Genomic DNA, 48,781 nt, shown 5'->3' with positions numbered 1-48,781 from the left:
GGAACGGGGGTGGTGCGGAAAGCGAGCGGGAGGGCAGGTGGTCCGTTAGGGGAGGTCTTTGGTGAAGGACAGGTGCTTGATCGTCTCGGGGTCCGCGGCGAGGTCGAATCCCGGCCGGTAGCCCGTCGCGAGGTAGAGGTTCTTGGCCTCCGGCTGCCGGGGGCCGGTGGTCAGGTAGAGCCGGCGGTAGCCGCGGCGCACGGCTTCGGCCTCCAGCTCGACCAGCACGCGGCGGGCCAGGCCGCGGCGGCGGTGGTCCGCGTGCGTCCAGATGCGCTTCAGCTCGGCGGTGTCGGCGTCGAAGCGGCGGAACGCGCCGCCGGCGACGGACCGCCCGTGTTCCTGCAGGATCAGCAGGGCGCCGTGCGGGGCCTCGAACTCTTCGGCCGGGTAGCGCAGCATCTCCTGGTTGGCGCCGCCGAACAGCCCGCCGTACCGGCGGTCGTACTCCTCCGTCAGTCCCTCGACCAGCGGCCGCACCCGCGGGTCGGACAGCGGCAGGCGCAGCACGGTGAGTTCGGGATGCGCCCCGGGGAAGGTCTGCTGGGTCATGGAAAGTCCTTTCGGCTCAGCCGAGCGAGGCATGGAAGGTCGAGAGGTCCGCCGCCAGCCGGTTCGCGGAATAGCCGGCGTCCGACGGGACGCGGCGATCCGCCAGTTCGGACAGCATCCGGCGGGCCAGGGCGTCGCTCTCGCGGAACGGGGCGGCGTTGCTGCGCGGCCGGGCGAAGGCCCCGGCGCCCCAGGAAGAGGTTGCCGGACCGGCGGCGTACAGACCGGGACGGGTGCTGCCATCCCGTCCGAGGATCCGCGCGGCCGCATCCACCAGCAGCTTCCCGGTTCCCCGTCCTGCAGGCGCGCCGGGGGCGTGTTCCTCGGAGCCGAGTCCGGACTCCTGCAGCGCGGCCAGGAGCGGGTTCAGCGAGCCTTCGACCGCGGGCGCGGGCAGCCTGGCCTCGATCAGCGCCGGGGCGGCAAGGACTTCCCCGGCCTGCGCCGACGCGGCGGTGAACAGGCCCAACTCCTCGTCCGCGGCCAGCTGGAGATCCGGACCGAGGAACCTGACGTAGCCGGCCTCGTGCAGGGCCAGCAGTTCCCGCAGCCGGTGGGCGGGCGGACCGGAATCCACATAGCTGAAGAAGCCGTGCCACCAGCCGCTCACGATCGGGCGGGACTCGGGCGTCAGGGCGTCCAGCGGAACCAGCCTGCCGAGTTCGAAGTACACCCGGAGCAGTCCCAGGAAGAGTCCCAGGGTCTCCGAGTTTCCGTCGCCGTCGCGCAGCCGCAGGTCATTGCGGATGTGGGCGGCAACGGCCTCCTCCGCCGCTCCGGCATCGGCGAAGCGGCGGCCGCGCAGCGGGCGGTCCAGGTCCTCGAATTCGAGACGGTCGGCGGGGTCGGGAACGGCCGCCCCGACCAGGGCGCGGCGCTCCTCGGAATACCAGTTGGCCGCGTCGAAGGCTTCCTCGAAGGCGGCCCACGGCATCGAAACCCGCTCGGGGTGGCCGGTGAACAGCTCGCGGTAGTACCCGAGGGCGGCGTCCTTGGCCAGCAGCGGCCACAGGTGATCGTTGAAGTCCAGCAGGTCATGGTGCTCCAGCAGCCCGGCGACGGCGGCCGCCGTCAGGTAGCGGGGCGCGGCTGCCGGCTCGCCCCGCAGCGGCGCGGAGATCTTGGAGCGGTAGGGGACGCCGCGCCGCGATCCGGCCCAGAGGCGGGGTTCGCGGCCGGAGGGCAGGTATTCGAGCCCGCCGCCGGGCTTCTCCCGGAACCGTCCGCCCCGGCCCTCCATCAGGAGCACCACCAGGTCGATGAAGGCCAGTCCCATCCCGGACACGATGGCGTCCTGGCCCGGGAGCAGGCCGGAGAAATCGACGTCGTTGGTGTATGCGGGCGGTGCGTAGAAGAGCCCGTGCCTGGCCGCGAAGCGGGCGAAGCCCGAGGAGCGGGCGTCCGGTTCGGAGTCGGTGTGTCCCACGGCAACGACGACGGCGTCCGCCGACAGCGCGTCCCCCGAGGCCAGTTGCACGACGTGGGCGTCCCCGGCCGGGCTGACGTCCACCGCCACCTCCCGGTGGACGGTCAGCGAGGCCTGCGGTCCCAGCGAACGCACCGTCCGGCGGAAGAACCACTCGAGGTACAGGCTCTGCAGCCGGCGCGTCGGGAACGAGGCCGGGCGCAGGTTGCGCAACTGCTCCGCTAGGTCCTCGTCGGGCACCTCGACGTCCGCGATGCTGCGGTCCAGCACCCCGCGGGCCCACTCGATCAGGCTGGGACCGGGGGCGGCCGGACCGGCGCATTCGACCGAATCGTCGGTGAACATCGTGACGTCCTCGGCCATTGAGTTCAGCATCAGCAGCGGGCTCTGGTCCCGCCGCCAGATCCGCCCGGAGCCGGGTCGGTGCGGCTCGACGACGTGGATCTGGAGGGGCGCGTTGAAGAGCGCGGGAAGGTTGGCGGACAGGCGCTCCAGGATCATGGCGGCCTTGGGCCCGCCGCCGATAAACACGATGGACGCGGCAGGTGCGGCAACCGGGGCACCCCGGCGTCCGGCGTCGGCAACGGTCATCTCCACGCCCCTCCTTCGATTCGCGGGCTAGCGGTTCCGCCATGCTAGGGAGCCCCGGCGGGTCCGCGCGCGCAGAGGTTCACGGCAGTTCACGGCCCGACACACGGCGCAACACAGCGTCTTTTGAGCCCGTCGTCAAGGCGTTCTTGACGCGAATAAGTCCTCCATTGACACCCCGCGACGGCCCTTTTGTCCGGCGCCGGAGGCCGCCCTAGATTTCTGGCCATGGCCCGGAGCGACACCGCCTCGGGCCGACCGGGACAGACCAGCGATTGGAAAAGGGAGGTGCCTCATGGGTGCACCGGGGATCCAGACACCCCAGAAGGCGGACACGCCGGCCGGGCCCGCAACGGTGCCGGCCGCCGGCCGGCGCGACGACTACCACGGCTACCGCGTGGTCCCGGCCCGCCATCCGTGGCGCTGGGTCGGCACCGCGGTGGTGGCCGCCGGCGTGGCGGCCGTCCTCTTTTCGCTGTTCACCAACCCGCGCTGGGAGTGGGACGTCGTCGCCGAGTGGTTCACGGCGGAGTCCGTGGTCCGCGGCCTGGCCGAGACCCTGAAGCTGACGGTGATCGCCGGCAGCCTCGGCTTCGTCCTCGGGTTTGTCCTGGCGCTGATGCGGCTGTCCGCGTCGCCGCTGCTGGTCTCGGTCTCCTGGAGCTTCTCCTGGATCTTCCGCTCCACGCCGCTGCTCGTGCAGCTGCTGCTCTGGTACAACCTCGGTTACTTGTACGAGAAGATCTCCCTCGGAATCCCGTTCACCGACGTGCGCTTTTTCGAGGTGCAGACCACCACCCTGATCAGCCAGTTCGCCGCCGCCGTGCTCGGGCTGACCCTGAACCAGGCTGCCTACTCAGCGGAGATCATCCGCGGCGGCATCCTCGCCGTGGACCAGGGCCAGCTGGAGGCGGCGGCGGCGCTCGGGATCCCGGCCTGGCGCCGCTCCACCCGGATCGTGCTGCCGCAGGCCATGCGCTCCATCCTGCCGACGGCCTTCAACGAGATCATCGGCCTCGTGAAGGGCACCTCGATCGTCTACGTGCTCGCCTACTCCGAGCTCTTCTACACGGTCCAGGTCGTCTACAACCGCACCCAGCAGGTCCTGCCGCTGCTGCTCGTAGCCACCATCTGGTACGTCGTGATCACCTCGGTGCTGAGCGTCTTCCAGTACTACATCGAGCGGCACTACTCCAAGGGCGCCCTCCGCAGCCTCCCGCCCACCCCGCTGCAGCGGGTCCGCAAGTTCTTCGCCAGCCACGCCACCATCAGGAGCGCCTCATGAACCGCCGGATCCTCACCGAGCAGGAAACAACGACGGCGGGGCGCGCGGCTTCCGCGCCTACGCGCGGCCTGGTGGAGATTACCCGCGTGCACAAGAGCTTCGGCACCACCGAGGTGCTCAAGGACATCTCGCTGACCGTGCAGCCCGGCGAGGTCACCGTGATCCTCGGCCCCTCAGGTTCCGGCAAGTCGACCCTGCTGCGGACCATCAACCACCTGGAGAAGGTGGACTCCGGGCTGGTCAGCATCGACGGGGAGCTGGTCGGCTACGTGCCCCGCGGCGGCAGGCTGCACGAACTGAAGGAGAAGGCCATCCTGAAGCAGCGCACCGAGATCGGGATGGTCTTCCAGTCCTTCAACCTCTTCCCGCACCTGACCGCCCTCCAGAACGTCATGGAAGCCCCGCTCTACGCGCAGGGCCGGGGCAAGGCCGAGGTCGAACAGCGGGCCCGCGAGCTGCTGGCCCGGGTCGGCCTCGGGGACCGGGCGGACGCCTACCCCCGCCAGCTCTCCGGCGGCCAGCAGCAGCGCGTGGCCATCGCCCGGGCGCTGGCGCTGGATCCCAAGATCCTGCTCTTCGACGAGCCCACCTCGGCCCTGGACCCCGAACTGGTCGGCGAGGTGCTGGACGTGATCAGGGACCTCGCCCGCTCGGGCACCACGCTGATCGTGGTCACCCACGAGATGGGCTTCGCCCGCGACGTGGCGGACACCGTCGTCTTCATGGACGGCGGCCGGATCGTCGAATCCGGGCCTCCTCGGACGATGTTCAGCCGCCCCAAGGAAGAGCGCACGCGGGCCTTCTTCTCCAAGGTCATCGAACCGGCCTTCAACCTCTGATGAATCCACCCAGCCAAAGCACAAGGACTCCCATGGCCACCACCAGACTCCGCAAGCTCTACCCGCTGCCGGCCGCCGCCGCCGTCGTCCTGCTCTCCCTGGCCGGCTGCGCGGACCCTAACTCCGCCGCCGCCGAAGGCGCGGGATCCACCGCGGCCGCCGGAAACGGCGTCGTCTACAACACCAGTCCGGACCAGGACCGGATCCGCAGCCAGAAGGACGCCGGGCTCGCCGCCGAGGTGCCGGCCGACATCGCCGAGGACGGCAAGCTGACCGTGGCAAGCACCGGCGGTTCCGTGCCGCTGTCCTTCCACGCCACCGATGACAAGACCGTCATCGGCACCGAAATCGACCTGGCCCAGCTGGTCGCGGACAAGCTCGGGCTGGAGCTCGACCTGCAGGTCACGTCGTGGGAGAACTGGCCGCTGAAGACCGAATCCGGCGACTACGAGGCGGTGTTCTCCAACGTGGGGATCAACGACGAGCGGCTGAAGAAATTCGACTTCGCCAGCTACCGGGCGGCCTACATGGGCTTCGAGGCGAAAAAGGACACCGACATCACCGTGAAGGGCGCCGCCGACATCGCGGGCAAGAAGATCGCGGTGGGTTCCGGCACCAACCAGGAGAAAATCCTGCTGGCCTGGAACGAGGAGCTCGAGAAGGACGGCAAGGAACCGGCGTCACTTCAGTACTACAGCTCCGAGGCGGACACCATCCTGGCGCTCTCCTCCGGCCGGATCGACCTGAACCTGGCACCGTATCCGAGCACCGTCTACCGCGAGAACACCCGCGACGACCTGAAGGTGGTCGGCAAGGTCAACGCCGGCTGGCCCACCGAGACGCTCGTCGCCGCCACTACCGAGCGCGGCAACGGGCTCGGCCCGGTCATCTCCGAGGCGGTGGACGCGCTGATCGCGGACGGCAGCTACGCGCAGGTCCTCGAGCGTTGGGGGCTCGAGGAAGAGGCCGTGCCCGAATCCGAGTTCTTCTCCGAGGACAGCAAATGACGTTCCAGCTGGCGGCCCTGGCGGCCTTGGACGAGTTCGCCGGTGTTCCGGCGGAAGGAGCAGCACGATGAGCCAGCAGCACAGCGGGCGGGGAATCATCGCCCTCGAGGTCGACGGGGCGGGCGCGCATCCGGCCGCCCGGCGGGCCGCGGGCCTCACCCGGGACGACCTCCTGGCCGGGACGCGCACGCGGCAGGTGGTGCTGGCCGCGGAGAGCGCGGGCTTCCACGCGGTAACGTTCGACGACGGCCGGCTGGCGCCCGCGCAGGGGCCGCGCGCGCGGCTGGACGCCGTGCAGCGGGCCGCCTTCGCGGCGCCGCTCACCCGGAGCATCGCGCTGGTGCCCGTGGTCGACGCCGTCTACACCGAGCCGTTCCACGTGGCCACGCAGCTGGCGAGCCTCGACTACGTCTCCGGGGGCCGGGCGGGCTGGATCGTCTCGGCGTCCGGCACGGCCGCGGAAGGTGCGGCGGTGGGCCGCGGCGCGGTCTCCGGCGAGGCCCTGCGGCGCGAGGCGGAGGACGTGGTGGAGGCCAATCGGCTGCTCTGGGACAGCTGGGAGGACGACGCGGTCATCCGCGACGTCGCCTCCGGCCGCTACCTGGACTCCGGCAAGCTGCACTACGCCGACTTCCGCGGCGGCTCCTTCTCCGTGAAGGGCCCGTCCATCATCCCGCGCCCGCCGCAGGGCCAGCTGCCGGTGCTCGCGCCGGCGGGCCTGGTGGCGCCGGGTGCGGACTCGGGGGCAGACGCCGTGCTGGTGTCCGCCCCGACGCCCGAACTGCTGCTGGCCGAGGCGGCCGAGCATGCCGCACGGGGCCCCGTCATCGCGGAACTGGAGATAGCACTGGACTCGCGCGGACGCCGGGCCGGGGACCGGCTCGCTGAGCTGGACGCCTGGGAGCTGCCCGAGCCCCGGGCGGAACTGCGCGCCCAGCTGGCCGGGACGGCGGAGGAACTCGCCGACTACCTGGCCCAGCTGCTCGCCGTCGCCCGCGGGGTCAGGCTGCATCCGGCCGTCCTCGACACAGAGCTGGAGGAGCTGGGGCGGCTGGTGCTGCCGCGGCTGCGCGCCGGTGGCCTCCTGGCGGCCACCGCCCCGGACAACACCTTCCGCGGCATCCTGGGCCTGGCTCGTCCTGCCAACCGCTTCGCGGCCGCCGGCTAAGCCACCAACCTAAGGAGGATCAGCATGGCCACCACACCACGCCGGCTGCAGTTCGGCGTCTTCTTCCAGGGCGTGAATTCCGGCACCATCTGGAAGCTGCCCGAGTCCGGCTCGCAAACGGACTTCGAGTCCTTCCGCCGGCTCGCGCAGACCGCCGAGCGCGGCCTGTTCGCCGCCTTCTTCCTCGGGGAGGGCCTGAGGCTGCGCGAGCACTTCGGCCGTCCCCACGAGCTCGATGTCGCGGGCCGCCCGGACGCGCAGACCATGCTCGCGGCGCTGGCCGCGGTCACCAGCCGGATCGGCCTGGTCGCCACCCAGAACACCACCTACAACGACCCGGCCGACCTTGCCCACCGCTTGGCGTCGCTGGACCTGCTGTCCGGCGGGCGCGCCGCCTGGAACGTCGTGACCACGGACAACGCCTGGACCGGGGAGAACTTCCGGCGGGGCGGGTACCTGGACCACGCCGACCGGTACAGGCATGCCGAGGCGTTCATCCGCACGGCGAAGGAAATCTGGGACTCCTGGCACGCTGGCGCGGACGCGCCCGCCGGCCCGGTCCGCCACGAGGGCCGGCACTACACCGTGGACTACAGGCCCCGGCTGCCGCGCAGCCCGCAGCACCGGCCGGTCCTGTTCCAGGCCGGCGACTCCGCCGAGGGCCGGGACTTCGCCGCCCGCCAGGCGGACGTCATCTTCTCCGGCCATCCGGGCTTCGACGACGCCGTGGCGTTCCGGGCGGACATCACCGAGCGCACCCTGCGCGCCGGCAGGCCCGCCGACGCGGTCAGGATCATGCCGGCCAGCGAGTTCATCCTCGGCGCCACCGGCGCCGAGGCGGCCGAGAAGCGGGAGTGGGTCCGCTCGCTCCAGATCGGCCCGCAGCAGGCCATCGCCTACCTCGAGCAGTTCTGGGGCCGGCCGCTGGACGGCTACGACCCCGACGGCCCCCTGCCGGAAATCGGCCCGGCCGTCGAACAGACCTCCGAGACCCGCGGCAGCGGATTCCACGGCGCCAAGGCCGCGGAACTGACCAGCCAGTGGCGCCGGGAGGCCGCCGACAAGGGGCTGAGCATCCTGCAGTTCGTCCGGGCCAAGGCCGGCCGGACGGACGGCTCCTTCGTGGGCTCCTACTCCGAGGTGGCGGACCTGCTGGCCAAGTACGCCCGTGCGGGCGCGGTCGACGGCTTCAATATCTCTCCGTGGCTTATCCCCACCGGTCTCGACGACATCGTCAACCACCTGGTGCCCGAACTGCAGGAACGGGGGATCTACCCGACGGAGTACCGCGGCAGCACGCTGCGCGAAAACCTCGGCCTCGACGTCCCCGGCAGCTCCGAACCATACGACTCCGCCCTCCCGCAGCCCGCCCCGGCCAAAACCGAAAGCGTCCATCCATGAACACCACCTCCACGCCGCCCGCCCGCCGCATCCGCCGGCTCACCCCGCTGATCGGCACCGCCCTCGTCGGCACCTCCCTGCTGGCCCTTGCCGGCTGCGCCGATCCGGACTCCGCCTCGGCGGGCCAGGGCCAGGGGCAGGCCGGAAGTCCGGCGGCGTCATCCTCCGCCGAGGCCTTCAACCTTTCCCCGGAGCAGGACCGCTTCAGCTCGAACGTATCGGCGGAAGCCAAGGCCCTGGTCCCGCAGGAGGTCAACGCCGACGGCAAGCTCACGGTCGCCGTCAGCCCCTTCGCCGCGCCGCTGGCCCTGTACGCCACTGACAACAAGACCCCGGTGGGCAACGAGGTGGACATCGCCTACGCCCTCGCGGAATCCCTGGGACTCGAGGCGCAGATCGTCCCGGTTGCGTGGGCCGACTGGCCGCTGGGCGTCGAGTCGGGCAAGTACGAGGCCGTGCTCAGCAACGTGACCGTCACCGAGGAGCGCAAGCAGAAGTTCGACTTCGCCAGCTACCGCAACGACCTGCTCGGCTTCTACGCGAAATCCGATTCGGCCATCGCCGAGATCAAGAAGGCCAAGGACGTGGCCGGCCTGCGCGTGATCGTCGGCTCCGGCACCAACCAGGAGAAGATCCTGCTGGATTGGGACGCGGAGAACAAGAAGAACGGGCTGGAGGCCGTAGAGTTCCAGTATTACGACGACGATTCGGCCTCCACGCTGGCCATCCAGTCCGGGAGGGCGGACGTCTACTTCGGTCCCAATGCCACCGGCGCCTACAAGGCCAAGGCGGACGGCAAGACCAAGCTGGTGGGCCTCGTGGACGGCGGCTGGCCCAAGAAGGCCAACATCGCGGTGACCACCAAGAAGGGGAACGGCCTGGCCGAAGCGGCCGAGGCGGGCCTGGACCACCTGATCGGAAACGGCGTCTACGCGAAGATCCTGGACCGGTGGGGGCTGGAGACGGAAGCCATTCCGGACTCCGAATTGAATCCGCCCGGCCTGGGTTCCTGAACGCCGCGACCGGCCTGGTTTTCGTGGACCCGACGTCGCCGGCCATGTCCGGCATGTCCCGCGCCGTCCTAGACTGGTAGCGGCACCCGCCGGTCTGCGGGCGCAGGATCAATGTCACGAGGGGGCAAAATCATGCCAGGCGCGGGCGCGGACAGAAATCCGCCGTTCAACGATCCCAAACATCCGGGCTGGTACACGGATCCGCAGGCCGGGCAGCAGCAGGGCCAGCCTGCGCCTCCCGCCGGCCCCTACTCCTACCAGCCCGGCCCCGGCATGCAGCCCGCCCCGCAGCACGACCCGTACGGCGGCCCCGGCTACAGCCAGCCGCCGTACTACCAGCCGGCGCCGCAGCCGAAGGGCCTGAGCATCGGCGCGCTGGTCTGCGGCATCGTCGGCGTGGTGTCCTTCGGCTTCCTCTTCCTGCCGCAGATCGCCGCGATCGTGCTCGGCCACATCGCGCTCGGCCGCGAGCCCGCGGGCCGCGGCATGGCGCTGGGCGGCCTCATCATGGGCTACGTGGTGGTCGGCCTCTGGGCCCTGCTGATCCTCATCGGCGTCCTCGGCGCCATGGCCGAATCCTGACCTTCGGCGGAAACAAGACGGCGGCCCAAACGGAAGACGCGATGCTTCCGGCTTGGACCGCCGTCGTTGGTTGACGCAGAGCAAGGACCTAGCGGACCCCGCCCATGATCTTCTTCATCGCCGGAGCCGCGACGGCCAGGGCGGCGCCGAGGACAATGGCGGTCACGCCGATGAAGCCGAAGTACGGAGCCTCGTTGGCCGGATCGTAGTAGCCCGCGAGGATGCCGGCCAGCGTGGTGCCCAGCGAGATGGAGAGCAGGAACAGCGCCACCATCTGCGTCTTGAAGGCCGCAGGCGCCAGCTTGGTGGAGATGGAGCTGCCGGTCGGGGACAGGAACAGTTCCGCCATCGTGAAGAGGAACAGGATGCCCACCATGGCCAGCAGCGGCGTGCTGTTGGCGCCGCCGCCGGCCAGCGGGATGAACGCCAGGAAGGCCAGGCCCATGATGGCCAGGCCCAGGGCGAACTTCAGCGGCGAACCGGGCTGCTTGGGGCCGAGCTTGGTCCAGATAGCGGCGAAGATGCCCGCGAAAATGATGATGAAGACCGGGTTGATCGACTGCACCCAGGTGGCCGGCATTTCCCAGCCGAACAGGGTGCGGTCCAGCTGCTTGTCCGCGTACAGCGCCACCACGGTGAACTGCTGCTGGAACAGCGCCCAGAACGCGGCGGAGGCGATGAAGAGCGGGATGAACGCGTAGACCCGGCCGCGTTCTACCGGCGTGACCCGCTTGCTGGAGAGGATCACGACGAAGTAGATGGCGGCGGCGATGATCGCCAGCCAGGCCATGATCGGCGCGAGGTTCTCCGCGGTGACCAGGCCCAGGGCCACGGCCAGCACAATAACAACGACGGCGGCAATCGCCACGGCGGCGATCCGGCCGTAGTTGCTGCGCGGCAGGGGATTGGCCACGTGGTGCGACTCCTCCGGCAGGTTCTTGCGGGTCAGCGCGTACTGGCCGAGGCCGATGGCCATGCCGAGGGCGGCCAGGCCGAAGCCGTAGTGGAAGCCGAGGGTGACCTGCGCCAGGCCGGTGAGCAGCGGGCCGATCAGGCCGCCGATGTTGACGCCCATGTAGAAGATGGAGAAGCCGGCATCGCGGCGCTCATCCTTCTCGGCGTACAGCGAGCCGACCAGCGAGGTGGCCGTGGCCTTCAGCCCGCCGGATCCGATGGCCACCAGGATGAGGCCGATGGCGAGGCCGACGGCGCCCGGGACCAGGGCCAGCGCGATGTGGCCGAACATGATCATGATGCCCGAGTAGAAGAGCACCTTCTCCGCACCGAGCAGCCGGTCGGAAATCCACGCGCCGAGGATGCTGGAGAGGTACACACCGCCGCCGTACGCGCCGACCAGTCCAGTGGCCAGGCCCTCGTCCAGCCCGAGGCCGCCTTCGGCCACCGAGTAGTACATGTAGTACAGGAGAATGCCCTGCATTCCGTAGAAGGAGAAGCGCTCCCAGAGTTCCACGGAGAAGAGGTTGGCGAGCATTCGGGGGTGCCCGAAGAACGTCTTGCCTCCCGCGGTTTGTGACACGCGGGTAGACGGGGAAATTTGACTCATTCGATCAATTTTGCCACCGATGTTCATTCATTGTCATATTCTTGGTTGCCCGCGGACACCAGTGCTAGGGAGTCGCCCCTTGTCAGCGCGCTGTTTCGAGCTGCGCGGCGACGGCCAGCAGCTGCGCCTCCGAGCCGGTCCGGCCGATCAGCTGGATGCCCATCGAGAGCCCTGCCGGGGTGGTGAGCACGGGCACGGTGATTGCCGGAAGCCCGCACACGTTGACCATGGAGCTGTAGGGCGAGTACTGGCACTGGCGCATGTAGTCCACCTCGGCGGTCTGCTCGGTGTACCAGCCGACGGGACGTGGAGTCATCGCCAGGGCGGGCGTCAGCACCAGGTCGAACCGCGAGTACTGCGCGACCGTGTCCTCCTGGAATTTAGCGAGGACGGCGAGGGCCTGGTCCAGGTCGGCCGGGCTCCGTCCCAGGGCGCGACGGCGGAAGGCGCGGGTTAGCGGCATGAGCTGCGGTTCGTGGCTGGCCGGGATCCGCAGGTGGGCCAGGCCGGAGGTCCACGCCGTCGTGAAGGCCTCGGGGTAGCGGTTGTCATAGCGGAAATCCGTGTCCAGCACGTCGTGGCCCAGCCCGGCCAGCAGGGCGGCGCCCCGGTCGAAGGCGGCCTGGGCTTCCGGTTCGAGCCAGAGCGGATAGCGGGTGGCGAAGGGCGAGAGGGTGCTCGCCCCGATCCGGAATCGTCCCTCGGCCCGGCGGGCGGCGCCGATGAAGTCCGGTTCCGGGCCGAACTGGGCGCGGGCCAGCGGCTCGTCCACCATCGCGTCGAGCAGCAGCCCGGCGTCCTCGGCCGTGCGCGCCAGGGGCCCGGCGACCACCAGCCGCCCCGGATCGTCCCCTGAGGAGCCGGCCGGCACCCGGGCACGGCCCGGCTTGAGGCCCACCAGCCCCGTGGCGGCGGCGGGAATCCGGATCGAGCCACCCCCGTCCGAGCCGGGCGCAAAGGGCAGCATGCCGGCGGCGACGGCGGCCGCACTGCCGCCCGAGGATCCGCCGGCGCTGGTGCCCGGTGCCAGCGGATTGCGGGCCGGCGGGGCCACCCGGTTCTCGCTGTAGGAGGTCAGGCCGAATTCCGGCACCTGAGTCTTGCCCAGGCTGATCGCGCCGGCCCGCTCCAGCACCTCCACCAAGGTGTGGTTGGAGGCCGCCGCCGCATGCTCCACGGCGCAGCTTCCGTGCGTCGTCTTCACGCCGGCCACGTCCGTCAGGTCCTTGAAGGCCAGCGGCAGCCCGTGCAGCGGCCGCAGCTGACCGCCGTGCGCCTGGAACTCGTCCGCGGCCCGCGCCCGGTCGAGCGCCTTCTCGGCCGTGACAGTGATGAAGGAGCCCAGCTCGGGATTGAGCGACTCGATCCGGGCCAGGTAGTGCTCGGTGAGTTCGCGGGCGCCGACCTCGCCGCGGCGGACCGCTTGCCGCTGCTCCACAGCCGTGAGTTCGTACAGGTCAGACATCTCGGTTACCTCAGTTGCCGGGTTCCGGGTGGCGGCGGAAGACCAGCGCCACCGCCCGCAGGGACAGGACGAAGCCGGCGAACAGCAGGGTGTAGCCGAAGAACGCGTGCATCCGTACATTGTCGGTCAGCATCGGACCGGTGTCGCTGGCAATCAGGATGATGGCGCCCAGCGTCGCGGCGCTGGCCAGCAGGGCCACCACCACCTGCTGGACGAGGGTGTCCAGGAAGTGCCGGTCCCGGTTGTCGGCCAGCATCCGGATGTTCATCGAAAAGCGGCCCTGCTCCAGGTCCTCGGTCAGCTTGTTCAGCCGCCGGGGCATCCGCTCCAGCAGCGGCAGCAGCTGGAGGGCCCGGCTCTCGAACTGGTCCTTCAGGTTGCCCGGCCGGAACTGGTGGGCCATCATGCGCTTGCCCTCCGCGCGCGCCGCCGCAACGACGTCGAACCCCGGGCACACCTGCCCCAGTGTCCCTTCAAGCGCCGCCAGCGCACGGAAGGCCGCCGCGATCTGCGGCGGCACCGCGAACCCGTGCTGCACCAGCAGGTTCAGCAGCACCGTGAACATGCTGCGGCTGCCGAGCCCGCCGAAGCCCGTCCGGTACCGCGTCAGCAGCTGGCCGACGCCGCGCTCCAGCGCCCGCTCATTGAGCTCCTCGGGACGGTCGAGCAGCTCGATCAGCGCGTCCGTCGCGGAGACGCTGTCGTCCTTCTCCACCGCGTAGAGCAGCGTGCCGAGCGAATGCCGGGTCGAAGGGTCCAGGCGCCCCACGGAACCGAAGTCCAGAAGCCCGATGCCGCCGTCGTTACGCAGGAAAATGTTGCCCGGGTGCAGGTCCGCGTGGAAGACCCCGGAATCGACAATCTGGGTCAGCGTCGCCGACAGCAGCTTCGTCGCCACCTCGTGCCGGCGTTCCTCGGTCATGCCGGACAGGACGCTCCGGGCATGCGAAATCGGCCGCCCCTCCAGCTTGTCCATCACCAGCAGCCGGCTGCCGGAGAACTCTTCGTACGCGTGCGGCACGTGGACATCCGCAATACCGGCCTCCGCCAGCGACGCGTCGACGCTGCGCATGTTCTCCAGCTCCACGTGGTAGTTGAGCTCCTCGCGCAGTGAGGCGGCGAAGCCCTCGGCCAGGCTCTTGACGCCGATGGTGCGCGCCCACGGCGCCGAGCGGTCCAGCCAGTGCGCCATCCGCAGCACGATGTCCATGTCCCGGCGCACCTGCCGCAGCGCCACCGGCCGCTGCACCTTCAGCACCACGACCTGGCCGGACAGCAGGCTGCCCTCGTGGACCTGGGCGACCGAGGCCGAGGCGAGGGGCTCGGGATTGACCCAGGCGAAGACCTCGTTCAGGTCGCGGCCCAGGTAGGTCCGGATCGCCGGCTCGATGGCCGACCAAGGTTCAGGCTCCGCATGCGTCTGCAGCTTCGAGAGCTCCCGGATGTAGGGCTCGGAGAGCAGGTCCCGGCGCGTGGACAGCATCTGGCCCAGCTTCACAAAGGTCACGCCCGCCTCGTTCAGCGCCAGGCGCAGGTGGAGCGCCGTCTCCTCCTCGTTCTCGTGCCGCCAGTTGCGGTTCAGTCCGCGCAGTTGCGATCCGAGGCCGTGCCGCACCGCGATGCCGATCACCTCCGCGTAGCGCCGGGTCCGCTGCCGCCGTGCGCTCCAGCCGCGGAAGAAGCTGCTCAGCTTCGGCAGCGAGCCGGTGGGGACGGCGACTTCCAGCCCCACGAGGATCGCGACGCCGAGGGCGAACACCCAGACCACGGCCAGGGTGAGGAACATGAGTACGACGGCGGCCGGCACCTTGAGGGCCGATCCGTCCACTCCGCCGAGGTCCGCGCTGGTGGCCAGGTACTGTGCCATGACGCCGAAGGAGACGATCATCAGGACGCCGACCGCGATCGAGCGCGGCCAGCCCACGGGGACGCCGAGTACGCGGCGGACGATCATGGCCAACAACCACGCGAGCACCAGCACGATTAGCGCCGAGGCCACTAACAGTGCGCCGTTCCCCAGGCCGGCGAGGCCGCTATTCAGCGCGTGCAGATCCATCGATCCCCCTCGGTAGGCAGTTTCCCGCTTCCCAGGCCTGCCCCCATTTCGTTGCTAGCCCAGATACCGGGCCTCGATCGGCTCCTCGTGCGCCACGGCCTCGGGACCGTCTCCGGCCTTCGCCGTCACGCGGTAGGCCAGCTTGCCAGGAACCTCGGTGACCGCCTCGGCGAGGACGGTGCCCCGGTACACCAGCCCGACGCCGTCGTCCGTGCAGTGCGTTTCGCCCAAGGTACCGTCCGCCACGAGCCGGTGGACGAGGGGCCGGCGGCGGGGCTCGGAGTCGTAGTGGACGCCGTTGTCGTAGGGCAGCAGCGCCAGGCCGTTCGTGACGGCGCGCAGCTCGGGCCCGAAGGAATCCGTGGTGCCGCCGCGGAACCAGCAGATCGAGCCCGCCGAGACGCCGGCCAGGACGACTCCGGCCTCCCAGACCCGGCGGAAGATCCGATCCAGCCCGTGGACCCGCCAGACCGCGAGCAGGTTGGCCACGGATCCTCCGTTGACCCAGACCACGTCCTGCTCCAGCAGGTGCCCTTCCATGTCGTCGAGGTTGGGCATACTGAACAGGTTCAGGTGCGAGAGGTCGAACCCGGAGACCCGGGCCGCCTCGTCCAGTTCCGCGGCATACCAGCGCTGGTCCCCGCCGGCGGTGCCGAGATGCGTGATCCGCGGGGCGCGGCCGGTGGAGCCGGAGAGCTCCACGGCATGGTGGACCAGGTGGTTGAACTCCAGTCGGGTGCGTCCCCCGGACTTGTAGCCACCGGACGTGGCGAGGATCGTGGGGTGGTCGGCAGCCATCGGTACCTCTGTCTTCGTAAGGTGCAGGGCGTGCTCCCACTATAGGCTGGAGGCGGCGGCAGATCGCCAGCCTAATCTGGGATGTTGCGGAGGGACTCCATGACCGAGATCGAGAACGTGGACGTGGAAAGCATCGGCGCCGAGGCCAAGGTGCTCGACGTCCGCGAAGACTACGAATGGGAAGCCGGGCACATCGAGGGCGCCCTGCACATCCCGATGAACGACCTGCCCGAACGGGTCGAAGAGCTGGATCCGGACGAGGACGTCTACGTCATCTGCCGCAGCGGCGGCCGCTCCTTCCGCGTCGCCCAGTGGCTCGTGGGGAACGGCTACTCCGCCATGAATGTCTCCGGCGGCATGGGTGCCTGGCTGGAAGCCGGCAAGCCGATGGTGGCGGACAACGGACTGGAGCCCACGGTCAAATAATGGGCTCGACCTACACCTATCTGGGCCCCGAGGGGACCTTCACCGAGGCGGCGCTGCTACAGGTCGCGGGTGCGGAGGACGCGGAACGGCTCCCGGCCGGCAGCGTGGACTCGGCCCTCGAACTGGTGCGGGCCGGGCGTGCCGCGGCCGCCATGGTTCCCATCGAGAACTCGGTGGAAGGCGGGGTAAGCGCCACCCTCGACGCGATCGCCACCGGCGGGCCGCTGATGATTCTGGGGGAGCAGCTCGTGCCCATCCGCTTCGTCATCGGCGCCAAGCCGGGGCTGGGGCTCTCAGACATCAGGCGCGTTTCAACGCATTCGCACGCCTGGGCCCAGTGCAGGCAGTGGAGCAGCGGCAATATTCCCGACGCGGAATATCTGCCGGCCTCGTCCACCGCGGCTGCCGCAGTCGGCCTGCTGGATGCCAACTGCCCGTATGACGCCGCCATCTGTGCGCCGCTCGTCGCGGAGCAGCGCGGACTGAACGTTCTGGCCGAGGACATCGGCGACGTCGAGGATGCCGTCACGCGCTTCATCCTGGTCGGGCTCCCCGGGGCCCTGCCCGCACCGACCGGGTCGGACAAGACGACGCTGGTCGTGCCGCTGTCCGAGGACCATCCGGGCGCGCTCATGGGCATCCTGGAGCAGTTCGCCAGCCGCGGCGTCAACCTCAGCCGGATCGAATCCCGCCCCACGGGCCAGTTCCTGGGGGACTACTTCTTCAGCATCGATATCGACGGGCACCTCGCGGAGGAGCGCGTGGCCGATGCCGTGCGCGGCTTGCACAGGCTCAGTCCCGGCCTGCGGTTCCTCGGCTCCTTTCCCCGGGCGGACCGGCGCGGTTCGGGCGTTCCCGCGGACAACGAGGACGAAGCATTCCGCAAGGCGCATGAATGGGTGGCACGGCTTCTCGAGCCTGCCTAGCCGGCGACGTCCCCGCTCGTTGAGCCCGTTCCCGCCGCGGACTTACATCCAGCTCCGTTGCTCAGTAGGCTGATCATTACTGACCCCGAGCAACCGAACGGAAGGGTGCATGATGACCGATCGCAAAGATGATGTCAGCGATGATGGCCGCGAGGAGCACTACGACGAGCAGCTCCAGCAGACGGCCAGCGAGTCCCGCTCGGGCGATGCGGGCGACCTGGGCAACGACCTGCGGTTCGCGGAGGAGCAGGAGCTGATCAAACAGCAGAGCCACGGCGAATTCCCGGAGCCCCAGGGCGAAGGCCTGGACGACCGCCTCGAGGACGTTCCCGGGCTGGACGAGGAGCGCGCCGCTACGGACGTTCCCGGCGACGAACTGCGCAACACGAACGAGGCCGACGCCAGCGACGATCCCTACAACCTCGGCGGGCAGGACACCTGAGACCTCCCGCGCCAGCCGGACGGCAGCCCCGGGTCCCTTCGGGGGCGGCCCGGGGCTGCCGCCGCTAAAAGGGACCTAGAACTCTTCGGCTTCGTACGGGTAGGCGGTCGCCTGGATGGCCTCGAGCGTACCCGGATGGACCCGCACCGCCAGCGCCCCGGGCTGCACCTCCACGGTGAGCGAGGTGACGTCGCCGGAGAGGTCGCCGTCCAGCTGGGTGCCCATCGGTTCATGCGCGATGACCCGGACCTTGCGGCCGCGGTGGAATTCGATGACCGGAATCGGAAGGCTGTGCCGAAGCAGGGTCTTCGCGGCGATACGGACCCAGCCGAAAGTGTTGCGCGGGCTCATCACCACGATGTCGAGTTCGCCGTCGTCGATGTTGGCTTCCGGAATGAAGTCGATGCCGGCGGGCAGCTTGCCGCAGTTGGCGAACAGGATGCTGCGGATGCTCACGGTGTGCGCCGGGCCGTCGTCGATGCTGATCCGGACCTTCTTGCGCTTGCCCGGGAGGTTGCGGACGCCCGCCTCCGAGTAGGCGAGCCAGCCGAACTTCCTCTTGAGGTCGTCCTTGGTGTCGGCGAGTACCTGCGCGTCCAGTCCGATGCCCGCGATCACCAGGAACGTGTCCTGCGTGCTCGTCCCGGTCCGCGAGTTCTCCAGGGTGATGGTGGCCGTGTCGATGCGCCGGGCCTGCCCGTGCAGCGCGGTGGCGATGTTGGCCTCCAGGTTGCCCGGGTCCATGCCGAGGTTGCGGGCGAGCAGGTTGCCGGTGCCGAGCGGAACAAGGCCGAACGGAACGTCCGTCCCGGCCAGTTCGCCGGTGACGACCCGGACGGTGCCGTCCCCGCCGCCGGCCAGGACGACGTCGGCCCCCGCGTCGAGCGCGCGCCGGGTCTGCGAGTGGCCCGGGTCCTCCATGGTGGTTTCCAGGATGAGCGGCTCCGGCCACCCGGCCGCCCGGCAGGCCTCGCCCAGTTTTGTGCGCGCGGCGTCGGCCGAGTTCTTGATCGGATTGAGGATGAAGGCGACCTTCTGCGGGGTGCTGCCTCCGTCCTCCGGTGGCGCCGGGAGCACCTTGGAGGAGCCCGGGGCCAGGCGGCGCGCACCGAGCCAGCTGGCGAGAATGACCACTACCGCAATCACGACGACGAGGCCGATCATCCACTGGGTGTCCATGATGCTCCTAGGATAGCGGCCGCAACTGTCCGCCTTGCTCGCCGCTCGGCGGCGGTTGTTCGGTACCCTTAGCAGGTGATCGATGTCAATGAACTCCGCGCCAATCCCGAGGTTTTCCGAGCGTCGCAGCGAGCCCGCGGCGCCGATGAGTCCCTGATCGATGCCATCGTGTCGGCGGATGCGTCCCGGCGCGAAGCCATCACGCGCTACGAGTCCCTGCGCGCCGAGCAGAACGCCTTCGGCAAGAGGGTCGCACAGGCCAAAGGCGAAGAAAAGCAGGCCCTGCTCGCCGAAGTGAAGGAGCTGGCCGCTTCGGTCAAGGCGGCGCAGGCCGATTCCGAGGCCGCCCAGGCAACCCAGGACGCCTTGGTCCGCAGCATCCCCAACGTGGTCGAGGAGGGCGTGCCCGCAGGAGGCGAGGACGACTTCGAGGTCATCAAGACGGTAGGGACGCCGCGCGATTTCTCCGGCGACGGCTTCGAGCCGCGGGACCACCTGGAGATCGGCGAGCTGATCGGCGCCATCGACATGGAACGCGGCGCCAAGGTGTCCGGCGCCCGCTTCTATTTCCTCAAGGGCATGGGCGCCCGGCTGGAACTGGCCCTGCTGAATATGGCGATGGACCAGGCGGTGGCCGCCGGCTTCACCCCCATGATCACGCCGACCCTGGTGCGTCCCGAGACGATGCAGGGCACGGGCTTCGATGTGGCGCACGACGCCGAGATCTACCGTTTGGCGGACGACGACCTCTACCTCGTGGGCACCTCCGAGGTCCCGCTCGCCGGCTACCACGCCGACGAGATCCTCGACCTTTCCGGCGGCCCGCTGCGCTACGCCGGCTGGTCGTCCTGCTACCGGCGTGAGGCCGGTTCGCACGGCAAGGACACCCGCGGCATCATCCGCGTCCACCAGTTCAACAAGGTGGAGATGTTCACCTACACCACGGTCGAGGAGGCCGCCAAGGAGCACGAGCGGCTGCTCGCCTGGGAGGAGGAAATGCTCGCCAAGGCCGAGCTGCCCTACCGCGTGATCCACACGGCTGCCGGCGACCTGGGAACCTCCGCCGCCCGCAAGTACGACTGCGAGGCCTGGGTCCCGACGCAGAACGCCTACCGGGAGCTGACCTCTACCTCCAACTGCACGACCTTCCAGGCCCGCCGCCTGAACGTGCGCGAGCGGTTGAGCGGCGAGGAGAAGAAGGGCACGCGTACGGTTGCCACGCTCAACGGCACCCTGGCGACCACGCGCTGGATCGTCGCGATCCTGGAGCACCACCAGAACGCCGACGGTTCGGTCACCGTGCCGGCCGCGCTCCGCCCGTACCTGGGCGGCCTGGAAGTGATCCCGGTCCTCAAGTAGGGCCGGGCGGGGCGGGTTTCCGGTATGGCCAGGGTTCACCGAGGGTTCACGCAGTGTGACCCATTCCCTACCCTGCCGTAGGGTGCGTCTGGTTCACTTGATCCATGACAACTACAGCTGATAAAGCAACTGCCGGCAGCGAAGACCGGCAAGCAGAAGGAAACCGCCCCGCCCGGATTTCGACCGAAGAGCGCCGCCTGGTGGCGCTGGACGTGGACGGAACCCTGGTGAACCATGACGGGCACATGAGCCCGGCCGTACGCGAGGCCGCACAGTCCGTGGTGGACGCGGGCCACGAAGTCGTCGTCTCCACCGGCCGGTCGCTTGGGGCCACGCTGCCCATCATCGAGCTGATCGGCCTGACCAAGGGCTACGCCGTCTGCTCGAACGGCGCCGTGACCCTGCGGGTCGATGCCGGCCTCGAGGACGGCTACGAGGTGATCGACCGCGTGACCTTCAACCCCGGACCGGCGCTCCGGGCGCTGCGGAGCAAGCTGCCCACGGCAAAGTTCGCGCTGGAAGACGACGAGGGCAGCTTCCTCTCCACCGAGCGCTTCCAGGACCCCAGCTTCGGCGTCGAGGCGGACGGCGTGGATTTCGAAACCATGCTTGAAGCCACCGCGGTCCGCGTTGTCGTGTTCAGCACCGAGAACACGCCCGAGGAATTCAAGGAAGCCATCGACGAGGCCGGCCTGCACGGGGTCACCTACTCCGTCGGCTGGACGGCGTGGCTCGACATCGCCGCCAACGGCGTGACCAAGGCCAGCGCCCTCGAAACCCTGCGCCGCAAGCTGGAGATCGACCCTGCCCAGACAGTGGCCATGGGGGACGGCCGGAACGACATCGAGATGCTCGACTGGGCCGCCCGCGCGATCGCCATGGGGCAGGCGCCCGAGGAGGTCGCCGCCGTCGCCCATGAGGTTACCGGCACCGTGGAAGAAGACGGCGCCGTCCCGGTGCTGCGCAGCCTGGTGGCGTAGCGCCGGGCCTGCCCTCGGTGCCGCCTGCCCGCTTTGGCTAGGCGGTGCTGATGCCGAACAGGCCGATGACCAGCGCCATGACCAGGAACGTTACGAGTTCGTGGGCGCAGTTCAGCACGGTCAGGCCGGCGGGACGGCCCTCGAAGGCGTCGTGGGTGATGAACCGGGCTGCCGTGAAGCCGCCCCACAGGATCAGCGCGGTCAGCACGGAGTTCCACAGGAAACTGCCGCCGTAGAAGTTCTGGGCGATAGCGGCTGCGCCCGCCAGCACCCAGGCGCTGACGAAGCTCACGATCAGCGTCAGGATGATCGGCCGGACGGCATCCTTGGCGCCGCCCGGGGAGACGTTGGCGGTCTTCATCCAGTAGTTGCCGAAGACCTTGGGCATGTACCAGATGGAGCCGACCACCATCGTGGAGACGGCCGCGACCACCACCGCCCAGACGTTGATTTCGGGAACCATTACCAACTCCTTGCCTTGTGGGACCTGTGTCGGAGTCTAGACGAGGGGGCGGATCAGCGGTACGGCAGCGCCGCCGGGGGCAGCGACTTCGGTCCGTAGACCAGGTCCAGCAGGCGGGCGGCGGCCGGGCGGCAGGCCCACTCCTCGGCCCAGTGCGAGCGGACCACGGCCTTGCTGACGGCCTGGGTCGTGATGCCCAGGACCTCGGCGATCAGCTTCTGCTGGCCGCGCGCGCCGGGGGTCAGCAGGTCCAGCACCTTCCACTCCGCCTCGGTGCGGGTGGCGACAATCTGGCCGATCAGCCGGAGCACGGCCTCGGCCTCGGCGGCCACCTCGGCGTCGGGGCCCTCGACGGCCAGCGGGACCCGTTCGCCGGTCTTCCGGGCCCGGTCCACTGCGCGCCGGGCGTAGACCAGGCCGAAACCCTCGGCCTGGCCGATCTCCTCCGGCAACGGCTGGTGGATTTCGCCAACGCCGATCCCCACGTGCCAGCGCCGGTTCCGCAGCGCGATCAGCGCGGCATCGATCGCCGTCTTCGCGTCCTCGACGACGCCGATCGCTTCATCCCCGACGGAGCGCTGGAAGCCGATCGCGGCGGGCAGGTGCCGCAGCGCCTTGGTCAGCTCCGGCACAAGGTCGCCGACTTCCCGCGAATCACGCTGGTTGATGGTCAGCACGTACATGCCACCAGTATGACCAACGCCCGGGCCCAATCAACTGATTTCGGTTGTTGTCCGCGCGTGTGGAGGAAAACGAAAGGCGGCCCGGGCTCGCTGGCCCGGACCGCCGTCGTCGTTGTTCTGCCGTTAGAGCGTGCGGCCCTGCGCCTCGCTGCCAGCGGCGGTTCCGCCGTCCACGTCGCGGCCCTGCGGCTCGTCAGCCGCGGACTCCTCGCCCAGCGCGGCGAAGCGCTTGATGGACGCCTCGAGCTCGGCCTCTGCGGCGGCGCGGTCGGACCAGCCCTCCGCCTTGACCCACTTGCCCGGCTCCAGGTCCTTGTAGCGGGTGAAGAAGTGCTCGATCTCCTTGACCAGGAACTCCGGCACGTCGGAGAGCTCCTGGATGTGGTCGAAACGCTTGTCGGCCGGGACGCACAGGACCTTGGCGTCGCCGCCGCCGTCGTCCGTCATGTTGAAGACGGCGATCGGGCGGGACTCGACCAGCACGCCCGGCAGCAGGTCGAAGTCCTGCAGCATGACCAGGGCGTCCAGCGGATCCCCGTCCTCGCCGAGGGTGTCCTCGAAGTAGCCATAGTGGGTGGGGTACTGCATCGAGGTGAAGAGCACCCGGTCCAGCCGCAGGCGGTGGGTCTCGTGGTCGATCTCGTACTTGACGCGTGATCCCTTGGGGATTTCGATCGTCACATCGTGCTGCATGGCAGGCTCCTTGGAATACGGTGACATTGCTGTAAAGGCGTGGGCGCGGTGGACGGTCCGTGGTGCCGCGCCGGTCTAGGCTTAACGATATAGCTCCCCAAGCAGCGGTCCGTCATTTGGCCTTGCTGTGCTACGGCGAACCGACGCAGGGGTGCTGGTTTGTCTTGCGGGAAGCCGGGGGGAGGGGATCAATGGGCCGTAGGTGGCGTGCGCTCACTTCGCTGCTGCTGGCGGCCGCGTTTGCCGTGCTCGCCGTGCCCCTCGGGCTGAACCTGGCGCGAGCCGTCGAATGGCCGCAGGCCGGCCCGCAGCCGGTGATCAGCACGCCGTCCGCCCAGCAGGAGCCGCGCGCGCTCTCCGCGGCGCCGCTCCTCGCGCCGGACCGCCCGGCGGCGCCGGCCGTTGACGCGAAGGCGCTCGACAAGGCGCTGGATGGGGCGCTGGAGTACGACGGCGAGGGAGACGTGACGGCAATCGTCACCGAGGCGTCCACCGGGAAAGTGGTCTACGACCGCGGAGGCTCCGAACCCCGGATCCCGGCGTCCAACATGAAGCTGCTGACCGCTGCCGCCGCCCTCTCCACGATGGGGGCGGACACGCGCTTCAGCACCGAGGTCGTCCGCGGCAGTTCGCCCGGTGCCGTTGTGCTGCGCGGCGGGGGCGACGCCCTGCTCGGCGCGGGGGAATCCCAGCCGGGCGAGGTTCGCGGGCGGGCCGGACTAAAGACCCTGGCCGCGGCTGCGGCGAAACAGATCGACATGGGTGAATACAGCGGCGATCTCACGGTGCAGCTGGATGATTCGCTGTTCGCCGGTCCGGCCATCAGCCCGGCGTGGGCGCCCGAGGACGTCCAGGCCGGCGAGATCGGGCCGGTCCACGCCCTGGCCCTCAATGGCGGGCGGGAGCGCGCCGACGGCACGGGCGCATACGCGGCGGATCCTGCGCTGGCCGCCGCGGCCGCCTTCCGGGACGCGTTGGCCGACGCCGTGGCCGACCGCGGCATCGAGGTCGCCCCGGACGTGGTGCGCGGCCGCGCCACCGAGCAGGCTCCGGTGCTGGCCGCCGTCGAGTCCGCGACGGTGGCCGCGCAGGCCAACTACCTGCTGCTGCATTCGGACAACTACGTCGCGGAAGTCATGGCGCGCAACCTGGCGCTGGCGAGCGGCAAGCCCGGCTCCTTCGGCGGCGGCACCGAGGCCATCAAGGAGGCGCTGGGCCAGCTGGAGATTCCGATGGACGGGCTGCTGATCACGGACGCCTCCGGCCTCTCGCTGGGCGACCGGGTCTCCGCCGCCCAGATCGCCGCCGTCGTCCGGGAGATCACGAACGGAGAGAACCCGGATCTCCGGGCCGCGCTGGACGGCCTGCCGGTCGCGGGACTGAACGGGACCCTGAGCCAGAGGTTCACCGGGGAAGCCGCGGCGGGCGCGGGGCTGGTCAGGGCCAAGACCGGGACGCTCAACGCGGTGACGTCGCTGGGCGGCTACGCAGTATCTCCCGAAGGGCATATGTTCGTTTTCGCCTTCGTGGCCAACGGCCTGCAGGGTCCCGCCGAGCCCGCCCGGGAGGCCCTGGACCGCGCCGCCGCCGTCCTGGCGGGCTGCGGCTGCCGGTAAGGATGCCCGCCGGGGAATGGTTCACCGCTGGGCGAACGGCCGGTGACCGCGGCGGCCTTCCTGTGATCTGATGGGGTGCATGGAGACTCCTGCGTCCGTATCCGAAAATCCGCCCCGGCTGGTCAACTGGGAGCTGGCCGCTACCACCGCGGCCAAGCTGACGCCGGCGGGACCCAAACTTTCCGCCGCGCAGATCCGTGCCGCCGTCGCCAACCTGCGCGAACTGGCGGACGTATCGGTGGAGCACGTGCACCGGATCACCGGCCTGGACGCCGCCCGTGACCTGCGCGACTCCCAGGTGCTGGTGGTGGACCGCGCGGAATGGTCCAAGGCCAACGCCCGCAGCTTCGAGGCACTGCTGCAGCCGGCACTGGAAGAGCTGGCGCGCAAGAAGCCCGAACAGCTCAAGAGCGCCGCCACCTCCGTCGGCAGCACGCTGACCGGCACGCAGATGGGGGCGATCCTGTCCTTCCTCTCCAGCAAAGTGCTCGGCCAGTACGATCCCTTCTGCGCGCTGCTGCCCGGCGGGCCTGCGGGCGGGCGGCTGCTGCTCGTGGCGCCGAACGTGATCTCCGTGGAGCAGGAACTGAACGTGGAGCCTGCGGACTTCCGGCTCTGGGTCTGCCTGCACGAGCAGACGCACCGGGTGCAGTTCGCCGCGGCTCCGTGGCTGCGCGACCATATGATGCAGCAGATCGGCCTGCTGTCCTCCGGGCTGGTGGCCAAGGCGGACACTTTCGCCGAGCGGCTGCAGCAGGCGGCGCGGGCCGTGGTGGCCGGCGGCAAGGACGCGCTGCAGGGGGCCAGGAACGACGCCGGCAGCCCGGACAGCGCGGTGGTCGCCGGCGGTGCGGGCACCCTCATCGACCTCTTCCAGGATCCCGAGGACAAGGCCATCTTCTCGCACCTGACCGCCGTCATGAGCCTGCTTGAGGGCCATGCCAACGTGGTGATGGACGCGGTGGATTCCTCCGTCGTCCCCACGGTCAAGACCATCCGGCAGCGCTTCAACGCCCGCAGCAAGAGCAGGGGCGCGGTCGAGAACCTGATACGCCGGCTGCTCGGGCTGGACGCGAAGGCCCGCCAGTACACGGACGGCGCCAGGTTCGTCCGGGCGGTGGTGGACCAGATCGGCATGGAGGGCTTCAACCAGGTCTGGCAGCGCGAGGAGAACCTGCCGACCGAGGATGAGATCCACAACCCGGACCGCTGGATCAGCCGCATGGACCAAAGCCGCCCATGAGCGGTGCCGCTACGGAGGCTCCCCGGCGCAGGCCGCGGCTCCACCCGCTGGTCGGCACCGCGCGCAACCACATCCGCTCGGCCCTGGAACTGCTGGAGCCACAGGAAGCGGACCAGGCTGAGCGGCCTGCCCCGCCGCTGCTGCTCGTGGCATGCAGCGGCGGCCCCGATTCGCTGGCGCTGGCGGCGGTGGCCGCCTACTTCGCCCGCCCCCTGCGGGACGGGACACAGCTGTGGCGGGTGGGCGCCGTCGTCGTTGACCACGGATTGCAGCCGGGGAGCGCGGACATTGCCCGCCGGGCTGCCTCCCAGGCGAGCGCGCTGGGACTGGATCCCGTGCTGGTGCGCCGGGTGGAGGTCGATCGGCCGGGCATGGGCCCCGAGGCTGCGGCCCGCACGGCGCGCTACGAGGCCCTGGACCGGGCGGCCGAGGAGGCCGGCGCGGCGGCCGTCCTGCTCGGGCACACCCTCGATGACCAGGCCGAACAGGTGCTGCTCGGCCTCGGCCGCGGTTCGGGAACGCGGTCCCTCGCCGGCATGCCGGCCCGCCGCGGCAAGTACCTGCGCCCCTTCCTGGGCCTGCGCCGCCGTGACACCGAGGAGCTCTGCGCCCTGGCGGGACTCGAACCGTGGCACGATCCCACCAACCGGGACCCGAAGTTCCTGCGCTCTAGGGTCCGGACCGAGGTGCTGCCCTTCCTGGAAGACCGGCTGGGCCCCGGCGTCGCCGAGGCGCTCTGGCGGACCGGGCGGATCCTGCGCCAGGACGCCGACTGCCTCGAGGAGCTCGCGGAGCGGGAGTACCAGCGGTTGCACACCGTGACCGAATCCGGCATCGAACTGGACCGGGAGGGGCTGGCGGTCCTGCCGGAAGCGATGAAGCAGCGGGTCATCGCGCGTGCCGCAGCCCAGCTCGGCGGGGAGAACCCGAGCTATGAAAGGCTGCTCGCGGCGGAAGCGCTGCTGCGGCGGAAGGGGTCGGCCGGACCGGTGCAGCTGGCCGGCAAAGTCAACGTGTACCGCAAGGTTCGCGGCGGCAAGTTTGCACAAGACGAGCGCGGCTATGGCAATCTTGTTTTTAGAGCAACTGGCCCCTAGCCAGTGTCACCACATCTTAGTAATGGGAGTATCCGGTGGATTCGAACGACGTCCAGGCTGACCTCAAGCACGTCCTCTACACCAAGGAACAGATCCAGCAGCGCGTCGGCGAACTCGCCGCGCAGATCGACAAGGACTATGAGGGCCGCGACCTGCTGATCGTCGGGGTGCTCAAGGGTGCGGTCATGGTCATGGCTGACCTGGCGCGCGCCCTGCACAGCCACGTCAAGATGGACTGGATGGCCGTGTCCTCCTACGGCTCCGGCACCCAGTCCTCCGGCGTGGTCCGGATCCTGAAGGACCTGGAGACGGACCTGATGGGCAAGCACGTGCTCATCGTCGAGGACATCATCGATTCCGGCCTGACCCTGTCCTGGCTGAAGACCAACCTCCTCTCGCGCGGACCGGCGTCGGTGGAAATCTGCACCTTGCTGCGCAAGCCGGATGCCGCCAAGGTCGAGATCGACGTGAAGTACGTCGGCTACGAGATCCCCAACGAATTCGTGGTCGGCTACGGGCTGGACTTCGCGGAGAGATACCGCAACCTGGACTTCATCGGCACGCTGGCGCCGCACGTCTACGAGTAGGACCCCGGGGAACCCCGGCGAAGGCCATCGGGAGCCTTAGGGAAAACAACGGCAGGCGAAACGCGGGCAAATGCTTGCTTGTACGCCGAGAGGGAACTATTCTTCCCCGCCGTGCGTGATTCACCTCGGACGGGTGTATAGCTAGACGCGTCACACCACGCGCAGAACAGCAGGAGGGACGGGCCCAGTGCCCTTAGTCGCATGAAATTGAAGAACATTTTCAAGGGGCCGATCATTTGGATCGTGCTGGTTCTGGCCATCCTGCTGATCGCCGTGCCGAACCTCGCCGGCCCGCAGTCCGAGCGCGTGGACACGAGCGTCGGCCTGCAGTTGCTCCGCGAGAACAAGGCGGAGCAGGCGCGGATTAACGACGGTGCCCAGAGCGTCGAGCTGACCCTGCGCGATGACTTCGTCCAGGACGACGTCAACAAGGGCCGCAGCATCACCTTCTTCTACAGCACGGACCGCGGTCCGGACATCGTGCAGGCCATCAACGCCTCCAAGGTTGATACCTTCACGGACCAGCCTGTGGAGAACAACTGGTTCATGAGCTTCGTCAGCCTGATCCTGCCCATCCTGATCATCGGCCTGATCTTCTGGTTCCTGCTCTCGCGCATGCAGGGCGGCGGCTCCAAGGTCATGCAGTTCGGCAAGTCCAAGGCCAAGCTGATCTCCAAGGACATGCCCCAGGTCACCTTCGCGGACGTGGCCGGCACGGACGAGGCCGTCGAGGAACTGCACGAGATCAAGGAATTCCTGCAGGAGCCCGGCAAGTTCCAGGCGCTCGGCGCCAAGATCCCCAAGGGCGTTCTGCTGTACGGCCCTCCCGGCACCGGCAAGACTCTGCTGGCCCGCGCCGTTGCGGGCGAGGCGGGAGTGCCGTTCTACTCGATTTCCGGTTCGGACTTCGTCGAAATGTTCGTCGGCGTCGGCGCGTCCCGCGTCCGCGACCTGTTCGAGCAGGCCAAGAACAACGCACCGGCCATCATCTTCGTTGACGAGATCGACGCCGTCGGCCGCCACCGCGGCGCCGGTGTCGGTGGCGGCAATGACGAGCGCGAGCAGACGCTGAATCAGCTGCTCGTCGAAATGGATGGCTTCGACGTCAAGACCAACGTCATCCTGATTGCCGCTACCAACCGCCCGGACGTCCTGGACCCCGCGCTGCTGCGTCCGGGCCGCTTCGACCGCCAGATCGCGGTGGAGGCGCCGGACCTCGACGGCCGGCACCAGATCCTGCAGGTCCACGCCGCCGGCAAGCCGATGGCTCCGGATGTCGACCTCCGTGCCCTGGCCAAGCGCGCCCCCGGTTTCACCGGCGCGGACCTGGCCAACGTGCTGAACGAGGCCGCGCTGCTGACCGCGCGCTCCAACGCCCAGCTGATCGACGACCGCGCCCTGGACGAGGCGATCGACCGCGTGATGGCCGGTCCGCAGAAGCGCTCCCGCGTGATGAAGGAACATGAGCGGAAGATCACGGCCTACCACGAGGGCGGCCACGCCCTGGTCGCCGCGGCCCTGCGCTACACCGCCCCGGTCACCAAGGTCACCATCCTCCCGCGCGGCCGGGCCCTGGGCTACACCATGGTGGTCCCCGAGGATGACAAGTACTCGGTGACCCGCAACGAACTGCTGGACCAGCTGGCCTACGCCATGGGCGGCCGCGTCGCGGAGGAGATCGTCTTCCACGACCCCTCCACCGGCGCCTCGAACGACATCGAGAAGGCCACCGGCACGGCCCGCAAGATGGTCACCCAGTACGGCATGAGCGAACGCGTCGGCGCGGTCAAGCTCGGCCAGGGTGGCGGCGAGCCGTTCCTGGGCCGCGACATGTCGCACGAGCGCAACTACTCGGACCACGTCGCCTTCGTGGTGGACGAGGAAGTGCGCCGGCTGATCGACACCGCCCACGACGAGGCCTACGCCGTCCTGACCGAGAACCGCGACGTGCTGGACCGCCTGGCCCTGGCACTGCTGGAACGCGAGACGCTGAACCAGCGCGAGATCGCGGAGGTCTTCGCGGACATCCGCAAGCGCGAATACCGCGACGTCTGGCTCTCCAAGGAGACCCGGCCGGTCCACGACATTCCGCCGGTGGTAAGCCCGAAGGAGCGCGCCGAGGCCGCGGCACGGCGGAACGGCAGTGACGAGGAAGAGGGCCACTCCTCGGTAATCGTGGACCCGGAGCCCGGCACCCCGCAGCTGCCCGGGGAGAATCCCCCGGTGCCCGGTCCCGGCACCCCGGGGGCGGGACCCGGCGGAGTCAGCGGCTAGGATCGTTTTCGTGACCGAATACGATGACGTTGTTGCCGAGCTGGAAATCGACGCTACGATCGACCTCCAGCGGATCGAGAAGGCCGTCCGCGAGATCCTGATCGCGGTCGGCGAGGACCCGGACCGCGAGGGCCTGCTGGACACCCCGAAGCGGGTCGCCCGGTCCTACGCCGAGATCTTCGCCGGCCTGCACCAGGATCCGTCGGACCTGCTCGCCACCACCTTCGACCTCGACCACGAGGAGATGGTGCTGGTCAAGGACATCCCCTTCTACTCGACGTGCGAGCACCACCTGGTGCCGTTCCACGGCTCCGCCCACATTGGCTATATCCCGTCGCATGACGGTAAGGTGACGGGGCTGAGCAAACTGGCCCGGCTGGTGGAGATCTACGCCCGCCGGCCGCAGGTGCAGGAACGGCTCACTACCCAGATTGTGGAGGCGCTCGTGGAACACCTCGAGCCCAAGGGCGCCATCGTCGTGATCGAGTGCGAGCACATGTGCATGTCCATGCGCGGAGTGCGCAAGCCCGGAGCCCGGACCGTCACCTCGGCCGTCCGCGGCCAACTGCGGGAACAGGCCACACGGGCCGAGGCCATGAGCCTGATCATCGGCCGCTGACGAAGGCCAAGAAACAGAAACGGTAGAGATTGATGGATTCACTCGCTGCAGTCCCCGGAACGGGACCGGCTACTTCCCCGCTGCCCGTGGTGCGCAAGGCCCGCGGCCCCAAGAACTTTGCGGACCTGCCCACGGACCGCTGCGTGGTCATGGGGATCCTCAATGTCACGCCGGATTCCTTCAGCGACGGCGGCCAGTTCGTCGCCGCGGACAAAGCCATCGCGCAGGGCCTCAAGCTGCTGTACGGCGGGGCGGACATCATCGACATCGGCGGCGAGTCCACCCGACCCGGCTCGCAGCCGGTGTCTCCGGAAGAGGAGCAGGCCCGGATCCTGCCGGTCATCGAGGCCCTCGCGAAGGCGGGCGCACTCATCAGCGTGGATACCAAGAACGTGGACACCGCGGCCAAGGCCCTGGACGCCGGGGCCGGCATCATCAACGACGTTTCCGGCATGACTTATGACCCGCAGATGCCGGCGCTGATCGCCGAGCGCAAGGTGCCGTACGTGCTCATGCACAGCCGCGGCGACGCCCGGCACGATGACCCGAAGGCCAAGTACGACGACGTCGTGGCCGAGGTCCTTGCCGAGCTGACCGAGCTGCGGGACAAGTTCGTGGCGGCCGGAGTGGCGCCGGAGCTGCTGATCCTGGATCCGGGCCTCGGCTTCTCGAAGAACGGCGAGCACAACTGGGCCCTGCTGCGCGCCCTGCCTGAATTCACCAAGCTCGGCCACAAGGTCCTGGTCGCCGCCTCCCGCAAGCGCTTCCTGGGCAGCCTGCTCTCCGAAGCGGGCAAGGCCGCCGCGCCCGCGGAGCGTGACAATGCCACCCTGGCGATTTCCGCCCTGTCCGCGGCCAACGGCGCCTGGGGCGTGCGCGTGCACGACGCCGGTGCGAGCCTTGACGCGGTCAAGGTTGTGTCCGTCTGGGCAGGGTAAGGGCGGTGCCGATGGCAGCCGGAACCGCCCGCAGGGACATTATCGCGCTCTCCGGCATCACCGCCGTCGGTTATCACGGGGTATTCGACCATGAACGCCGGGACGGCCAACCATTCACCGTGGACGTCGCCCTGCACACGGATATCCGTGCGGCAGCCGCCAGCGATGATCTGGCCGACACGGCCAACTACGGCGTCCTGGCCGAGGGCGTCCAGGCGATCATCACCGGCGAGCCGGTCAACCTGATCGAAACCCTGGCCGAGCGGATCGCCGACTACGTGCTCGCCGGTTTCCCCGTGGCGGCCGTCGAAGTAACAGTGCACAAGCCCAAGGCTCCCATCGAGGTGCCCTTCGGCGACGTCACCATCACGATCTTCCGGGAGCGGGCATGAGCGTCAAAGCAGTCCTGGCGCTGGGCAGCAACCTCGGCGAACGCAGCGACACCCTCTCCCACGCGGTGGCGGACCTCGTGGACACGCCGCGGGTGCGCCTCTGCGCCGTCTCGCCGGTGGTCCAGACCAAGTCCGTGGGCGGCCCGGACCAGCCGGACTACCTGAACATGGTGATCGAGGTGGAAACCGACCTCGGACCCCACGAGCTGCTGGCGCACTGCCAGGCGGTCGAGAATAAGCACCACCGCACGCGCGAAGTGCGCTGGGGGCCGCGTACGCTGGACGTAGATATCATCACGTATGGGGATCTGACCATGGATGAGCCGACCCTGACCATCCCGCATCCGAGGGCGCACGAGCGGGCGTTCGTGCTCCAGCCGTGGGCCTGGATGGACTCGCACGCCGCCTTGGGCGGGGTGCCGGTCGGAGAACTGGCCGCGGCTGCCGAAGACCTGGACGGTCTGGCGCCCTTCGAACCGGGACGTTGACAGCTAGCTAAGGGGCACGGGGATTGTGAGGACCATCAAGTACAGCTGGCTGGCAATCATTGCCCTCTGTGCCGGCGTGCTGGGCTGGCTGACGAACCTGCTGACCATTCGCAACGGGCTCCCCGTGCCCGTCCTGCACCTCAGCTCCCTGGCGACGATGGCCGCCGTCGTCCTCTTTACCCTGATCCTCGGCCTGAAGGTGCGCAGCTGGCGCAACGGTAAACGCGAGAAGCCGCTGGACCCGATCCTCGCCGCCCGCACCCTCGTGCTCGCGCAGGCCTGCGCCTACGCCGGTTCCCTGCTGCTCGGCTGGCACGCCGGGATCCTGGTGGACCAGCTGGTACTGCTTGCCTTCCGCCCCGCGTCGGAGGTGTTCCTGCAGGTGCTGGCTATGATGGGCGGTGGCCTGGTCATGGTCGTCGTCGGCCTGGTCGTCGAGCGGTTCTGCAAGCTGCCACCCGAGGACCCGGAGGCGTCTGAGCGGGAGCGCCGGTCGGCCGAGGGGGAGGGGGAGTATGCGTAGCGAGCCCATCGATCCGGAAGGCATCAGCTGGATCCGCATCTCGCCGAAGTTCATCACCGTCCAGCTGATTGGCTGGGCGATCGGCGCCGTCATCGTCGTCGCGCTGGCCAGCGTGCCGCTGGTGCTCCTGCTGGTCGGCGTCTGGCCGGGCTTTCCAGCCTGGCTGGCGTGGACCCTCAGCGTGGGTACCCTGCTGGTCAACCTGTGGATGGGCGTGCTGATCCCGCGCCAGGTGCGGGCCATCGGATACGCCGAGCGGGACGAGGACCTGCTGATCCGCCGCGGCATCTTCTTCCAGCGCGTCATGGTGGTGCCGTACGGCCGGATGCAGTATGTGGACGTCGCCGTCGGGCCGCTGGAGCGCGCCTTCGGCCTCGCCTCGGTGAAGCTGCACACCGCGTCGCCGCAGACCAACGCGGCCATTCCGGGAGTCCCAGCCGCGGAGGCCGCCCGCCTCCGCGAGCAGTTATCCGCGCGAGGACAGGCAAGGCTGGCCGGGCTGTGACCGAGCCGCTGGGACCGGGACCCGAGGTCCCGGCGTCGTCCGGTCCCACCCGTGACGTCCCGCTGGTGCCGGACCACGAAGACCGCTGGCACCGGGTCCATCCGATCTCGCCGCTGGTGCGGGGCTGGCTGGCGCTGGCCGCCATCGCCTACTTCTTCGGGCGCGACTGGTTCGAGTCCATCTTCAGCGGCGAACCGGTCTGGCTGCTCGCCGAGGGCCGCGGCTTCGTGGCCGGCGCCATCCTCCTCGGAGTCCTGCTGCTGCTGGTCGGCGGATTCCTGCTGTCCTGGTGGTTCACGCGCTACCAGGTCACGCGGGAACACGTGCGGGTCAACTCAGGCATCGTGTTCCGCCAGCACCGCCAGGCGAGGCTGGACCGGGTGCAGGCCATCGACGTGATCCAGCCGCTGCTCGGGCGGATCTTCGGGCTGGCTGAACTGAAGTTCGAAGTGGCCGACGCCGGCGAATCGGCCGTGCGGCTGGCCTACCTTCCGCTCGCCTCGGCCCAGCAGCTGCGCGCCACGATCCTGGCCCGGGCCTCCGGGGCGGAGACCGATCCGGAGCATCCCGACGAGATCCATGAGGCGCCGGAGCATCCGGTGCTGGCGATTCCCGCCCCCCGGGTCGTCGGTGCCGCGCTGCTTTCGGGATCAACGGCCGCGCTCGCCATCATGGTCGTGGTGATCGGCGCCGGCTTCGCCGTGGGCCACGCTCTGGACTGGAGCAGCAGCAGCGTGATCCTGTCCGCCCTGGTGCCCGGTCTGATTGCCGTGCTCGCCGGCTACTGGAGCGTGTTCACCACGGCCTACAACTTCCGCGCCGCCGTTTCCCCGGACGGCATCCGGCTGCGCTACGGCCTGCTGGAGACCCGGGCGCAGACCGTCCCGCCCGGGCGCGTCCAGGCCGTCGCCGTCACGCAGCCGCTGCTCTGGCGGTTCAAGGACTGGTACCGGATCAAGGTCAACGTGGCCGGGTACGGCGTCAGTGCGGAGAACGCAGGCGCGCGCACCACGCTGCTGCCGGTGGGCAGTCGCGAGGACGTCATGCAGATGCTCGCCCTCGTGCTGCCGGACCCCGGCACCGAAGATCCGTTCGGCGTCTTCGGCGCGGGCCTCGCAGGCAAGGATAACGACGGCGGCTTCGTCACCTCCCCGCGCCGGGCGCGGTGGCTGTCCTTCTTTACTTGGCGCCGCAACGGCTTCGCCGTCACGCGGACGGCACTGCTGGCCCGCTCGGGACGGCTCTGGCGCAGCCTTGCCGTGGTGCCGCATGAGCGGACCCAATCGATGGCGCTGCATCAGGGCCCGCTGGCCCGTCGGCTCAGGGTCGCGGACCTGCAGCTGCACACCACCATGGGACCCGTCAGGCCCGTCGTGTACCAGATGGACATCGCGACGGCCCGACTGCTCTTCGACGAACAGGCCGCCCGGGCCGCGGCCGCCCGCCGGCACAGCCTTCCCGAGCGCTGGCTCGAGCACCGGCCGGAATACCCTGGCCAGCCGGACCAGCAAGCCGTCGGCCTCGCCGGACAGGAGCAGGATGAACAGCACTAGACCGGGACGACTGGGCATCGGCGTGATCGGAGCCGGCAAGGTCGGCGCCGTCCTCGGGGCCGCACTGCGCGCCGCGGGACACGCCGTCGTCGGTGTTTCCGCCGTGTCGGAGGACAGCCGCGAACGGGCGGAACTCCTGCTTCCTGGAGTACCGGTGCTGGAAATCCCGGACATTGTCGAGCGGGCCGAGCTGGTGCTGCTCGCCGTGCCGGACGATGCCCTGCCGGAGCTGGTGGCCGGGCTGGCGGAGACGGGCGCCTGGCAGCCGGGCCAGCTGATCGCGCACACCTCCGGACGCCACGGCGTGGACGTGCTCGCGCCGGCCCGCGCGAAGGGCGCGATCGGCCTGGCCATCCACCCGGCCATGACGTTCACCGGCATGAGCCTGGACCTGACGCGGCTCACCGACTGCGCCTTCGGCGTGACCGCCCCGGCAACGATGCTGCCGATCGCCCAGGCCCTGGTCGTGGAGATGGGCGGCGAACCCATCGTGATCGAGGAGCAGGACCGGCCGCTCTACCATGCGGCCCTCGCCCACGCGTCGAACCACTTGGTCACCATCGCGGCGCAGTCGGCGCAGCTGCTGCGCAGCGCCGGGGTGGAACGGCCGGACCGTTTGCTCAGCGCCCTGATGCGGGCCTCCCTCGAGAACGCGCTGGCCGCCGGCGAGGCGGCATTAACCGGTCCGGTGGCCCGCGGCGATGCCGGCACCGTGCAGGCGCACCGCCAGGCGCTGCTCGACTACGAGCTGGAGCACGCCGGCACGGACATCCGCCAGACCTACGAAGAGCTGGCCCGGGCCACTGCCAAGCGCGCGCTGGCCCGCGGGCGGCTGAAGGAACGCCAGGCGGCGCAGATCCTCGACATCCTCAACCCCCAGACCCCTCCGGAGGAGAAACAGTGACCCGCAGACCGGTCCTAGCGCGCACGTATGCCGAACTGAATGCCGCCAGTGCAGAGCTGCTGGGCAGGGCGGCGGCGTCGCACCACGCAGGGCACACGAGCCTAGGCTTGGTGCCGACGATGGGAGCGCTGCACGAGGGCCACGCCGCCCTGGTGAGGAACGCGCGCGAGGCGAACGACGTCGTCGTTGTTTCCATCTTCGTGAACCCCCTCCAGTTCGGCGAGGCCGCGGACCTGGAGCGCTACCCGCGGAACCTGGAGTCCGACCTCGACCTGCTGGAAGCCTGCGGGGCGGACATTGCGTTCGCGCCTCTGGCGGACGAGGTGTACCCCGGCGGCGAGCCGATGGTGCGGATCTCCTCGGGAGCGCTGGGCGCCAAATTCGAGGGAGCCTCGCGGCCGGGACATTTCGACGGCGCCCTCACCGTGGTCGCCAAGCTGCTGCACTACGGACTGCCTCCGGTGCCGGCGGACTACCGGGCGTACTTCGGGCAGAAGGATGCCCAGCAGCTGGCCTTGGTCCGCCGAATGGCCGCGGACCTGGACTTCCCCGTGGAGATCGTCGGGGTGCCGACGGTGCGGGATGCCGATGGACTTGCCCTCTCCAGCCGCAACCGTTTCCTCACTCCGGAGCAGCGCACCGCCGCGCTCGTGCTCCACCGCAGCCTGAGCTATCTGAAGGAGCAGGCGGACCGCCACGAGCCGCTGGACGTCGAGGGTGCATTGGCGATGATCCGCTCGGTTCTGCAGGTTGACCTGGACTATCTGGAGGTCGTCGATCCCGACAGCCTCGAGCCGCTGGCCTTCAACTGCCAGGACACGCCGTTCACCGGCGAAGCGCTGGCTTTGATCGCTGCGCGGGTCGGCGACGTGCGGCTGATCGACAACGTCAGGCTGGGCTGACCCGCTCAAATAGGCCGCTGCTGAACACACCCGGTACCCTTAAGTACCGTGACCACACATAATCCCCCCACCCCTTCCGCGGAACCAGTCGACGTTTCCGAGCAGATGCGCGTGCGCATGGACAAGCGCGCCAAGCTGCTTCAGGACGGGGCGGACCCCTATCCGGTCGGCGTCGAGCGCACGCACTCGCTGACCGAAATCAGGGAAAAGCATGGTCACCTCGAAGCGGACGAAACCACCGGCGACATCGTCGGTGTGGCCGGCCGCGTGGTCTTCGTACGCAACACCGGCAAGCTGTGCTTCGCGACGCTGCAGGAGGGCAACGGCACCCGGCTGCAGGCGATGCTGAGCCTCGCGAACGTGGGTGAGGAACAGTTGGCCGCCTGGAAGCACCTGGTGGATCTGGGTGACCATGTCTTCATCCGCGGCGAGGTCATCTCTTCCAGGCGTGGCGAGCTTTCTGTCATGGCCGAATCCTGGTCCATGGTCTCGAAGGCGCTGCGGCCGATGCCCGTGCTGCACGCGGACCTGAATGAGGAGACCCGGGTCCGGCAGCGCTACCTGGACCTGATGGTTCGCGACGAGGCGCGCCAGATGGTCTACACCCGCGCGTCGGTGATCCGGTCTATCCGCGAAACGCTGCACGGCCGCGGTTACGTCGAAGTCGAGACCCCGATACTGCAGCTCGTGCACGGCGGTGCCGCCGCGCGTCCATTCGAAACGCATTTGAATGCCTTCGACCAGAAAATGACACTGCGCATCGCCACGGAGCTTTACCTGAAGCGCGCCGTGGTTGGTGGCATCGACCGGGTATTCGAGATCGGCCGGATCTTCCGCAACGAAGGCGTTGATTCCACCCACAGCCCGGAATTCACCACGCTGGAAAGCTACGAGGCGTATGCCGATCAATTCGTCATGGCCGACCGCATGAAGGAAATGATCCTCAATGTGGCGGATGAACTGGGCACGCGAATCATCGAAACCGAGAACGGGACGATTGACCTTAACGGCGAATGGAAGTGGCTTGGAGTTTATCCGGGCCTCTCCGAAGCGGTTGGAATTGAAATCACGCCCGAAACCAGCGGTGCAGTGCTGCGCGAAATAGCCAGGAAGCATGGCCTGAAGGCGGAGCCCCAGTGGGACCGGCAGAAGCTGGTTATCGAACTGTTCGGGGAAATCGTCGAACCCCACCTGCTCCAGCCGACGTTCGTTTACGATTACCCGCCGGCTGCCCAGCCGCTGGCCCGCGCGCACCGGAGCGAACCGAATTTGATCGAGGCCTGGGACCTGATCATCGGCGGAATGGAACGCGGAACAGCCTTCACCGAACTGATCGATCCCGTCATCCAGCGCGAGCGGCTGACCGAGCAATCGCGCAAGGCTGCGTCCGGCGACCACGAGGCCATGCAGCTGGATGAGGACTTCCTGCGGGCCCTCGAGTACGGCGCGCCGCCCATGGGCGGCATCGGCCTGGGAATCGACCGGCTGGTCATGTTGTTTACCCAGACAGGGATCCGCGAGACGATCCTCTTCCCGCTGCTGAAACCGGAATTGGGTTAAGACGATGGAATATCTTTGGGTGCTGGCTCCGTCCACCGGCGTGGGCCTCATTTTCTACTTTGCCATGAAGGCAGTGTTCAACGCGGACCGGAGAGAACGCGAAGCATTGGCCGAGGCCGAGCGTGAAGCCGCGGGCGGAGCCGAATAGGGCAATAATCAGCATTTGGATTATGGGGTTGGCATTCTAGCCGGCCCCTTAATCTGTTAACTGGCCCTGCCGCGTCTTACCCGGCCGCCTGCGCCTCGGCTGAATCCACAAAGCCATTGCCGTATGTTGCGCGCAATTGCCTGATTAGGCAATAATCAAATTGGTTTCGGGGAGACCAGGGGGATTTCAGAAAGCTCAATATAAAGGAGCCACCGTGGCGCAGGAAGTAAAAGTAATTCTCGTTGACGATCTTGAAGGCGGGACTGCGGATGAAACGGTGCGTTTCTCCCTGGACGGCAACAATTTCGAAATCGATCTTTCCACCGAGCATGCACAGCAGCTCCGGGACGCCCTGCAGCCGTTCGTCGCGAAGGCCCGCAAGGCCCAGCCCCGCGGCGGCGCCAAGCTGAAGGCTGTCTCATCCAGCCGCACGCAGGATGCCTCGGCTGTCCGCGCCTGGGCCCGCGAAAACGGCTACACCGTCAGCGACCGCGGCCGAGTGCAGTCGGAAATTCTCGAAGCCTACCGCCGCGCACACGGAGCCTGAGCGGAACGTCACTGTTTGGGTGCGCATTATCCCTTCGGCGAACAGGCATCCCAATCGGAGGATCGGCACGTAGCATCAAAGTACGCAGTAGCTAGGAGTGTGCGAGATGTTTGAGAGATTTACCGACCGTGCCCGTCGCGTTGTCGTGCTGGCTCAAGAAGAAGCCCGCATGCTCAACCACAACTACATCGGGACCGAACACATCCTCCTCGGGCTCATTCACGAGGGCGAGGGTGTGGCGGCAAAGGCGCTGGAATTCCTCGGCGTCTCGCTGAACGGCGTCCGCGAGCAGGTTCAGGAGATTATTGGCCAGGGCCAGCAGGCCCCCAGCGGCCATATCCCGTTCACGCCGCGTGCCAAGAAGGTCCTGGAGCTCTCGCTGCGGGAGGCCCTGCAGCTGGGGCACAACTACATCGGTACCGAGCACATCCTGCTCGGCCTCATCCGCGAGGGTGAAGGCGTTGCCACCCAGGTCCTGGTCAAGCTCGGCGCGGATCTGAACCGCGTGCGCCAGCAGGTCATCCAGCTGCTCTCCGGCTACCAGGGCAAGGAACCTGTGTCGGCCGGCGGGCAGCAGCAGGAGGGCGCACCGGCCGGTTCCGTGGTGCTCGACCAGTTCGGCCGCAACCTCACGCAGGCGGCGCGGGAATCCAAGCTGGATCCGGTGATCGGCCGCGAGCACGAGATGGAACGCGTCATGCAGGTCCTCTCGCGCCGCACCAAGAACAACCCGGTGCTGATCGGCGAGCCCGGTGTCGGTAAGACGGCCGTCGTCGAAGGCCTGGCACAGGCCATTGTGCGGGGCGATGTCCCGGAGACCATCCGCGATAAGCAGCTCTACACCCTGGACTTGGGCTCTCTGGTCGCGGGCTCCCGCTACCGCGGTGATTTCGAGGAGCGGCTGAAGAAGGTCCTCAAGGAAATCCGTACCCGCGGCGATATCATCCTCTTCATCGACGAGATCCACACCCTCGTTGGAGCGGGCGCGGCCGAAGGCGCGATCGACGCTGCATCGATCCTCAAGCCGATGCTGGCGCGCGGGGAACTGCAGACCATCGGTGCCACCACGCTGGATGAGTACCGCAAGCACATCGAGAAGGACGCGGCCCTTGAGCGGCGGTTCCAGCCGATCCAGGTCAACGAGCCTTCGGTGGACCATGCCGTGCTGATCCTCAAGGGCCTGCGCGACCGTTACGAGGCGCACCACCGGGTATCTATTACCGACGGTGCCCTGGACGCCGCTGCGCACTTGGCGCACCGCTACATCTCGGACCGTTTCCTGCCGGACAAGGCGATCGACCTGATCGACGAGGCCGGCGCCCGCCTGCGCATCCGCCGGATGACCGCGCCGCCGGAGCTGAAGGAAATCGATGAGAAGATTTCCGAGCTGAAGAAGCAGAAGGAATCTGCCATCGATGCCCAGGACTTCGAAGGTGCCGCTTCCCTGCGCGACAAGGAAAGCAAGCTGCAGAACGAGCGTGCAGCGAAGGAACGTGCCTGGAAGTCCGGCGACCTGGATGAAATCGCCGAGGTTGACGAAGACCTGATCGCAGAGGTGCTGGCCAATTCCACCGGCATCCCGGTGTTCAAGCTGACCGAGGAAGAGTCCAGCCGCCTGATGCACATGGAGGCCGAACTCCACAAGCGCGTCATCGGCCAGGACGAGGCCATCAAGGCCATCTCGCAGGCTATCCGCCGCACCCGTGCCGGCCTGAAGGACCCGAACCGCCCGTCCGGTTCCTTCATCTTCGCCGGCCCGACCGGTGTCGGAAAGACGGAGCTGGCCAAGGCGCTGGCGGAGTTCCTCTTCGGTGAAGAGGACGCCCTGATCACCCTTGACATGTCCGAGTACTCCGAGAAGCACACCGTTTCCCGGCTGTTCGGCGCACCTCCCGGCTATGTCGGCTACGAAGAAGGCGGCCAGCTGACCGAAAAGGTCCGCCGCCGTCCGTTCTCGGTGGTGCTGTTTGACGAGGTTGAGAAGGCCCACGCGGACCTGTTCAATTCGTTGCTGCAGATCCTCGAGGATGGCCGCCTGACGGACAGCCAGGGCCGGGTCGTGGACTTCAAGAACACCGTCATCATCATGACCACCAACCTTGGTACCCGCGACATCTCCAAGGGCGTCATGACGGGCTTCCAGTCCGGCACGGATACCAAGACCGGCTACGAGCGGATGCGTGCCCGGGTCCAGGATGAGCTTAAGCAGCACTTCCGCCCCGAGTTCCTCAACCGCGTGGACGATACGGTGGTGTTCCCGCAGCTGACCGAGGAAGAGATCGTTCAGATCGTTGACCTGTTCGTCACCCGCCTGCAGAAGCGCCTGGCGGAGAAGAACATGAAGATCGACCTGACGCCTGCTGCCAAGGTCCTGCTGGCCAACCGCGGCTACGATCCGACGATGGGTGCCCGCCCGCTGCGCCGGACCATCCAGCGGGAAGTCGAGGACCAGCTCTCGGAGAAGATTTTGTTCGGCGAGATCCACTCGGGCGAAATTATCCACGTGGATGTCGATGGCGAGGGCGACGGCGCAAAGCTGGTCTTCACCAGCACCGGTGCCCCCAAGGCCATCGAAGAAGCTCCGGAGACGCCTGCTCTGTCCCAGTAAGAAACATCTGGCTATTGCGTCAGCGAGGGTCCCGCCATACCGGCGGGGCCCTCGCTGCTGTTGGCGGGGTTTTTGGGGGTGTGGGGTGTGGGTTTGCGGTTTGGGGTGGGGGCGTGTAATGTTTTCTGAGCCGCCGCCGCGGGGCCGGGTTTTGTTCCGGTGGGTGTGCAGGTCGGCGAATTCCATTTCTTTTCCTGGTTTTGATGGTTTTGTGCTGTCGCGGGGTTTGGGTGGGGCGTGATGCCGGTGGGCGGATCGGGCCGGGAACGGCCGGTTTGCGAAGTGCCGGTGGATCGGGTAAGTTAGGAAAGTTGCTCCGGAGCGATGGAGGGCCTCTTGTGGGGGTTCTGCTGGTGCCGGGTGCTCCTGTTGTTTGAGAACTCAATAGTGTGCCAAGTTTGTTGATACCAATTGTTTTATTGGTTGAATTATTGTCGTGGTGTGCCACCCCCGTGGTGTGCTGCGATGTTTTTTAGCCTGGATTTGAATTTTGTGCATGCCTGGCCGCCAATTTTCCTTGGTGGCGGGTGTGTGTCTGTTTGAACATTAACGGAGAGTTTGATCCTGGCTCAGGACGAACGCTGGCGGCGTGCTTAACACATGCAAGTCGAACGATGATCCGGTGCTTGCACCGGGGATTAGTGGCGAACGGGTGAGTAACACGTGAGTAACCTGCCCTTGACTCTGGGATAAGCCTGGGAAACCGGGTCTAATACCGGATATGACTCTTCACCGCATGGTGGGGGGTGGAAAGATTTTTTGGTTTTGGATGGACTCGCGGCCTATCAGCTTGTTGGTGGGGTAATGGCCTACCAAGGCGACGACGGGTAGCCGGCCTGAGAGGGTGACCGGCCACACTGGGACTGAGACACGGCCCAGACTCCTACGGGAGGCAGCAGTGGGGAATATTGCACAATGGGCGCAAGCCTGATGCAGCGACGCCGCGTGAGGGATGACGGCCTTCGGGTTGTAAACCTCTTTCAGCAGGGAAGAAGCGGAAGTGACGGTACCTGCAGAAGAAGCGCCGGCTAACTACGTGCCAGCAGCCGCGGTAATACGTAGGGCGCAAGCGTTGTCCGGAATTATTGGGCGTAAAGAGCTCGTAGGCGGTTTGTCGCGTCTGCTGTGAAAGCCCGGGGCTCAACCCCGGGTCTGCAGTGGGTACGGGCAGACTGGAGTGCAGTAGGGGAGACTGGAATTCCTGGTGTAGCGGTGAAATGCGCAGATATCAGGAGGAACACCGATGGCGAAGGCAGGTCTCTGGGCTGTAACTGACGCTGAGGAGCGAAAGCATGGGGAGCGAACAGGATTAGATACCCTGGTAGTCCATGCCGTAAACGTTGGGCACTAGGTGTGGGGGACATTCCACGTTTTCCGCGCCGTAGCTAACGCATTAAGTGCCCCGCCTGGGGAGTACGGCCGCAAGGCTAAAACTCAAAGGAATTGACGGGGGCCCGCACAAGCGGCGGAGCATGCGGATTAATTCGATGCAACGCGAAGAACCTTACCAAGGCTTGACATGGGCCGGATCGCCGCAGAAATGCGGTTTCCCTTCGGGGCCGGTTCACAGGTGGTGCATGGTTGTCGTCAGCTCGTGTCGTGAGATGTTGGGTTAAGTCCCGCAACGAGCGCAACCCTCGTTCTATGTTGCCAGCGCGTGATGGCGGGGACTCATAGGAGACTGCCGGGGTCAACTCGGAGGAAGGTGGGGACGACGTCAAATCATCATGCCCCTTATGTCTTGGGCTTCACGCATGCTACAATGGCCGGTACAAAGGGTTGCGATACTGTGAGGTGGAGCTAATCCCAAAAAGCCGGTCTCAGTTCGGATTGAGGTCTGCAACTCGACCTCATGAAGTCGGAGTCGCTAGTAATCGCAGATCAGCAACGCTGCGGTGAATACGTTCCCGGGCCTTGTACACACCGCCCGTCAAGTCACGAAAGTTGGTAACACCCGAAGCCGGTGGCCTAACCCCTTGCGGGAGGGAGCCGTCGAAGGTGGGACCGGCGATTGGGACTAAGTCGTAACAAGGTAGCCGTACCGGAAGGTGCGGCTGGATCACCTCCTTTCTAAGGAGCGCCTCGGATCTTTTGCGTGCCGGTCTGTGTGCCGGTGGCGGGGGTCTGCAGGAGAGCCCGTTGCGGATGCGTTTGTCATCCGGCGGGTGCTCGAGGGTGGAATATCAGCGGATAGGCGGCCCTGTTGTGGTCTGTTGGGTGTGAGTACGGTGCCTTCTTTTTTTCGTAAAGAGGGGGTGCGGGGAAAGCGCGCCGGCGGGCTGCGGGGGTTGTTGTTTGGCACACTGTTGGGTTTTGAGGCAACAGGGCCGGTTCCTTTTTTGGGGGGCCGGTGTCTGGTTGTTTCGGTTTTCCTGCATGTCCTGGTCCGGGTTTGTGTCGTGGTGTTTGTGCCGCGGGGCGGGTTCCGGGGGAGGGGTGTGACGGGGTTGTTGTTTGAGAACTACATAGTGGACGCGAGCATCTTATAAATGACGCAATTTTTGTGAACCTGGATCTTTGGGTCCGTGGTTCTCTCGAGAATGCTGATTTGATCTTTGTGGTCAAGTTTTTAAGAGCACACGGTGGATGCCTTGGCATCAGGAGCCGAAGAAGGACGTGGGAATCTGCGAAAAGCCTGGGGGAGTCGATAACCGGACCGTGATCCCAGGATGTCCGAATGGGGAAACCCCGCCCGGCGCGCGAGTGACCGGGTGACCCGCATCTGAACACATAGGGTGCGTGGAGGGAACGCGGGGAAGTGAAACATCTCAGTACCCGCAGGAAGAGAAAACAATAGTGATTCCGTTAGTAGTGGCGAGCGAACGCGGACGAGGCCAAACCGGTCCATGTGTGATAGCCGGCGGGCGTTGCATGGCCGGGGTTGCGGGACTTTCCGTTGCTGTTCTGCCGGACAGCTGAAGTGAGTGCGGGTGCATAGGTGAACGGTCTTGAAAGGCCGGCCGGAGAAGGTGTTAGCCCTGTAACCGTAATGTATGCCGCCGCTTGGAGAGGATCCCAAGTAGCACGGGGCCCGAGAAATCCCGTGCGAATCTGCCAGGACCACCTGGTAAGCCTGAATACTACCTGATGACCGATAGCGGACAAGTACCGTGAGGGAAAGGTGAAAAGTACCCCGGGAGGGGAGTGAAACAGTACCTGAAACCGTGTGCTTACAATCCGTCGGAGCAGTCTTGTTACTGTGACGGCGTGCCTTTTGAAGAATGAGCCTGCGAGTTAGTGTTACGTCGCGAGGTTAACCCGTGGGGGGAAGCCGTAGCGAAAGCGAGTCTGAACAGGGCGATGCAGTGGCGTGATCTAGACCCGAAGCGGAGTGATCTACCCATGGCCAGGTTGAAGCGACGGTAAGACGTCGTGGAGGACCGAACCCACTTCAGTTGAAAATGGAGGGGATGAGCTGTGGGTAGGGGTGAAAGGCCAATCAAACTCCGTGATAGCTGGTTCTCCCCGAAATGCATTTAGGTGCAGCGTTGCGTGTTTCTTGCCGGAGGTAGAGCTACTGGATGGCCGATGGGCCCTACAAGGTTACTGACGTCAGCCAAACTCCGAATGCCGGTAAGTCAGAGCGCAGCAGTGAGACTGTGGGGGATAAGCTTCATAGTCGAGAGGGAAACAGCCCAGACCACCAACTAAGGCCCCTAAGCGTGTGCTAAGTGGGAAAGGATGTGGAGTTGCCCAGACAACCAGGAGGTTGGCTTAGAAGCAGCCACCCTTGAAAGAGTGCGTAATAGCTCACTGGTCAAGTGATTCCGCGCCGACAATGTAGCGGGGCTCAAGTACACCGCCGAAGTTGTGGCATCCGCGTATTTTTCCAAGCCTTCGTGGTTCAGGAGCGTGGATGGGTAGGGGAGCGTCGTGTGGGCGGTGAAGCCGCGGTGTAAACCAGTGGTGGAGCCTACACGAGTGAGAATGCAGGCATGAGTAGCGAAAGACGGGTGGGAAACCCGTCCGCCGAATGATCAAGGGTTCCAGGGTCAAGCTAATCTGCCCTGGGTAAGTCGGGACCTAAGGCGAGGCCGACAGGCGTAGTCGATGGACAACGGGTTGATATTCCCGTACCGGCGAAAAACCGCCAATACCGAGCCGGTGATACTAACCGCCCAAACCGTGCATGTGTGCCCTTCGGGGCCGGTGTGTGCGGGGCGCGCGGGACCTGATCCGGGGAGGTAAGCGTATTAACAGGTGTGACGCAGGAAGGTAGCCAGGCCGGGCGATGGTTGTCCCGGTCCAAGGGTGTAGGGCGAACGGTAGGCAAATCCGCCGTTCATAAGCCTGAGACCTGACGGGACCCCCGTACGGGGGGATCTGGTGATCCTATGCTGCCGAGAAAAGCATCGACGCGAGGTTTTAGCCGCCCGTACCCCAAACCGACACAGGTGATCAGGTAGAGAATACCAAGGCGATCGAGAGAATTATGGTTAAGGAACTCGGCAAAATGCCCCCGTAACTTCGGGAGAAGGGGGGCCCCAACCTTGAACCGCCCGCGCGGCGGGGAGGGGATCGGGGCCGCAGAGACCAGGGGGAAGCGACTGTTTACTAAAAACACAGGTCCGTGCGAAGTCGCAAGACGAGGTATACGGACTGACTCCTGCCCGGTGCTGGAAGGTTAAGAGGACCGGTTAGCCCCTTTGGGGCGAAGCTGGGAATTTAAGCCCCAGTAAACGGCGGTGGTAACTATAACCATCCTAAGGTAGCGAAATTCCTTGTCGGGTAAGTTCCGACCTGCACGAATGGAGTAACGACTTCCCCGCTGTCTCAACCATAAACTCGGCGAAATTGCACTACGAGTAAAGATGCTCGTTACGCGCAGCAGGACGGAAAGACCCCGAGACCTTTACTATAGTTTGGTATTGGTGTTCGGTGTGGCTTGTGTAGGATAGGTGGGAGACTGTGAAACCCGGACGCCAGTTCGGGCGGAGTCATCGTTGAAATACCACTCTGGTCACTCTGGACATCTAACTTCGGCCCGTAATCCGGGTCAGGGACAGTGCCTGATGGGTAGTTTAACTGGGGCGGTTGCCTCCTAAAGAGTAACGGAGGCGCCCAAAGGTTCCCTCAGCCTGGTTGGCAATCAGGTGGCGAGTGTAAGTGCACAAGGGAGCTTGACTGTGAGAGAGACATCTCGAGCAGGGACGAAAGTCGGGACTAGTGATCCGGCGGCACATTGTGGAATGGCCGTCGCTCAACGGATAAAAGGTACCTCGGGGATAACAGGCTGATCTTGCCCAAGAGTCCATATCGACGGCATGGTTTGGCACCTCGATGTCGGCTCGTCGCATCCTGGGGCTGGAGTAGGTCCCAAGGGTTGGGCTGTTCGCCCATTAAAGCGGTACGCGAGCTGGGTTTAGAACGTCGTGAGACAGTTCGGTCCCTATCCGCTGCGCGCGCAGGAAATTTGAGAAGGTCTGTCCTTAGTACGAGAGGACCGGGACGGACGAACCTCTGGTGTGTCAGTTGTACTGCCAAGTGCACCGCTGATTAGCTACGTTCGGATTGGATAACCGCTGAAAGCATCTAAGCGGGAAGCCGGCTTCAAGATGAGATTTCCATCCCCGCAAGGGGGAGAGGCCCCCAGCCAGACCACTGGGTTGATAGGCCGGATGTGGAAGCAGGGACTAACGACCTGTGAAGCTGACCGGTACTAATAGGCCGATAACTTACACCACACTAAACAATGAGTGCTACGCGTCCGCTATGTGGTTCCCAGACAACAACCGTCGTCCAGGGAAAACACCATAATTGAATAACGTCCAGTCACCACGCAGGTACTGGCCGTAACCCGAACACTTCACACCCCCGGCAACCACCAGGGGGGCGTGAGAAAGAGTTACGGCGGTCATAGCGCGGGGGAAACGCCCGGTCCCATTCCGAACCCGGAAGCTAAGACCCGCAGCGCCGATGGTACTGCACCCGGGAGGGTGTGGGAGAGTAGGTCACCGCCGGACACAACCACCACGATGAGGGGCACCGCCAACGACGGCGGCGCCCCTCACCGCTTTAACCACCCCACACCACACAAGCCACACCACCCCGGGCTCCCGCCGCACCCGCCGGCCGGAGCCCACCGCCATTTAACGGGCCCGCTGTGCGACTGTCGGACGCGTTCAGCCGGTCCTGCGGCTAGGGTTACGTCATGGCGTCTTCCCTGTTTTCCCATGCTCCAGAGCCTTCCGACCCCGGCAAGCCGGCGGCACCGATCATTTGCGAGGTGTCCGTTCCACACCCGCGGGAGCAGGCCTTCGAAGGCTTCACCGAGCTGATCCATCTTTGGTGGCCGATAGATGACTACGGCGTATTCGGGGAGGGATCGCATCTTGAGTTCGAGGGGCGGGTGCTGGCAGAGACCTCCGACCGGGACGAGGTCGAGATCTGGGCGGACATCCTGGAGTGGCAGCTTGGCGCGCTGATCCAGCTCTCCTGGCATCGGGGCTCCGGCCCGTCGGCAGCCAGCCGGCTTGAGGTGGCGTTTGAAGCGGACGGGCCCGAAAGTTCTACCGTCCGGCTGGTCCATTCCGGGTGGGAGAATGTCCCGGCTGGCGGAGCTGCACGTGAGGAGTACGCCGGCGAGTGGCCGGAGATTCTGGCGAAGTATGCTCGTTTCATGGGTGGCATACGCTCCAGTGTGCGGACGATCCCGCCGGGTCCCTGAGCCGTCGGGGCAGGCAGGCAAGGAGCTGCGTCGCCGTGCGGAGCCAGGGCGTCCGCGAAAGCGGCAGGGCGCCGTCGTCGTTATTGATGAGGACTTGGGCGAGGAGGCCATGTATTTCATGAGCGAGTTGATGATTGAGTCGCTGCGGGCGGCGTTGCCGGCGGAACGCTTCAGCACGAGCGAGGATGTACTTGCGTCCTACGCGGTGGACCAGGGGCCTGTGCTGGATCGCTGGCTGCCCGCGGCCGTGGTCTGGGCCGAAAGTATCGAGGATGTCCAGGCTGTGATGCGGCTGGCGGATCGGCATGGTGTTCCGGTAGTGTGCCGCGGTGCGGGAACCGGCCTTTCCGGCGGGGCGCACGCGACTTCTGGCTCCGTGGTCCTGAGTCTCGAGCGGATGAACCGGATTCTGGAGATCCACCCGGAGGACGAGGTAGCGCGGGTCGAGCCGGGGGTGATCAACGCAGACTTGAATGCGGCGGCAGCCAAGCACGGCCTGATGTATGCCCCGGACCCGGCCAGCTACAAGCTGTCCACGATCGGCGGCAACATCGCTACGAATGCTGGCGGCTTGCGATGCGCCAAGTACGGGGTGACCAGAGAATCCGTGCTTGGACTGGACGTTGTCCTTGCCGATGGCTCGCTGATCAGCACGGGGCGACGGACCTTCAAAGGGGTCGCGGGATACGATCTGACCGGGCTGTTTGTGGGTTCG

General features: G+C 67.2%; 42 protein-coding genes and 3 rRNA genes (1 of these 45 only partly in view). 35 read left to right on the top strand and 10 right to left on the bottom strand.

Annotated elements, in window-relative coordinates:
- Window positions 1–45: 45 nt before the first annotated feature.
- Window positions 46–552 (bottom strand): GNAT family N-acetyltransferase, encoded by a 507-nt coding sequence (locus OC550_RS13145; protein WP_262106205.1) that lies wholly within the window; start codon window positions 550–552, stop codon window positions 46–48.
- A 16-nt stretch (window positions 553–568) separates the two neighbouring features.
- Window positions 569–2,569, bottom strand: a complete 2,001-nt coding sequence (locus OC550_RS13140) for an FAD/NAD(P)-binding domain-containing protein (protein ID WP_262106204.1) — start codon at window positions 2,567–2,569, stop codon at window positions 569–571.
- A gap of 292 nt (window positions 2,570–2,861) precedes the next feature.
- On the opposite strand from OC550_RS13140, the gene OC550_RS13135 reads away from it, so the two are divergent.
- From OC550_RS13135 to OC550_RS13105, 7 genes are all read left to right on the top strand, one after another.
- The gene (locus OC550_RS13135; protein WP_262106203.1) at window positions 2,862–3,851 is read left to right on the top strand and encodes an amino acid ABC transporter permease; all 990 of its coding nucleotides are present in this window, start codon (window positions 2,862–2,864) and stop codon (window positions 3,849–3,851) included.
- Window positions 3,848–4,690, top strand: coding sequence for an amino acid ABC transporter ATP-binding protein (locus OC550_RS13130; RefSeq protein ID WP_306556925.1), 843 nt, complete (start codon window positions 3,848–3,850; stop codon window positions 4,688–4,690). The genes OC550_RS13135 and OC550_RS13130 overlap by 4 nt, the downstream gene beginning before the upstream one ends.
- A gap of 32 nt (window positions 4,691–4,722) precedes the next feature.
- A complete protein-coding gene (locus tag OC550_RS13125; protein WP_262106202.1) occupies window positions 4,723–5,697 on the top strand; it encodes an ABC transporter substrate-binding protein in 975 nt (324 codons plus the stop codon).
- A 67-nt stretch (window positions 5,698–5,764) separates the two neighbouring features.
- Window positions 5,765–6,865 (top strand): LLM class flavin-dependent oxidoreductase, encoded by a 1,101-nt coding sequence (locus OC550_RS13120; protein ID WP_262106201.1) that lies wholly within the window; start codon window positions 5,765–5,767, stop codon window positions 6,863–6,865.
- Between the two features lie 24 nt (window positions 6,866–6,889).
- On the top strand, window positions 6,890–8,266 hold the full coding sequence (locus OC550_RS13115) for an NtaA/DmoA family FMN-dependent monooxygenase (RefSeq protein WP_262106200.1): 1,377 nt from the start codon (window positions 6,890–6,892) through the stop codon (window positions 8,264–8,266).
- Window positions 8,263–9,279 carry an ABC transporter substrate-binding protein gene (locus tag OC550_RS13110; protein WP_262106199.1) on the top strand — a complete coding sequence of 339 codons (1,017 nt, stop codon included), beginning with the start codon at window positions 8,263–8,265 and terminating at the stop codon, window positions 9,277–9,279. The genes OC550_RS13115 and OC550_RS13110 overlap by 4 nt, the downstream gene beginning before the upstream one ends.
- Window positions 9,280–9,411: 132 nt before the next feature.
- Complete coding sequence (locus tag OC550_RS13105) at window positions 9,412–9,861, top strand: DUF4190 domain-containing protein (RefSeq protein ID WP_262106198.1); 450 nt, start codon at window positions 9,412–9,414, stop codon at window positions 9,859–9,861.
- Window positions 9,862–9,949: 88 nt separating this feature from the next.
- On the opposite strand, the gene OC550_RS13100 is transcribed toward OC550_RS13105, so the two are convergent.
- From OC550_RS13100 to OC550_RS13085, 4 genes are all read right to left on the bottom strand, one after another.
- Window positions 9,950–11,425 (bottom strand): peptide MFS transporter, encoded by a 1,476-nt coding sequence (locus tag OC550_RS13100; protein ID WP_262106197.1) that lies wholly within the window; start codon window positions 11,423–11,425, stop codon window positions 9,950–9,952.
- A gap of 82 nt (window positions 11,426–11,507) precedes the next feature.
- Window positions 11,508–12,890 carry an amidase gene (locus OC550_RS13095; RefSeq protein ID WP_262106196.1) on the bottom strand — a complete coding sequence of 461 codons (1,383 nt, stop codon included), beginning with the start codon at window positions 12,888–12,890 and terminating at the stop codon, window positions 11,508–11,510.
- Between the two features lie 10 nt (window positions 12,891–12,900).
- A complete protein-coding gene (locus OC550_RS13090; protein ID WP_262106195.1) occupies window positions 12,901–14,946 on the bottom strand; it encodes an AarF/UbiB family protein in 2,046 nt (681 codons plus the stop codon).
- A gap of 54 nt (window positions 14,947–15,000) precedes the next feature.
- Entirely contained in the window at window positions 15,001–15,744 is a 744-nt protein-coding gene (locus tag OC550_RS13085) for a peptidase E (RefSeq protein ID WP_262106194.1), read from the bottom strand.
- Window positions 15,745–15,843: 99 nt separating this feature from the next.
- On the opposite strand from OC550_RS13085, the gene OC550_RS13080 reads away from it, so the two are divergent.
- From OC550_RS13080 to OC550_RS13070, 3 genes are all read left to right on the top strand, one after another.
- Entirely contained in the window at window positions 15,844–16,170 is a 327-nt protein-coding gene (locus OC550_RS13080) for a rhodanese-like domain-containing protein (protein ID WP_262106193.1), read from the top strand.
- On the top strand, window positions 16,170–17,096 hold the full coding sequence (gene pheA / locus OC550_RS13075) for a prephenate dehydratase (protein ID WP_262106192.1): 927 nt from the start codon (window positions 16,170–16,172) through the stop codon (window positions 17,094–17,096). Before OC550_RS13080 ends, pheA begins: the two co-directional genes overlap by 1 nt.
- Window positions 17,097–17,208: 112 nt before the next feature.
- Window positions 17,209–17,538 (top strand): hypothetical protein, encoded by a 330-nt coding sequence (locus OC550_RS13070; RefSeq protein ID WP_262106191.1) that lies wholly within the window; start codon window positions 17,209–17,211, stop codon window positions 17,536–17,538.
- A 75-nt stretch (window positions 17,539–17,613) separates the two neighbouring features.
- Here the strand turns inward: OC550_RS13070 and OC550_RS13065 are convergent, their stop codons facing one another.
- Window positions 17,614–18,717, bottom strand: a complete 1,104-nt coding sequence (locus OC550_RS13065; RefSeq protein WP_262106190.1) for a diacylglycerol kinase family protein — start codon at window positions 18,715–18,717, stop codon at window positions 17,614–17,616.
- Window positions 18,718–18,792: 75 nt separating this feature from the next.
- On the opposite strand from OC550_RS13065, the gene serS reads away from it, so the two are divergent.
- Both serS and OC550_RS13055 read left to right on the top strand, forming a co-directional pair.
- Window positions 18,793–20,076: a serine--tRNA ligase gene (gene serS / locus OC550_RS13060; RefSeq protein ID WP_262106189.1), complete on the top strand. Its 1,284-nt coding sequence runs from the start codon at window positions 18,793–18,795 to the stop codon at window positions 20,074–20,076.
- Window positions 20,077–20,180: 104 nt separating this feature from the next.
- Entirely contained in the window at window positions 20,181–21,056 is an 876-nt protein-coding gene (locus tag OC550_RS13055; protein ID WP_262106188.1) for an HAD family hydrolase, read from the top strand.
- A 37-nt stretch (window positions 21,057–21,093) separates the two neighbouring features.
- On the opposite strand, the gene OC550_RS13050 is transcribed toward OC550_RS13055, so the two are convergent.
- The 3 genes from OC550_RS13050 to OC550_RS13040 form a co-directional block, all read right to left on the bottom strand.
- A complete protein-coding gene (locus OC550_RS13050; RefSeq protein WP_262106187.1) occupies window positions 21,094–21,519 on the bottom strand; it encodes a DUF1761 domain-containing protein in 426 nt (141 codons plus the stop codon).
- A gap of 53 nt (window positions 21,520–21,572) precedes the next feature.
- Window positions 21,573–22,202 (bottom strand): hypothetical protein, encoded by a 630-nt coding sequence (locus OC550_RS13045; RefSeq protein ID WP_262106186.1) that lies wholly within the window; start codon window positions 22,200–22,202, stop codon window positions 21,573–21,575.
- A gap of 123 nt (window positions 22,203–22,325) precedes the next feature.
- Window positions 22,326–22,895 carry an inorganic diphosphatase gene (locus OC550_RS13040; protein ID WP_262106185.1) on the bottom strand — a complete coding sequence of 190 codons (570 nt, stop codon included), beginning with the start codon at window positions 22,893–22,895 and terminating at the stop codon, window positions 22,326–22,328.
- A gap of 191 nt (window positions 22,896–23,086) precedes the next feature.
- Between OC550_RS13040 and dacB the strand changes: the two genes are divergently transcribed.
- The 23 genes from dacB to OC550_RS12925 form a co-directional block, all read left to right on the top strand.
- Window positions 23,087–24,511: a D-alanyl-D-alanine carboxypeptidase/D-alanyl-D-alanine-endopeptidase gene (dacB, locus tag OC550_RS13035; protein ID WP_262106184.1), complete on the top strand. Its 1,425-nt coding sequence runs from the start codon at window positions 23,087–23,089 to the stop codon at window positions 24,509–24,511.
- A 79-nt stretch (window positions 24,512–24,590) separates the two neighbouring features.
- Window positions 24,591–25,754: a zinc-dependent metalloprotease gene (locus tag OC550_RS13030; protein ID WP_262106183.1), complete on the top strand. Its 1,164-nt coding sequence runs from the start codon at window positions 24,591–24,593 to the stop codon at window positions 25,752–25,754.
- Window positions 25,751–26,851 carry a tRNA lysidine(34) synthetase TilS gene (gene tilS, locus OC550_RS13025; protein WP_262106182.1) on the top strand — a complete coding sequence of 367 codons (1,101 nt, stop codon included), beginning with the start codon at window positions 25,751–25,753 and terminating at the stop codon, window positions 26,849–26,851. Before OC550_RS13030 ends, tilS begins: the two co-directional genes overlap by 4 nt.
- Before the next feature lie 35 nt (window positions 26,852–26,886).
- Complete coding sequence (hpt, locus tag OC550_RS13020) at window positions 26,887–27,438, top strand: hypoxanthine phosphoribosyltransferase (protein WP_262106181.1); 552 nt, start codon at window positions 26,887–26,889, stop codon at window positions 27,436–27,438.
- 201 nt (window positions 27,439–27,639) lie between these two features.
- A complete protein-coding gene (ftsH, locus tag OC550_RS13015) occupies window positions 27,640–29,712 on the top strand; it encodes an ATP-dependent zinc metalloprotease FtsH (protein ID WP_262106180.1) in 2,073 nt (690 codons plus the stop codon).
- A 10-nt stretch (window positions 29,713–29,722) separates the two neighbouring features.
- Window positions 29,723–30,331, top strand: coding sequence for a GTP cyclohydrolase I FolE (folE, locus tag OC550_RS13010; protein ID WP_262106179.1), 609 nt, complete (start codon window positions 29,723–29,725; stop codon window positions 30,329–30,331).
- A 32-nt stretch (window positions 30,332–30,363) separates the two neighbouring features.
- Window positions 30,364–31,269 carry a dihydropteroate synthase gene (gene folP, locus OC550_RS13005; protein ID WP_262106178.1) on the top strand — a complete coding sequence of 302 codons (906 nt, stop codon included), beginning with the start codon at window positions 30,364–30,366 and terminating at the stop codon, window positions 31,267–31,269.
- Window positions 31,270–31,280: 11 nt separating this feature from the next.
- Window positions 31,281–31,661 carry a dihydroneopterin aldolase gene (gene folB, locus OC550_RS13000; protein ID WP_262106177.1) on the top strand — a complete coding sequence of 127 codons (381 nt, stop codon included), beginning with the start codon at window positions 31,281–31,283 and terminating at the stop codon, window positions 31,659–31,661.
- Window positions 31,658–32,149, top strand: a complete 492-nt coding sequence (gene folK / locus OC550_RS12995; protein ID WP_262106176.1) for a 2-amino-4-hydroxy-6-hydroxymethyldihydropteridine diphosphokinase — start codon at window positions 31,658–31,660, stop codon at window positions 32,147–32,149. Before folB ends, folK begins: the two co-directional genes overlap by 4 nt.
- A 25-nt stretch (window positions 32,150–32,174) precedes the next feature.
- Window positions 32,175–32,672: a DUF3180 domain-containing protein gene (locus OC550_RS12990; RefSeq protein WP_262106175.1), complete on the top strand. Its 498-nt coding sequence runs from the start codon at window positions 32,175–32,177 to the stop codon at window positions 32,670–32,672.
- Entirely contained in the window at window positions 32,665–33,177 is a 513-nt protein-coding gene (locus OC550_RS12985) for a PH domain-containing protein (RefSeq protein ID WP_262106174.1), read from the top strand. The genes OC550_RS12990 and OC550_RS12985 overlap by 8 nt, the downstream gene beginning before the upstream one ends.
- Window positions 33,174–34,730: a PH domain-containing protein gene (locus OC550_RS12980; RefSeq protein WP_262106173.1), complete on the top strand. Its 1,557-nt coding sequence runs from the start codon at window positions 33,174–33,176 to the stop codon at window positions 34,728–34,730. Before OC550_RS12985 ends, OC550_RS12980 begins: the two co-directional genes overlap by 4 nt.
- On the top strand, window positions 34,717–35,634 hold the full coding sequence (locus OC550_RS12975) for a Rossmann-like and DUF2520 domain-containing protein (protein ID WP_262106172.1): 918 nt from the start codon (window positions 34,717–34,719) through the stop codon (window positions 35,632–35,634). Before OC550_RS12980 ends, OC550_RS12975 begins: the two co-directional genes overlap by 14 nt.
- Window positions 35,635–35,690: 56 nt before the next feature.
- A complete protein-coding gene (gene panC, locus OC550_RS12970) occupies window positions 35,691–36,536 on the top strand; it encodes a pantoate--beta-alanine ligase (protein WP_262106346.1) in 846 nt (281 codons plus the stop codon).
- A gap of 105 nt (window positions 36,537–36,641) precedes the next feature.
- Window positions 36,642–38,096 carry a lysine--tRNA ligase gene (lysS, locus tag OC550_RS12965; RefSeq protein ID WP_262106345.1) on the top strand — a complete coding sequence of 485 codons (1,455 nt, stop codon included), beginning with the start codon at window positions 36,642–36,644 and terminating at the stop codon, window positions 38,094–38,096.
- Window positions 38,097–38,100: 4 nt separating this feature from the next.
- Window positions 38,101–38,244 carry a hypothetical protein gene (locus tag OC550_RS12960; RefSeq protein ID WP_262106171.1) on the top strand — a complete coding sequence of 48 codons (144 nt, stop codon included), beginning with the start codon at window positions 38,101–38,103 and terminating at the stop codon, window positions 38,242–38,244.
- Between the two features lie 214 nt (window positions 38,245–38,458).
- Window positions 38,459–38,791 carry an Lsr2 family protein gene (locus OC550_RS12955; RefSeq protein WP_262106170.1) on the top strand — a complete coding sequence of 111 codons (333 nt, stop codon included), beginning with the start codon at window positions 38,459–38,461 and terminating at the stop codon, window positions 38,789–38,791.
- A gap of 106 nt (window positions 38,792–38,897) precedes the next feature.
- Window positions 38,898–41,399 (top strand): ATP-dependent Clp protease ATP-binding subunit, encoded by a 2,502-nt coding sequence (locus OC550_RS12950; RefSeq protein ID WP_262106169.1) that lies wholly within the window; start codon window positions 38,898–38,900, stop codon window positions 41,397–41,399.
- A 546-nt stretch (window positions 41,400–41,945) separates the two neighbouring features.
- Window positions 41,946–43,469: ribosomal RNA gene (locus tag OC550_RS12945) — 16S ribosomal RNA — on the top strand.
- Window positions 43,470–43,958: 489 nt separating this feature from the next.
- Window positions 43,959–47,083 (top strand): 23S ribosomal RNA (locus OC550_RS12940).
- Window positions 47,084–47,245: 162 nt separating this feature from the next.
- Window positions 47,246–47,362, top strand: a 5S ribosomal RNA gene (gene rrf, locus OC550_RS12935).
- Together the 16S, 23S and 5S rRNA genes form the textbook arrangement of a ribosomal RNA operon.
- A 263-nt stretch (window positions 47,363–47,625) precedes the next feature.
- Entirely contained in the window at window positions 47,626–48,066 is a 441-nt protein-coding gene (locus OC550_RS12930; protein WP_262106168.1) for a hypothetical protein, read from the top strand.
- Between the two features lie 118 nt (window positions 48,067–48,184).
- Window positions 48,185–48,781, top strand: partial view of an FAD-binding oxidoreductase gene (locus OC550_RS12925; protein WP_262106167.1) — the start only. The gene runs 792 nt beyond the window's last position; the window shows 597 of its 1,389 coding nt (coding positions 1–597); it begins with the start codon at window positions 48,185–48,187; its stop codon lies off the right edge, out of view.

Source organism: Arthrobacter sp. Marseille-P9274 (assembly GCF_946892675.1).
Lineage (GTDB): Bacteria > Actinomycetota > Actinomycetes > Actinomycetales > Micrococcaceae > Crystallibacter.
This window is presented reverse-complemented; position numbering and strand designations above follow the sequence as displayed.

Bases quoted from the DNA above. Each gene is read 5' to 3' on its own strand.
- OC550_RS13145 (WP_262106205.1), bottom strand. From the start codon at position 552: ATGACCCAGCAGACCTTCCCCGGGGCGCATCCCGAACTCACCGTGCTG.
- OC550_RS13140 (WP_262106204.1), bottom strand. From the start codon at position 2,569: ATGACCGTTGCCGACGCCGGACGCCGGGGTGCCCCGGTTGCCGCACCT.
- OC550_RS13135 (WP_262106203.1), top strand. From the start codon at position 2,862: ATGGGTGCACCGGGGATCCAGACACCCCAGAAGGCGGACACGCCGGCC.
- OC550_RS13130 (WP_306556925.1), top strand. From the start codon at position 3,848: ATGAACCGCCGGATCCTCACCGAGCAGGAAACAACGACGGCGGGGCGC.
- OC550_RS13125 (WP_262106202.1), top strand. From the start codon at position 4,723: ATGGCCACCACCAGACTCCGCAAGCTCTACCCGCTGCCGGCCGCCGCC.
- OC550_RS13120 (WP_262106201.1), top strand. From the start codon at position 5,765: ATGAGCCAGCAGCACAGCGGGCGGGGAATCATCGCCCTCGAGGTCGAC.
- OC550_RS13115 (WP_262106200.1), top strand. From the start codon at position 6,890: ATGGCCACCACACCACGCCGGCTGCAGTTCGGCGTCTTCTTCCAGGGC.
- OC550_RS13110 (WP_262106199.1), top strand. From the start codon at position 8,263: ATGAACACCACCTCCACGCCGCCCGCCCGCCGCATCCGCCGGCTCACC.
- OC550_RS13105 (WP_262106198.1), top strand. From the start codon at position 9,412: ATGCCAGGCGCGGGCGCGGACAGAAATCCGCCGTTCAACGATCCCAAA.
- OC550_RS13100 (WP_262106197.1), bottom strand. From the start codon at position 11,425: ATGAGTCAAATTTCCCCGTCTACCCGCGTGTCACAAACCGCGGGAGGC.
- OC550_RS13095 (WP_262106196.1), bottom strand. From the start codon at position 12,890: ATGTCTGACCTGTACGAACTCACGGCTGTGGAGCAGCGGCAAGCGGTC.
- OC550_RS13090 (WP_262106195.1), bottom strand. From the start codon at position 14,946: ATGGATCTGCACGCGCTGAATAGCGGCCTCGCCGGCCTGGGGAACGGC.
- OC550_RS13085 (WP_262106194.1), bottom strand. From the start codon at position 15,744: ATGGCTGCCGACCACCCCACGATCCTCGCCACGTCCGGTGGCTACAAG.
- OC550_RS13080 (WP_262106193.1), top strand. From the start codon at position 15,844: ATGACCGAGATCGAGAACGTGGACGTGGAAAGCATCGGCGCCGAGGCC.
- pheA (WP_262106192.1), top strand. From the start codon at position 16,170: ATGGGCTCGACCTACACCTATCTGGGCCCCGAGGGGACCTTCACCGAG.
- OC550_RS13070 (WP_262106191.1), top strand. From the start codon at position 17,209: ATGACCGATCGCAAAGATGATGTCAGCGATGATGGCCGCGAGGAGCAC.
- OC550_RS13065 (WP_262106190.1), bottom strand. From the start codon at position 18,717: ATGGACACCCAGTGGATGATCGGCCTCGTCGTCGTGATTGCGGTAGTG.
- OC550_RS13055 (WP_262106188.1), top strand. From the start codon at position 20,181: ATGACAACTACAGCTGATAAAGCAACTGCCGGCAGCGAAGACCGGCAA.
- OC550_RS13050 (WP_262106187.1), bottom strand. From the start codon at position 21,519: ATGGTTCCCGAAATCAACGTCTGGGCGGTGGTGGTCGCGGCCGTCTCC.
- OC550_RS13045 (WP_262106186.1), bottom strand. From the start codon at position 22,202: ATGTACGTGCTGACCATCAACCAGCGTGATTCGCGGGAAGTCGGCGAC.
- OC550_RS13040 (WP_262106185.1), bottom strand. From the start codon at position 22,895: ATGCAGCACGATGTGACGATCGAAATCCCCAAGGGATCACGCGTCAAG.
- dacB (WP_262106184.1), top strand. From the start codon at position 23,087: ATGGGCCGTAGGTGGCGTGCGCTCACTTCGCTGCTGCTGGCGGCCGCG.
- OC550_RS13030 (WP_262106183.1), top strand. From the start codon at position 24,591: ATGGAGACTCCTGCGTCCGTATCCGAAAATCCGCCCCGGCTGGTCAAC.
- tilS (WP_262106182.1), top strand. From the start codon at position 25,751: ATGAGCGGTGCCGCTACGGAGGCTCCCCGGCGCAGGCCGCGGCTCCAC.
- ftsH (WP_262106180.1), top strand. From the start codon at position 27,640: ATGAAATTGAAGAACATTTTCAAGGGGCCGATCATTTGGATCGTGCTG.
- folP (WP_262106178.1), top strand. From the start codon at position 30,364: ATGGATTCACTCGCTGCAGTCCCCGGAACGGGACCGGCTACTTCCCCG.
- folB (WP_262106177.1), top strand. From the start codon at position 31,281: ATGGCAGCCGGAACCGCCCGCAGGGACATTATCGCGCTCTCCGGCATC.
- folK (WP_262106176.1), top strand. From the start codon at position 31,658: ATGAGCGTCAAAGCAGTCCTGGCGCTGGGCAGCAACCTCGGCGAACGC.
- OC550_RS12985 (WP_262106174.1), top strand. From the start codon at position 32,665: ATGCGTAGCGAGCCCATCGATCCGGAAGGCATCAGCTGGATCCGCATC.
- OC550_RS12975 (WP_262106172.1), top strand. From the start codon at position 34,717: ATGAACAGCACTAGACCGGGACGACTGGGCATCGGCGTGATCGGAGCC.
- lysS (WP_262106345.1), top strand. From the start codon at position 36,642: ATGCGCGTGCGCATGGACAAGCGCGCCAAGCTGCTTCAGGACGGGGCG.
- OC550_RS12960 (WP_262106171.1), top strand. From the start codon at position 38,101: ATGGAATATCTTTGGGTGCTGGCTCCGTCCACCGGCGTGGGCCTCATT.
- OC550_RS12950 (WP_262106169.1), top strand. From the start codon at position 38,898: ATGTTTGAGAGATTTACCGACCGTGCCCGTCGCGTTGTCGTGCTGGCT.